Here is a 56876-nt window from a genome sequence, read left to right as displayed (position 1 = left end):
TGTAAGGAGAAATTGCCCCCGGCATCTTCCCATGCTGGCACATCATCAAGCGCTTTCTGGAAAGCCAGACGATCATGCTGCGTTGTACCATAGGAGAACAGAGCTTCCGTTAAACTATGCACGCCCTCCTTGCCTTTGGGCTCCTGCAATTCGGGCGTCTGGCGGATTTGACCAGAAAGCTGAATGGTGTGGCTGACATGAGAAGGCCAGACAATCAGCTTGATACCGTTAGATAATGTGCTAACCGCAGGGAGTGGTGTCGGTTTAGGTTCTTCCAGTTGGGCCAGAGCTTTTTCGGCCCATTGCGGCAATTTTACTGGCTTATCCGGGGTGCTTGCAAAAGATTCTGCCCCTCCAAACCCTTTACCAGAAACTGCCTTGCCTGATGCTTCCGGGGTAAGAATGGCAGACACAGCATGTGCTGGATCAAGCAGTTTTGCAGCCAGATCATTTACTGCCTTTGGCGTAACAGCCTGATAAGCAGCCACCAGATCACCCGGGCTATCTAGGTTCTGAAATGCCAATGCGTTAGACCAGATAGATGCCAGACCACTTACAGAATTGGCAGAAAACTGAAGCTGGGCAATTTCTTTCTGCTTTGCGGCTTCAACCAATTCTGCTGGCACGCCTTCCTTACGGATTTTTTCCAACACAGCTTTCATAGCGTTCATGGGGCCAGAAGCATCTGTGCCTTTAGGAAAAGCCGCAAGCGCCAAACCAAAACCAGCTTCTTTTTTAGGAGCGTATTCAAACCCTGCGTATAACGCCTTGCCCTGCGGTACCAGATCATACAGGGCACCACGCTGGCTGGAGAGCACATCTGAGAGAATATCAGCCGTTGCAAAATCTGCTGAAGAACTGCCCGCCATGGGGAATGCAAGTGTGGCAAACCCAACAGGATAATCTGTAGAAAGTGTGAGTGTTTTAGCTGGCGGCGCAGCGGGGGCTATCTTGTGGCGCTGCGGCAGATCCTTACGCGGGATATCGGCAAATGTATCCTGTACCAGCTGCAAGGTAGAAACAGGGTTAATATCCCCCACAATCACCAGCACGGCATTATTGGGGCCATACCATTTTTGGTAAAAATCTTTCAGATCCGCCGCCGTGGTTTTATCAAAGGATGGCCGCGTGCCCAATGCATCGTGTTCGTAAGGCGTGCCTGCAAACAAAATACCCTGCAACTGTTCCAGATACCGATAGGCGGGGCTTGAAAGATCACGCGCAACTTCCTGCTCAATCGCGCCACGTTCTTTTTCCCAATCCGCTTCAGACAGGGTTAAGCCATTCATGCGCAGGGCTTCAATTTTAAGCAGAACAGGTAAATCCTGTGCCTGCGCTGTATAGAAATACTGCGTGACATCTTCTGTTGTATCTGCGTTGTAACTGCCGCCCAAACGCGTGCCTATAGCTGCAAGCTGGTCTTTATCCAGCCCTTTGCTGCCACGGAACATCATATGTTCCAACGCATGCGCCGTACCCGGAAACCCATCTGGCACTTCTGCCGAGCCAACAAGATAATTAATTTCTGTGGTCACAACCGGGGCCAGCCGGTTAGGCACAATAACAACCTTAAGGCCATTAGGAAGCGTTGCACGCACAACCTGTGCACTGCTCAGGCTAGGAGGCACAAGAGCGGACGGCATACCCGGTGCGGCATCCTGAGCATGAGCCGATGTGGGAGAAAGAGCAGTTCCCCCTAACAGGGCCAGCGTTATAGCCAGCAGTGAAAAATGTGTGCGGGCAGCAGACGGCTTGCGAAAAATCATTCAGGCTTCCTGTTCATGCAGAAACAGATCAAAAAAGAAAAGTTACTGCCCCAACTGAGGCAAAGGCAACTTTTTAACCAATGCAGAAAGTTTATGCCGCCGCAGTTCAGACCGGGCGCGTGCATCTTCTGTCATGTAATTTAATTGGATAGTATAGCGCTGCCCCACAAACTGCTTATGCCCATGCCATGTTGTTGGGCCGTTAGGGAAAATCAGCAAAGTGCCATCTACGGGCGGTACTTCCTTGGCGTAATCCTCTATATCATGCGGGCCACGCAAAAGGCGCAAACAGCCTTCCTGCCGTTCCCATGCCTCCCCCACCCCTGATGGATTAAGATACAGCAAAATGGTTACACGCTTGGCCAATGAATCCGTATGGATACGGCCATCTTTTTCTCGCGTGCGCCCACGAATGGTCAGCATGGAAGGTGCATGATCGAGATTGAGGTGAAATTTTTCCGCCACAATTGCCTTTAACCGTGGGCCTTCCAGTTCTTCCACCAAATGTTCCATAAGGGGAGAAAGCTGCAAGGAATCTGGTGGAAAAGACCCCCCAGACACAATATGCGGCCGATGCGCAAACAAACGTCCCAGATCTTCTGAACGGATAAAATGCGGCACCACCACATGCGGGAAAGGATCAGGTGCAACAGAAGCCTGTTCCAGTGCTGTATAATCCGGCTGGATAAAAGGATCTGACGTTGTCATGCCGTAATGTCCGCACAAATAAGGGTTTGCTATGCGGACGGTAGAAGGGTTAAGCGGCAGAAACAAGGCCTGCCGCAATATGGGTGTTATTTCCGCTTTTTCCGCCTAGCTGCCGGATCATATCCACCCCCGCCCGGCCCCAGTGGCCGTGGCACCTTATCTTTTTTAGGTTTGCGGCCACTTGTCTGAGCTTTTCCTGCTGTTGAGGCCGCTACCGGAGGCGGTTCCAGCCCAAGCTGCAAGGCTTCCAACCGCTGAATTTCATCTCGTAACCGTGCCGCAGTTTCAAACTCCAGCTCTGCCGCGGCAGAACGCATACGCTTTTCCAACCCGGCAATAGCGGCCCCTAGATCCTGCCCCACAAACTCTGCCACGCCCGTATCTTCATCCGGCGCAATGGTAACGTAATCCTGTTCGAACACAGAAGACACAATATCACTAATATGCTTGCGCACACTTTGTGGCGTAATGCCGTGCTCTGTATTCCACGCCATCTGTTTTTCGCGCCTGCGGGCTGTTTCCTCTACTGCGTATGTCAGAGAATCCGTCATTTTATCTGCATACAGCAAAACCCGGCCCTCTACATTTCGGGCCGCACGGCCAATAGTCTGGATAAGAGATGTGCGGGAACGCAAGAACCCTTCCTTATCTGCATCCAGAATAGCTACCAGCGCACACTCTGGAATATCCAAACCTTCTCGCAGCAAGTTAATACCGATGAGAACATCAAATGCCCCCATGCGCAGGTCTCGGATAATTTCTATCCGTTCCAGTGTATCTACATCGGAATGCAGATACCTTACCCGAATACCAGCTTCATTCATGTAATCGGTTAAGTCTTCCGCCATGCGTTTAGTAAGCGTTGTCACCAACACACGGCCACCTTTGGCAATGGTGGTACGACATTCTGCCAACAGATCATCCACCTGATGTTCTACAGGCCGAATAATTGTAATGGGGTCCACCAACCCGGTTGGGCGAATAACCTGTTCAGCAAACACGCCACCTGTGCGTTCCATTTCCCATGGGCCGGGTGTGGCACTTACAAAAAGGCTTTGTGGGCGAAACTTGTCCCATTCCGCAAAATTCAAAGGCCGGTTATCCAGGCAGGAAGGAAGCCGGAAACCAAACTCTGCCAGCACGGATTTGCGCGCATGGTCTCCGCGTTCCATGCCGCCAATCTGCGGCACTGTTACGTGGCTTTCATCTACAATCAGCAGCGCATCTTCAGGCAGATATTCAAACAGGGTTGGCGGCGGATCACCCGGTTTGCGACCAGAAAGATAGCGGGAGTAGTTTTCGATCCCCTTACACACCCCTGTTGTTTCCAGCATTTCCAGATCAAAAGTGGTGCGTTGATCCAGCCGTTCTGCTTCCAGCAACTTACCGGCCTTTGTAAACACATCAAGCTGTTCGCGCAGTTCCTGCTTGATGCCCTTAATGGCCTGATTCAACGTCGGACGTGGTGTAACGTAGTGGCTGTTTGCGTAAATTGTAATTTCCTGCAGATCAGCCGTTTTTTCACCTGTTAGCGGGTCAAATTCTATCAACCCGTCAACTTCATCGCCAAACAGAGAAACACGCCAGGCCCTGTCTTCATTCTGCACGGGAAAAATGTCTATTGTTTCACCACGCACCCGGAATGTACCGCGTGCAAATGCGGCATCGTTCCGACGGTACTGTAATTCAACAAGGCTTTTTATAAGCTTATCCCGGTCTATCTCTCCGCCCAGCTCCAGCTTTACCACCATGCGGGAATAGGTTTCTACAGACCCAATACCGTAAATGCAGGAAACAGAAGCCACGATAATTACATCGTTCCGCTCCAGCAGCGCCTGCGTAGCCGCATGGCGCATACGGTCAATCTGTTCGTTTATCTGGCTGTCTTTTTCAATATACGTATCAGAACGCGGCACATAGGCTTCTGGCTGATAGTAATCGTAATAACTTACAAAATATTCCACAGCATTATTAGGGAAAAACTGCTTCATTTCTCCATAAAGCTGGGCAGCTAATGTTTTGTTGGGCGCAAGAATAAGTGTGGGTTTTTGCGTGGCCTCAATAATCTTGGCCATGGAAAAGGTTTTACCCGAACCCGTAACCCCTAGCAGAACCTGATCACGCTCTCCAGCTTCTACCCCGGCCACAAGTTCACGAATAGCCTGCGGCTGATCCCCTGCCGGTTCGTATTCTGACACCACTTCCATACGCTTGAGGCGTGGACGAGGAGCCTGCTTTTCCGGCTCGAACAGAACGGGGGGAAGACTGGCCGCACGCTCGCTTAATGAAGGGCGCTTTTTGCCACGTGCCGCAGAGGAGGAGGTTTTGGAAGCCATTGCTCAAACATGGGCTGCCGCAACCCCTTGCGCAAGATATGAAAACACACAGGCCGTTACAAAACAGCCCTAACGCACCACATGAAACAGAATGCGGGAAAGCGGAGTATGAGAAAGCACAATCACCACCAGCCCCAGCCCGATGCCAACACGCCCGCCGATATAGGTACACGCCTGAGAAAGCTCATCCCGGCTGGCCATATCCATAAACGGATCAAGCCCTTTATAATCAGCCAGTGCACGCATGCTCCGATAGCGAGAAAACGCATCTGCCCCTAATCCGGCACGGCTAAACTGCTGGGCGCTGTAGTTATCCAGATCTTCCTTACGAAACTGAATGGCCCCTGCGCGCTGAGAAACAGATTTGGGCCCACCCCCGAGCATTTCCAAAAATCTGAGCCTTCGGGCAGGAATACCCAAATATTCCGCAGCCTCTGCCCGCCCCAATACCTGCTGAAGCGGAAACATACAGACTGTCGCCTGCTCAGGCTCGGCCTGATAAGGAGGGTGCGGCTCTTTCATAACTTAACAGAGTGCGAAAAAAGCCACATCTGAGTCAATGCGTATGGGCCACCGCCAGCCTTGCGGGTAGAACAGGGCTGGATAAGCCAGCCCTGTTCCGCCAGATTAAGCCCGCAAAGGCGGAGCCATAAACTCCGGGCCTACCGGGTCTTTAATATCCTTGGCAAGAATTGCATCAATAGCCTGCATGTCTTCTGCATCCAGCTTCCAGCCAAAAGCATCATCCACACCTGCAATCTGCTCTGGCTTACGTGCACCCCACAGCGCAATAGTTGGGCCGCGATCCAACACCCAGCGAATAGCCAGTGCCAGCATGCTTTTGCCATGCTTATTGGCAATGGCTTTAAGGTCTTCCACCGCCTGCAAATACTGGCCAAAACGTGGCTGCTGGAACTTGGGATCTGTTTTACGCAGGTCATCCCCTTCAAACTTCCGGTCTGCCGTCATGCGGCCCGAAAGCAAACCACGGCACAGAGGGCCATAAGCCAGCACCACCAGATTGTTTTTTTCTGCATATGGCAGCACATCACGCTCTATTTCGCGCTCAAACAGGTTGTATGGCGGCTGCACAGCAGAAACAGGTGCAAACTTCCGGAATTCATCCATCTGCGCGGGTGAGAAATTGCTCAGCCCCAAGGCTTTAACCTTGCCACTTTTCACCAGATTTTCCAGAGCACGGGCTGTTTCTTCAAACGGAGTGCATGTATCTGGCCAATGAACCTGATACAGATCAATATAATCTGTGCGCAGGCGGCTTAAAGATTTTTCAACTTCCTCTTCAATCCGTGCAGATCGACTATCCCGGAAAACCTTTCCATCCTGCCAGTTCAACCCCACCTTGGTAGCCAGAATAACACGGCCACGCCGACCTTCCAAAGCCTTGCCAATAACTTCTTCAGAATGCCCAAATCCATAGACTGGTGCTGTATCAATCATATTGATACCAAGCTCCAGAGCTTCATCTATCGTCTTGCTGGCGTTTGCATCATCTGCGCCACCCCACATGGAACCACCAATAGCCCACGTGCCAAGCGCAATGCGGGAGGCTGGTTTGGCTATACCCGGAATGGCAATTGTATCTGCCGACATAAGATGTGCTCCTTGATAGCTAATTTATATTTTCCGTGCACAACATTCCGCACGGTTATGGCTGTATTTAACACGCATTTTCTGCATTTGGGCAAAGAGAAAAAATAGCTGAGCCCCTTTTACGCAGATAAGGGTTGACCAGCATTCATGACCTTCTACACTTCCCGATCATGAAAACATCATGCCATTCCTGCCTTCCGCGTTCCGGTGTTCTTGCTATTGTGCGAAGGCAGAATAATTTTCTGCTTGTCCGCCGCGCTAAAGCACCAGATGCCGGACTATGGGGTTTTCCCGGCGGGCGGATTGAACCGGGAGAAACTATTTTTTATGCCGCAGAACGCGAGCTTTTGGAAGAAACATCCTTACCAGCAAAAGCAACTTCTGTAATAGATGCATTTGATAGCTTGCATTATGATGCTCATGGAAAGCTAGAGTTCCACTACATCATTCTTGCCGTAAGGTGTGAGGAACAAGAACACACCCATAACCCCGTACAAGCTGGTGATGATGCCTTGGAGGCCCGTTGGTTTTCCTATCAGGAAATCAGCACACTAGGGGTACGAGCCAGCGCACGGCTGCACAGTCTGGCACGTCAGATTTTGAAAATGGAAGATCCCACTTACCTCACCTGACGTGCTGGGATTATTTTAGGAAATTTCTAAAATATCCTTTATCTTTTTTATATAATTCTCTTGCGTGTTTTCTGTAGAAATCCGTTTGAGTTCATGCGCATGCACGTTGTCCCACAACTGCTTGTCTTCATACAGCCGGACAATAGCATCCGCAAAACCCTGCGCGTCCGATACACTGGCGCACAGCATATCTTCACCAGGCACCCATCCAACCTGTTCACACAAAATATCCGTTGCAACAACAGGAATACCATGTGCTGCGGCTTCATGCAGTTTGTAGGGAATACCCGCCGCATACCGGGTTGGCGCCACAAATACCCGGTGGCTATTATAAACAGGTGTTACATCCTCTACCCGCCCCGTTACCACAATACGCGGGTTGTTTATAAGTGATGTAAGATCAACACGCGGGTTTACATAGCCACAGACTGTAAATTTAACGTCTTCTGGCAAACGGCCATCCAGTAATGGCAATACTTCTTTGCTAAACCACGCCAAGGAATCTACATTTGGTGAATCCTGATCATGCATGGCCCCCAGAAAAAGAATATCCCGGCGAGCTTCCCATCCGGGAGACCACGTTAAAGCGTTTTGCAAATGACCTAGAACATGAACATTAGAAAAACCGTGAGCATTAAGTATTTTGGAATCCTTACTGTTCACTGCAATAATTTTTTCAGACATGAACAAATGCCTGAATTCATGCTTCAAAAGCTCATCCACTGTTTTTTCTGGTGTTTGCCCGCGCAATTCCATTTTACGATATTCACGCGGCGCGGATACAGCCTCGGTATCCGTAATCACCATTGCACCCGTTAGGGCATCAGCACAATCCATAAGCACAGGAGCCAGACGATCTGCATTATGCGTGCGTGCAATCCAGATGGCATCATAATACCCAGCGCGGGATTTAATAAAATCTTCTAGTTCTGGTAATTCTCGATCCCAAATCACCTCTGCCCGATCCGGAAAAGCCATGCAGATATCTTCCTGAGATTCTGTTGGTCTAAATACCGGGTACACCGTTACTTGGCATCCAGCAGCAATCATGCTGCGCACAATATCGTTTGAACGCGTAAAACCTGATCCCAAAAACCGATAGGGCAATCTGTCTTCAATAAATAAAACGCGCTTCTGACCCTGCTTGCTGAAACGTGCTGTTGTCAGCATTCTGGGGTTGTTCAGGCTTTTCTGGCGCAAATATGCCGTATGCTTACGGCGGAACACATCCTGATTACGCGCTATCATGGATGCGCCACTCATAAAACTGGATGTGCCATACTCGTAATGTATTACAACCACCGAGGGATCATACACCACATCAAACCCGGCTTCATGAATACGCAAGCACAGATCTGTTTCTTCAAAATACGCAGGGGCATAATCTATATCAAAGCCCCCCAACTGGCGCAGCAGGGGCGTGCGTATCATCAAGAATGCACCGGCGCAATAATCTACAGATCTTACAAAATTAGCTTCTGGAACATCAGGGCGCTGATCACGCAGATAGCCGCACACCGATCCATCGCGCCAGACAATACTACCTGCTTCCTGCAACAAGCCATTGGTGCGTACAAGTTTGCCACCAACCGCCCCTATTTTTATTTCATGCCGTAACCGAGCCAAGGCATTGCCAATGGCTTCTGGCATCAGCTCTGTATCGTTGTTCAGATAAAGTGTGAATGGGCCACGCACTTTTTCCAATGCCGCATTGCAGCCCAGCAAAAAGCCAACATTACCGGGAAAATGCACAACATCCAGACCGCGCACATAACGTTCAATATGCCGCACACCATCTGTAGAGCCGGAATCCACCACAATAACCTGCATTTGGCCATTATAATTAGCACGTAGCGAAGCCAACGCGCTCATGGTCATGGCGAACAGATTATGTGCTACAATAATAACGCTTAAATCTGGTGCATCGTATGTAAAATCCAGAGTCTGATTCAAAAGAACAGGCAACCGAATGCGGCACATTTCATGATAGAGCTTTTTGGAAAGGGCCTCACTTTCCTTCAGCCCTTCCATATCATCTTCTAGCCTGCCGCCGTGGGCAATATAATGTGCGAACGCATCTGGAAAATCACCACGCGTAACTTCCTTTTGCACAACGGCATTACGGTAGTAGGATTCAAGGTCAATATTGGCGCTTGGTTTGCGGAGTTCATGCACACCATAGCGCAGAAAATGTTCATAAAAATTACGGAAGTTTCCGCTTTCAACCGCACCGCTTACATCATGATTCACGCTGCCGTAAAACTCTTCAGAGAAATAGGCATTCGGGTTGTAATCTGTTGGGGTGGAATTAGACAGATAATGGTGCAAGGCAGAAAGCCAGCGCCCTGAAGCCAGTTCCTTCCGGACATGCGGATAGGTTTCCAGATACCATTCAGGATCAAAATACCAAGACAGACGCTGACCATACCCCTGCTCAGGCCTCAGGTTACGCACACATTGTGCAAATGCACCCAAACCTTCAATACGTGTATGGCCACTTTTAAGATATGCTGTTGCGTTAAAAAACCATGATCCCGTTAAAAACTGTTCGTCACCCACATTCAGGTAATGATCATAGAGATTCCGAAACCCTGCTTCTTCCAACGTTGCAGGCTGAAGAGTTGGGTGCTGCTTGAAATAAAATTCACGATCAAAAAGCCAATGAGGATTGTGAGAAGAAAATCCTGTTTGGCAATAATGATCAAACCCGGATCTCCATTCACCTTTCCCCACAGCTTCAGCAACCGCAGGATAACGCCGCAGATACCAGTCCTCATCAAAATACGGGTTGGGTGAATGACGTAATGCTGGCCCTTTTTCCCTATAAAATTCCTCTAATACTTCTGCACCTTCAAGGCCTAGAAATTTCAGAACATCTCCATATTTTGCTGCGTACCATGTTGCGTCAAATACGCTCCAATCGATTGTTTTAATATTGCCACTTAAAGACATAGAGATATCCTGACATTGCATTCAGGCACACAGTATAAGATTTATACGCGGTGCTTCAACCGCTACAATACGGCAACGAAGTTATCACGCCTTCAACAATAAAAACCTAACACTTAAAATATAATATTTAATGGAAAATACGGCGTGTCACACGTTCCAGCTTTTTACGCCAAACCACAAACACCCATAACACAATAGCTGCGTACAGGCCGCCCATTGCCGCCATGGAAACAGGAACACCCGGCACCAGATACGTGGCTGCATCACAGGGTTTGGAAGGCAGCAGTGGCATAGAAGCCAGCCGCTCCGCCATAGTGCGCCCATATATATGAGGCGCGTGGCACGCAGGCAACGGGCTTGGCCACCATTGCCACTCCACCCCTACATGGCAAATAGAAAGGCCGATATCCGCCACCATAAAAGGCACCGTCAACCACAAAAGGTGTCGTGCTACCTTATCGGGCAACACAGCGGCCACAATGGCTGTGCCTAATAGCAAACGCCATGGCCAGCGTTCCCACAGGCACAGTTCGCACGGCATAATTTGCAAAACATGTTGGGTGTACCACACCACCCCCAGCGCCAATAACGCCGCACCTGCCAAAAATAGCGCCAGCGGCCGAGATGCGTGGCTCCCCCTCATTCAGACCGCACCTCTGCCAAAGCCGTAATAAAGGAACGCGCCCAACTGCCAGCCGTAACGCGCCAGACATCTGGCTTCAGCCGCTTCCACCGCAGTTGTCTTTCAGAAAGAGACATGCTGAGTGATTTATGCAAGGCATCTGCCACTTCATCTGCATCATGCGGGTTCACCAAAAGCGCATCTTCCATTTCTGGCGCAGCACCAGCAAAACGGGAGAGAATAAGCACGCCGGGATCTTTCGCATCCTGAGCTGCCACATATTCCTTGGCAACCAGATTCATACCATCCCGCAGAGGTGTTACCAACGCTGCGTGAGAAAGGCGGAAAAATGGGGCCAGCAGTTCACGCGAGACAGGGTGTGTAAGGTAACGGATAGGAACCCAGTCAAAATCTCCATACGTGCCGTTAATATGGCCAACCACACCATCCAGCTCTTCGCGCAGCACCTTGTATTCTGGCACACTACCGCGAGAAACCGGGGTGATCTGAAGATAAATAACCTTACCTCGGTATTCCGGATATTTGCGCAAGAACACTTCATACGCCCGAAAACGCTCCGGTAGCCCCTTGGAATAATCCATCCGGTCCACACCGATAATCAGCGGCAAGCCCCGCAGGCTTTTTTCAAGCTTCTGCACTTCCGGGTTATCTAAACCGGAGGAAGCCTGCTGCTGAAAGCTTTCTGGATCTATTCCAATCGGGAACACACGGGCCTGCGCTGGCACCCCAACAACAGAAAAACCTTCATTAACATTGCGCGCGTCATCTTCCGTCTGCACACCCATCACATCATAGGCGCGTAAAGATCGCATCAGCTTTTCAGCACCAGGCAAGGCCCGCATGAGACTCCATGGTGGAAATGGAATGTGCAGGAAAAACCCGATACGGCACTTTATCCCCTGTTCCCGCAGCGCAAGCCCAAGTGGGAACAGATGGTAATCATGCACCCATATCAAATCATCAGATTTTAAGAGGGGGGCAAGCTTCTGCGCGAACATGGTATTCACGGCATGATATGTGTGCCGATCCTGCCGACTATAACTCATCAGCCCTGCGCGGTAATGGCAAAGCGGCCACAGGATTCCGTTGGAATACCCTTCGTAAAACCCATTATATTCTGATTTGGTCAGATCTACAGTGGCGTAAGTCACGTTATCTACCGTGTCTATGCTTACGCGCCGATCCTCCCCTTCATCATCTGAAATTTGTTGCCCAGACCATCCAAACCACAGGCACTCCTGCCCTTGTACAGCATCACGCAGAGCAACAGCCAAGCCACCAGCAGGTTGGGCACGCTCACGCACAGCCGGAACGCGATTGGAAACAATAACAAGACGCCCCATCCCTTACCGGCTCCCGCCAGTAAGAGAGGCCAGCCAAGCCCGAAAAATAGAAGGGGTTGGAAAATCAGATGGAATACGCAACCCAACGCCCCCCATTCTGCGTACAGCAGCTATAGCATCTTCATCCGTTACATCATCCCCTACAAACACAGGCTTTTTGCCCGTAAAGGGAGGACTTTCCATTAACAGAGAGACAGCATAGCCTTTATCAATTCCGGCTGGGCGAATTTCCCACGCCATTTTTGCCGGCAAAAGCAAGAATGTGCCTTTAGAGTGCTTAACCCATTCACTAGCTGCCTGGCACAACGTTTCTGCTGCTTCCGGTGCGGCACGGTAATGCAGAACAAAGCCGCCTTCTTTGTGCTCTAACCGCGTGCCGGGCAATGTTGCCAGCAAATCCCGCGCTTGAGCCAGCCATTCAGGTGGCAGGGTAGGCAATGCTGCACGTTCAATCGGGCCACCGGGCCGATGCCGAATAGCTACCCCGTGTTCACCTGCAACAGCAAAAGGCACATCACCCAGAAAATGATCTATCTGATCAATGGGGCGGCCAGAAACAACGGCCAAAGCATCTCCGCATGCTTCACGCAGGCGGCGCAGGCTATCAAGAAGCCCATTTGGCACCACAACAGATTCTGGCGTGGGAGCAATATCCACCAGAGTACCATCAAAATCGAGCAGAAAGGCAGTTTCGTTTAACGGGGGTAGATGAAAACGGAAATCCTGCGCACCGAGAGAACCTAGCACGTTTGCACCTCAATCCTTGTTGTGATGTCCAGCTATAATAACAAGAGTGCCAGGCACTTGCAGCTAGACCATTGTTTTGACACGTTGCCGAACACCCCCTGCTTCGACAACCACCGATCTTACAGACCTGCCGCGCGGAACCGGCACAAAAACGAAACGGTTCCTTACCTAACGTTAGTAAACGCCGCCGGTTTCTTGCTTGTCTGGTATGGCATCGGGAATATCCGGGCTGCCCGCATGGCCGGAAGATGCCCCATCCCCCGCAGGCGCTGGAACCGTATCCGAGCCAGATGCAGGGGGCGCAACGGGGGCTACAGGTTTGGGCAGTGGGGGCAACATAGGCTCTGTATCCGCGCCCTCGCACCGCACCATCCGCACATCGTAAACCGGACTTTCAAACACACCTAATGCAGGCTCCGCTGCCAGCATCCAGCCCTGAAAGGCGGCTCCGTTAGGGTGTTTATCCTGCACGGCCATCCACGCTGCAGCATCGGGCGAAAGCGTTGGAGGGCGCTGCAAACAGCGTGAAGGTGTAATGTCCAGACTTTTATAATGTGCTGTTGTGCCTACCGGAACCGAAAGTACCTCTACATGGGCATCCAACCTGTCCAGAACACGCACAACAGCCGTATTTTTACCTTGCCATGTATCTGGCGCATAAACTGCCGGAGGCGCTAAAGCAGAGCCCGCAGCCTGCGCCAAAACAGGCGCCCCAGCCAAAATAGCCCCACAAGCCACGGCTTTATATGTTGCGCGCTTCATGCAGCTTGCCCTCCGTTTTTAGGGGAAGCGAGGCTCTCAACCATATCCTTCAAACGCGCCCGCATAAATTGTTCACTCACCCCCATCAGCATGGCATCCTCAAACGCATCGCGCATAATATCCTGCACTTCCTGCCAGTTTTCTTCCAAAACACGCAGCTTTTCATGGCAGGTTATGGGGTTTCCATCATCCTGCGGCCAGAAGCGTGGCTTTTCCATGCTGTTGTTTCCCGGCTTCACTCTAAAATTAACGGATTTTTATGTCTGTTTCAGGGCAGATCATTCCCACCCGCGCCACCACCATTGGTAGGTGCTGCTTTGTTGGCACGTGTGAGCGTATCCGTAACCGAGAAAATAAACTTGCTGAGCAACTGCTCCAGACTGATGGAGCCTTGTGTCTGCCCAACTGTTTCACCGGGTTTAAGGGTTTTGTCATCCCCGCCGGGGGAGAGGGCAATATACTTGCCGCCCAGCAGGCTATCACTGGTAATAATAGCCGCTGTATCATCTGAAAGGTGAATATCAGGCCGCACAGTAAATGTGACATGCGCCTTGAAGCTGTGCGGATCTACTGTTTCACTTACCACTTGCCCAACGGTTACACCTGCCAACCGCACATCAGAGCCAATATCCAGCCCATCTATGTGCGTGAAATCGGCATTAAGCTGGTAGCCGGTTGTATCTGTCTTGCGACCCTCGCCCACCACGGCGGCCACCAGCATACCGCCGATAGCCACCAGCACAACTGTGCCTGTAAGCAGTTCTGTCAGACTACGCCGAGATTTTTCTGCCATTGCTGAAGCCATAAGCCGCATCGCACTCCCTGTATTGCCTGTTCGGTTTAGCAGGAAATGCGCAGCAGATCACGCATCAGGTGTCCATGCCTCGTAATCTCCTGTCGCAGGCGGGTGCTGGCCGGTGGAATACAAGCTGCCCGCAGGCCTGTAAGCTTGCGCCGTGCCTGTCATATTCGGCTGATACGGAAGCTGCCAGGGCTTACGCTCTTCCACCGGAATAGGAGCGTCCAGCGTATGGTGCAGCCACCCCCACCACTCTGGCGGCACGGCCGAGGCATCCTCCCCTTTCAGGTAGATCACCCAGCGTTCGGGCCGTTCCACCCCGCCACCCTGACGGGCCGGGCCTGTTGATTCGTAATAACTGCGGCCATCGGCATCCTTGCCAACCAGCCGCCCCTTCCGGCGCGTATGCAGCCATGTTCCAAAGTTTGCCATGCTATGGATGATAGGACTCCACACTCCAGCCAGTCCATGAAATATGCACGCGCTTCCGATCAACTGCGCTCGAGCTGCCGGTATTTGGACAGGAAACGGCAACTTCACAAAAAGTTATCCCCCATATCCTCATTATGCAGAGTGTTAACCGCCTTTTGGCAGCACGATTCCGGGTTCCGACGCGATGGGCTGAAACGATAAACTGCCCGCATGAACGCAACAGCCAGACGCCACTGGAATGGCGTGCTGATGAGCACGCTAGAGGCCGCAGCAGATCCGGACGCTCCCCTTCGCTCCGTTACGCTGCCCGCAGAATGGGATACAGATGCCGCAACGGCATTGGCCCAGCTTGTACCAGGAGATGAAGCGCTGGATCTGCCCAGCCTTGCCTCCCGCTGGATTGATGCGCTGGCACCAGATGATGCCACGGCCCGATCTTTGGTATGGATGCTGCTTACGCGGCAGGCCGCGCCAACAGAAGCCGTATGGCATTGCCGTTTTGACCGCCCGCCCGGCTTTATTGTTAATCTGGCAGCTTTTGTTTCCCCCGGTGAAGGATTTGCTGCGCGCACATTTGTTGCGGCCCTGCGGCTGATCTGCTCCGTATTGCGCCATGCCGCCAGCACACTGGCAAACCAGCGCAATGGTGAACTGCCGCTGCCAGATTTATTTGCACCGGAACAAGCAGAAGCAACCCCCACCACACCAACAGATACACTGGCCCCCACCCCGCTAGCCGGTGATATTTTGCTGACCAATCTGGATGCCTGCCTTGCAGGCGTTGGACTGGATTATGATAGTGAAGATGGCCGCGCCGCTGCATGCGCCATAGCTGCATTGGCCACCTTAACTGCCCATGCAGGCCGAGGGCCGGAATCCCTCCCACTGCCGCCAGTGCGCACTGTTCTGCCCGGATTGGGAGAAACCCTGCGCGCGGTTTGGAACGAAGCGGCCGTAGAAACAGAAACACCTTTGGCCCCGATTGAAACCGGCTTTTCTTCCTCCAACCCGATAGACGGGCTTTTGGGCGTAGAAGCTTGTGGGCTAGCCCCAGCTTTTTCCATGCTGCGGCCAGATGGCAAACTTTCCAGAAGCGCTTTACTGCGGTTGGAAGCGCGGGATTTTACGGTTGAAACAGCTTTGGCTGCCGCGCTGGCAGGTGAAACTGTTCTCCCCCAACCCGGCCCCAATGCACATCTGGCCATGTATCGGGCTCTCACTGGGTTTGTGGACCGTATGCCCGCACGGCCAGAAGTGCAAAACCAGCCTACCCGCAACAAGCTGGAGCGTGGGGTGCGCCGCACGCTGCCCCCACGGCACGGTGGCTTTACACAAAAAACCACTATTGGCGGCCATCGCCTGTTCCTACGTACTGGGGAATATGAAGATGGCACACTAGGTGAGCTGGCCCTTACCCCCACGCGGGAAAGCGGCATGGTGCGCGGGCTGATGGAAAGCTTGGGCGAAGCCGTGAGCATTGGCCTTCAATACGGTGCCCCGCTGGAAGCCTTTGTGGAAAACTTTGCCTATACCTGTTTTGGCCCGGCTGGCACCGTAGAGGGAGACCCCGTTGCCTCCTACGCCACATCTATGCTGGACTACGCCTTCCGGGCTTTGTCAGACACATATTTAGGTGTTCGGCTGCCAGATGGCCCGCATCAGGATGCACAATCTGACCCAGACCCCCTTCTGCCGCTAGATCTGCCAGAAGCAGATGGTACGCCGCCTACTGGGCGCAAACGCCGTAATCTGCGGCTTGTCTGCTAAAGGCATACGGTTCATTCTGCGGGGCAAGAGGCCATTTTCTGCTTCTTGCCCAGCTTTTTAACACAAGGAATACAGCGTGATGAGCAATCCTGAATCCCGTCTGGCTGAACTTGGTATCGAACTTCCCACCCCTGCCGCACCTGTTGCCAACTATGTGGCCTGCGTACAAACAGGTTCTCTGCTGGTAGTTTCCGGCCAGCTCCCTCTTAAAGATGGCAAGCTGTTTGCTACCGGCAAGCTGGGTGATGCCGTCTCTGTTGAAACAGCGGTTGAAGCCGCGCGTTACAGCATGATCAATGTAATTGCACAGGTGCGTGCCGCAGTGGGTGACCTTTCCCGCGTGAAGCGCGTAGTACGGCTGGGTGGCTTTATTGCCTGCACACCAGAATTCACCTCGCACGCAGCCGCCATGAATGGCGCATCTGACTTGGCCGTTGCCGTATTTGGTGATGCCGGACGCCATGCACGCTCCACCGTTGGCGTGCCTTCTCTGCCGCTGGATGCGCCGGTTGAAGTAGAAGGGCTGTTCGAAATCGGCTAAATTTGCAGGAAAGACACAGACATGCCTGACTGGTCCGTATCTCTGCACAACAGTATCCATGCCATTCCAGAAATGGAGTGGAATGCCTGTGCAGGGGTGGACAACCCATTTGTCAGCCATGCCTTTCTTTCTGCATTGGAAGACAGCGGTTCTGTACGCCGTGAAACAGGCTGGCTGCCGCAGCATGTCAGCCTGCATGCGCCAGATGGACAACTGGCCGCCACATGCCCTGCCTATATCAAGGGCCATTCATGGGGCGAGTATGTGTTCGACCAAGGTTGGGCACGCGCCTTTGAAGCCGCTGGGGGGCGCTATTACCCCAAACTGCAAATTGCCGTGCCCTTTACCCCCACACCCGGCCCACGCCTTTTAACGCGGCCAGATGCACCGGCAGAAACCAAAGCAGTTATGGCAGATGCTTTGCGCCAGATCTGCCACGATACCGGCCTTTCCTCTGCCCATGTTACATTTTGCACCAAGCAGGAAAGCGATAATCTGGCTGAACGCGGATGGCTGCCCCGATTAGGCTTGCAGTATCACTGGCATAATAAAAACTACACCAGCTTTGATGATTTTCTGGAAACACTTTCATCTCGCAAACGCAAAGCTATCCGGCGGGAGCGGCGTGATGCCAATGCCGCTGGCCTAAGCTTTCATACCCTGCGCGGATCAGACATTACGCCTGAAGATTGGCAAGCTTTTTACACATTTTACCAGAATACAATTGATAAGAAGTGGGGCAACGCCTACCTGACGCCCGATTTTTTTCCGCTACTTTCTGAACGCTTACAAGACCGTGTTGTGCTGATGATAGCACGGCATGGGAGTACACCAGTTGCCGCAGCCCTAAACCTTTTGGGGGGCGATACATTGTATGGCCGCAACTGGGGATGCATTGGCAACTGGCCGTTTTTGCATTTTGAGCTGTGCTATTATCGCGCCATAGATTTTGCCATTGCCCACGGCCTCAAGCGAGTAGAAGCCGGGGCGCAGGGTGAACATAAAATCCAGCGTGGCTATCTGCCTGCCCTCACACATTCTGTCCATTGGCTGGAAAATCCCTCACTCCGCAACGGTGTTGGGGCTTTCCTTCAGGCAGAACGCCCGGCCATATTGGCGGAAGCCGAAGCCCTTAACGCACTTTCTCCCTATCGGCAGGGTGAAACATGACCTGAAATTTCGTGCACATACCGGACATGTACACCTGAAAACGTTGTCGTTTGGCGTTTTTTTGCGTATGCCCCGGCTTGAAACTCCACACGCTTCTGCATGACCAACTGGCAGCTCCATGACCAACGCATCTTCATCCTCCCTTCCCTCCGATCATCAGGCTTCCCTGATTGATGGCAAAGGCTTTGCCGCCAAAATGCGCCAGAATATCCGAGAGGATGTTCTGGCGTTTCACGAGAAACATGGCGTAACACCCGGTCTGGCGGTGATTCTTGTCGGGAATGATCCTGCCAGCGAAGTGTATGTGCGCAACAAAGCTGTGCAAACCCACCATGCCGGCATGCGCTCCTTTATGCACATGCTGCCCGAAAATACATCGGAAGCTGAACTTCTGGCGCTGATAGACCGCCTGAACAAAGACCCCGAAATTCACGGCATTCTGGTACAGCTTCCCCTGCCAAACGGGCTGGATGGACGCCGCGTCACCAATGCCATTCTGCCTGAAAAGGATGTGGATGGGTTGGGGGAAATCAACGCTGGCCGTCTGGCGGTGGGCCTGCCCTCCCTTATTCCCTGTACACCACTGGGCTGCCTGTTCCTGCTGCGTGATCAGCTTGGGGATATGAAAGGCCAGCACGCCGTAGTTATCGGGGCTTCCAATTTGGTTGGCAAACCCATGGCCCTGTTGCTACTGGCAGAAGGTTGCACGGTTTCTATTGCACATATCCACACGCGCGATACGGCGGCACTGGCGCGGGAAGCCGATATTCTGGTGGTGGCCACTGGCTGCCGTGAACTGGTGCGTGGGGATTGGATTAAACCCGGCGCTACCGTGATTGATGTTGGTATCACCCGTATCAAAACCGATGATGGCAAAACCCGCCTTGTAGGCGATGTAGCGTTTGATGAAGCAGTTAAAGTGGCTGGCCGCATTACCCCGGTGCCGGGTGGCGTCGGCCCCATGACAATTGCCTGCTTGCTGAAAAACACGCTCACCGCAGCCAAATTGCAGCTTGAAGGGATTGCAGAATGAGCCTTTCTCGCCTTTCGGTTGAGCTAATTCCGCGTTCTGCTGAGGCTCTGGCGGCAGATGTAGCCACAGTTAAAACCACTTTTCCCGCAGCAGATACGCTAAATATTCCTGACCTAATGCGCTTTCCCCTTCGCAGTTGGGATGCCGCAGCACTTGTGCGCCCACAGTTTGGAAACGTTATTCCGCATATCCGGGCCATAGATATTGCGCCGGATGCGCCTCTGCCCGGAGCAGATCAATCAGGGTTGGAAGAAATTCTGATTGTGCATGGTGACCCACCGGCAGATCTCAGCCACCGCACATACCCCAACAGCACGGAAAGCATTATCCGCCGCTACCGGCGTGAAGCTCCGCACCTCAAAGTCTATGCAGCGTTTGACCCATACCGCCGCGCCCCATGGAAAGAGCTGGAAGATGTGGCCCGTAAAAAAGAAGCCGGAGCTATTGGCTTTTTCACGCAGCCCGTATTTGACCTGAAGCTGTTTGATCTGTGCCGGGAATGGATGCAGGGCGAATGCGTATTTTGGGGCCTTTCCCCCGTTATTGGCCCCAAATCACGCTCTTACTGGGAAACAACAAATCACATTGTTTTCCCGCGTGATTTTTCTCCCACGCTGGAAGCCAACATCCTGTTTGCACAAACGGTACTTAAAGAACTAGCGCAGGAAAAAGGCAAAGCCTACCTTATGCCCGTACGCATCAAGCTAGAACAGTATCTTCCTGCCCTGCTTGATGCCGTGGCATAAAAGCCGTGCAATTTTCCTGTATTATTCCCACTTACCCGATCGTTTTATAGGATCAGCCCATGCCGTTCTATCTTCTCTCCTGGCATGGCGCACTGGTGGGGTATACGGGCTTGCGGCTGCATCCTGTTTCCTTTGCACAATCCTTTATGCGTGGCACAACTCCAGCCACGTTAGATGAGCAATCTGCGGCGTTAAATCCTGGTGGAACGTTTACCAAAGCAGAAGCTATAGAAAATTTTGCAGGCCGCCCGCTTATGTCTATCCGGGCAGGCACGGGCTATCTTTCTAGCCGAGACCAGAATGTGTTCGATGTTGTGCCGCTTTGCGCTACATGGGAGCACTTTCTGCTTTTGCCGCCAGAGCTGCTTTCCGTCCTGCGCGATCTTACGGAACAGGAATGGTATAATGGTACACGCTTTGTTGGGCGCGCCACCTGTGCAGAGCATCATTTGCAACTGGATGGGCGCAAATGGCCCGCAGAGCAACTTCAGGCCGAACGCACAAAAGACACCATAACACTCTGGAGCGATACCACCCCAGAGAAGGTAACATTTACTATCTGCCCCTCCCACGCTCTATCTGGTTTAATGGAAGATGCCCTGCATCTTTTACAAACAAACACTCTACGCCCCACCACAACACCGTGGGCCACATTGGATGATCTGCGCGAACAGATTTTACGCTTAAGTGTTACTCCGCGTGATACGGCCACATGCGTACAATTGGCGCGTTTGTGCGCTCTTTTTGGGCAATGGGAACTGGCAGACGGGTTTTTAACCATTGCGCGCCAGCATGATGCACGCCCCGAACTGCAATGGATGGCCGCCATTCTGGCCTTACGCACCAAAAACTACGATACCGCCGCCACGTTAATGGAGCAGTCTCTTGCCACGCGTTATCCTGATCGCGACATAGGCACGCTACTCGCCCCATTAGTGACACGGCAACAGGCCGGAGAATGTGCTCTTTTGCTGGTGCCTAGTGCTTTAAGCAATATGGGGCTACCAGCTTTTGAAACACCATTTGAGGCGCTTTTGGTGCCTATGCGCCTTTCATCCAACAATGGCCCGGACATCCGGCGCATCTATAGCGCCCTGTTTGAACAAGCGTTCCAGAAACTGGATACAGAAAGCCGTTTGCGCCTTTTAACGGCGGAAGCCCGGTTAAATGGTCTGAGTTGGTGGGAAGAACTGGGCATGGGCCATACAAGCTGGTTGGCTGGCCTACAGGCAGAAGCAGATACGCATTACGCCATTGCCCGCAAACTGGCCTTGCAGGATAACATGGCCCCGGCTCTGTATGATCAAGGGGTGTTTTCATGGTTAAGCACGCAGGAATGCGGGCGCTTAGCCAGCCGCGCTATACCGGATGTAACGGGTGTAGCAAACTGGCAATGGCACTTTAGTATACCAGAAGAACGGCCTTCTACCTGCTTAGCCTTTGCCTGTACAGCGCAACATTTTGATCTGGTTCCGGGGCTTGTGCTTTCCCTTATCCATGCCTGCCGAGAAGACCGTTCCGCGGGCCAAATCCAGATCTGCCTTGGTGTTGCAAACCCAACTGTGGATCAGCTTACCTTTCTCTCCACTCTTTCAGAATGGTTGGAAAAACATTCCACAACATTGCGACTCAGCTTTGGGCATGGTGAAACAAAATCAGATGCCGCTATGCTGGAACCCGCATTACGGTATCTGATCCTACCTGATATTGCCGCCCAGTTTAGGGTGCCCGTTTTGATAGGAGATTGCGCAGGCTATTTTCCTGCCAATTTTGTCAGCCTGCTGCGAGATATGAAAGCCCATGCAACATATGGCTTTGATCTGACCCAGTTTGATGACAACGGCCACCAACAATATGGCGCACCGTGGAGCATGAATACGGCTTTGGCCTATTTTGGCGAAGCCGAGCTTGTGCCCGCTATTGCCGCCTTTATGAGCGATTACTTGAATACAGTATGCTCACCAAGCAACCCGTATCATACAGACATGGATCGCTGCGTACTAGCTCAGACATTTCGCCGCTTTGTGGCTTCTCGCTGGGCGCAACTTTCCATCCGGTTCTTAAATGATGGGCCACCCCTTCTGGTTATGCCGCAGCATGAACACACAGGGCTTGTAACGCCGGATGATGTTTTAAACGATCTTAAAGCCTATGCGCGCTAGGCAATTTCAACCATTGCCATGCTCTTTCCCTGAACCTTTTATAAAAGGTTCAGGGAAGAAACGCTTAATCGCGGGAACCACTACTACCATATAAAGCCGTCAGGCTGGCAGAAGCCAACTTGTGGTGGTTCACCATAAAACCAACCAATGCCGGGCTGGAATCTGCCTGCACATCCAGCGTAGGAACGTCCAGCGCATAAACTGTAAAAACATAACGGTGCACGCGCCCTGGTGGCGGAGCAGCGCCACCATAACCGGGCACGCCAAAATCTGTACGCACCTGTAAAGCGCCTTTGGGCAGCTTATCTCCGGCAGAACCTGCGCCTGTTGGCAGTTCTGTAATAGTGGCGGGAATATTCACCACCACCCAGTGCCACCAGCCCGAACCGGTTGGGGCATCTGGGTCATACACCGTTACCACAAAGCTTTTGGTGCCTGCTGGGGCATTTTTCCATTCCAGCGCGGGGGAAAGATTCTGCCCGTGCTGCCCCATACCGTTATAAACCTGCGCCTGTGGCAGCGTATCACCATTTACAAAGGCAGGGCTTGTAAGAACAAATGCCATAAAAGCAGCTCCCGTGCTGTTACCAGTTACGGCTGATCAACCAGAATTCTTCGGATGTCAGCGTAACGCCTGCTTTGGATTCTGCTGCTGCTTTGGCCAGAGCTTCAATCCGTTCAATCATAATAACCTTACGCTGGTGCGCTTCTGTGGTTTCATCGCTGGTTTTCAGCACACCCAAAGAAACTTCAGCGGCCTTGGCAACACGTGCGGCATCCAAAAGAGCGTAAGACATAAATTGTCATCCTTTAAATATCTGTTCACCGGAATACCCTCCGGCATGACTGAAAAAGAAATCTGGTCCCTAAGCTTCCTCTCTTCAACCCCCACAGGCTGCATGCCACCTACAGAACTGCACCTTTGCCTCTGGTCTTGGCCCAGCCTATTGCGTAAACGGTGCCATCATGAGCAGTGACCGCACCGAAGATTTTGATTTTCACCTTCCAGAAAGCCTGATCGCGCAGGAACCCGCCCGCCCGCGAGAAGCCGCGCGCCTTCTGGATGCCACACAGCCTAGCATATTTGCTGACCGGCATATCCGTGATCTGCCCTCGCTTTTGAAGCGGAGAGATTTGCTGGTTGCAAACAATACGGCCGTTATTCGTGCCCAATTGCATGGCCTGCGCGGAGAAGCCAAAATTGGTATTACGCTGGATCAGATTCAGCCAGATGGCAGTTGGCATGTGTTGGTGCGTAATGCCCGCAGACTCAAGGTTGGTGACATTATTGCATTCCCCGGTGTGCAGGACATAGCACGCGTGTTGGCGTTAGAGCCCGGCGGAGGGGCAGTGCTCCGCTTTAGTGCGGAAGGGGATGCTTTTGATGTATTCCTGCAAAAAGCCGGTGCATTGGCACTCCCCCCCTATATTCATCGCCCCGAAGGGCCGACTGCGCAGGACACCAGCGATTACGCCACCATTTTTGAGCGTAACAAAGGTGCTGTGGCTGCTCCCACCGCTGGGCTTCATTTTACGCCAGCCCTGTTGAAAGCTGTAGATGCCACAGGTGCTCAGCGCTGTACGCTCACCTTGCATGTAGGAGCTGGCACCTTTTTGCCAGTGCGGGAAGCCGAGATTTCTGAGCACAAAATGCATTCAGAACGCGGGATCATCACCCCGGAAACAGCAGAACGTATTAACGCCACCCGTAAGGCTGGCGGGCGCATTATTGCCATTGGCACCACCAGCCTGCGCCTGCTGGAAACCGCGACCGATGAAAACGGCATTGTGCATCCGTTTGATGGCACAACCTCCATTTTCATTCGGCCCGGCTATCAATTCCGCGCAGTGGATATGCTGCTCACCAACTTCCACCTGCCACGCTCTACGCTGTTCATGTTGGTTTCCGCCTTTGCGGGCGTCGAACGCGCGCGGCAGATTTATGCCCATGCTGTTGCCAGCGGTTACCGCTTTTATTCCTACGGCGATGCCTGCCTGCTGCGCTGCGCCCATTCCATCCACGCCCCCACCTCGGAACAGTAAAATGACCCGCTTTAACTGGACGTGTGAAAGCACAGATGGCGCTGCCCGCGCTGGTATGCTGCACACAGCCCACGGCCCTGTAGCCACCCCTACCTTCATGCCGGTTGGCACAGTTGGCACGGTAAAGGCCATGACGATGGATGCCGTGCGCTCTACAGGTGCAGGCATTGTTCTGGGCAACACCTATCACCTCATGTTGCGGCCAGGGGCAGAACGCATACGCGCTTTGGGTGGGCTCCATAAATTCATGGATTGGTCCGGCCCGATTCTAACAGATTCAGGGGGATTTCAGGTGATGTCCTTGGGTGCGCTGCGGCGGCTGGATCAGGATGGCGTCACCTTCCGCTCTCACATCGATGGTTCTGAACATCGGCTCACGCCGGAAAGTTCAACAGACATCCAGCACGCACTGGATGCCACCATCACCATGTGTTTTGATGAATGCCCCGCCCTGCCCGCACCGCCAGAAGCCATTGCAGCTTCCATGCGGCTTTCCATGCGCTGGGCTGCACGCTCCCGCCAAGCTTATGTACAACGTGAAGGGTATGGTCAGTTCGGTATTGTACAAGGTGGTACAGAAGCGGATCTGCGGGCGGAAAGCGTAAAAGCGCTCACCGATATTGGGTTCGAAGGCTACGCCATTGGGGGCCTAGCGGTAGGCGAAGGGCAAGAACTCATGTTCGCCACGCTGGACACCACAACCCCCATCATGCCGCAGGACAAACCACGTTACCTTATGGGCGTAGGAACCCCCGATGATCTGCTTGGCAGCGTGCAACGTGGCGTGGATATGTTTGACTGCGTGATGCCTACCCGCGCAGGCCGCACTGCCCGCGCCTATACCGAGCGCGGCACGCTAAACCTGCGTAATGCCCGCCATGCCACAGATGCACGCCCTATTTCTCCACACTGTGACTGTCTGGCATGTTCACGCCATAGCCGCGCTTATCTGCACCATTTGTTCCGCGCCAATGAAATACTCGGCCCCATGCTGCTAACATGGCATAATATTGCCTATTATCAGCGCCTGATGCGCCAGATTCGGCAGGCTATTGTTGAAAAACGGCTGGATGCACTGGCCACCGCTTTACGTGCAGAATGGGCAGCAGAGGATTGGACGGAAGATGAAATGCCGCAACCCGCTATTCCAACTGTTCCCTGAATAAGTCTTTCTATGATCGCCCCTTCCGCGCCTGCGCTACAACCTGTTGCACCAGCAGCAAGACTGGCGGAAAAAATACGCATAAAGGCGTTGGAACTTGGGTTTGATGCCATAGGCTTCTGTCCCGCCCATCTGGGGCCAGAAGTGCGCGCACGGCTGAAAGATTTTTTAGCCGAAGGGTATCATGGTGAAATGGGTTGGTTGGCAGACCGCACGGAACAGCGCAGCCAACCCACGGCCTTATGGCCAGAAGCCCGCAGCGTTATTGCGTTAGGCCTGAACTACACACCGGCAGAGAATCCGCTAAGCACACTCCACAATCGCACATGCGGAAATATTTCCGTGTATGCGCGTCACCGTGATTATCACGATGTTGTTAAGGGTATGCTAAAGCATCTGGCCCAGTTTATCGTGCGCGAAGCCCGCATGGTGCTGGATACAGCCCCAGATGTGAAAGTGTTTGTTGATACAGCCCCTGTGGCGGAAAAACCTCTGGCCACACAGGCCGGGCTAGGCTGGCAAGGCAAGCACACCAATCTGGTGTCTCGCCAGCACGGAAGCTGGCTCTTTCTGGGCGAAATCTACACAACGCTGGAACTTCCAGCCTCTGCCCATTCTGGGGGCAGTTGTGGAAGCTGCACCCGTTGCCTGAACGCATGCCCTACGCAGGCTTTTCCGGCCCCTTATCAAATGGATGCGCGCAAGTGCATTTCCTACCTGACCATTGAACATGCAGGGCCTATTCCACTGCCACTCCGCAAAGCCATTGGCACACATATTTATGGTTGCGATGATTGCTTGGCCGTATGCCCGTGGAACCGCTTTGCCCAGATATCTCGCCACATAAAGCTGCAACCAAGGCCAGATTTGATAGCGCCAGAACTGGCCACACTCAGCCAACTGGATGATACGGCTTTCCGTGCCATGTTTTCTGGCTCTCCTATCAAACGTATCGGACGCAACCGGTTCATCCGCAACGTGCTGATAGCCATTGGCAATTCTGGCCATCCGGATTTGCTGCCTTATGCACAAGCATTGCGGCAAGACCCAGACGCCGTTGTGGCGGAAGCAGCAGATTGGGCCATACAGCGCCTGACGGGAGATGCAGCTTGAGCCGCCATTTACGCAAACGCAGCCTGATTCTGGCAGGCCATGATACCAGCGTGGCGTTAGAACCCACCTTTTGGGATGTGCTGGAAGATATAGCCAACCAACAGGCACAAACACTGCCGCAGATAGTTACCAAAGTGGATGCCGCACGCTCACCCGAGCAATCACTAGCCTCTGCCTTACGGGTTTATGCACTGGAATGGCTGAAACAGCAGCTTACCACTCATGCGATTCCCTCTGCCTGAAAGCAACGCAGAACTGCTGTGTCCGCTTAAAGCATCAGGGATGTTTGGGCAGGCTGCCAGAACGTGATAAACTGTTATTATGGCGATCTGGGGTAAAATTTTTGGTGGCGTAGCCGGTTTTGCCGTAGGCGGGCCGGTTGGCGCAGCGGTTGGCACAGCACTCGGCCACGCAGCAGATACAGGTGCGATTCTCCAGCCTCCAACAGGTGGCTGGAGCGATAAATGGGCTGCGCGCGCAAGGCCGGACCCTAACGGGGCTGCTACCTTTGTGGCTGCCAAACTGGCTGCGGCCCTTGGCAAGAAGGAACAGCTTTACGGGCTTTCCTGCGTTATCCTTAGCGCCAAACTGGCTAAGTGTGATGCGCCCGTTAACCGGCGAGAAATCAACGCCTTTAAATCTCGTTTTCGCGTGCCAGATGAAAACATGCGTGAAGTTGGACGCCTGTTTGATATGGCACGCCAACGTACGGATGATTACGAAGCCTTCGCGCGTGAACTGGGGCAAGTTTACGCAACAGATAAACGCCCGTTGGAAGACCTGATGGGAATTCTGTTTACCATTGCGCGCGCCGATCTGGCAGCGGATGAACCCTTGGCTCCTGAAGAAGAGCGTTTTCTCAAACGGGTACATGCCCTGTTTGGTTTAAGCCGTGGCGCGTGGGAACGTGCAGCCCACGGGCGTTCCACCCCAGCCATGGCCGAAGATGATGCCTATACTGTTATGGGTGCTTCGCCAGATCTTTCAAATGAAGAACTGCGTGCCTTGTGGAAGAAACTGGTGCGGCAGTATCACCCGGATATTCTGTTGGCCCGCAATGCAAGCGCCGTTGAAATTGAAGCCGCATCCGTCAAAATTTCACGCATTAACGCTGCGTGGGATATCATCAAGCGGGATCGTGGTCTCTGATTTCAGGATTCTCTTTTCTTTTTGAAGCAAGATAGGAAGTGCGACTTTCTGGCAACAGATTGCACAAAAATCTCTCACTCTCCTGTCAAAGATCGCACACACGGGTCTATTTTACGCCCCTGTTTGTTATGCAAGTAAGCCCTGCCATTGCGCCGCTGGTTTCTCGTGGTAGAGAAAGCGACAGCAATTGGCCTGCATTCAGCATGGGCCAGACGGTCGTCACAGAGCAAAGGTAAAGGTGGCAATGATTTCAGGACGGAACGGCTCAAGGCTCCGCCCTCGCGCGCAGGCAAAAAAAAGTCAGACGCGGGAAGGTTCCTCGGCACAGCGCCGTTTTCGTTTGGGCACATTCTGCCTAGCCGCCACTTTGCTGGGTACGGCAGGATGCAGTGCTATTAAGGCACCCGTACCCAAAGACCCGGATGCTCTGGCTGAATACAAGGCGGCGAACGACCCCTACGAACCGTTGAACCGCAAGATGTTCAACTTAACCATGAAGTTCGATAAATGGGGCCTGCGCCCCATGGCCAAAGCTTACGTGTGGGCCGTGCCACGCCCGGTACGTAATTCATTGGGCAACCTTGTCAGAACCATGAACGAACCCTCCGTTTTCTTTAACGATGTGGGGGCAGGCAAGCCACGCCGCGCAGGTGATATGTTTGTGCGCTGGTGCGTGAACATGACAGTGGGCTTGGGCGGTTTGATTGACGTGGCCAAAATGGCCGGATTCCCGCACCATGATAACGATGCAGGCATGACACTGGCCAACTGGGGCATTCCTGCGGGGCCATATCTGTTCCTGCCAATGGGGCCATCTTCTATCCGTGATGGTATTGGCTACGCCATTGACCAAGGCCTTTCCCCATGGGACTATGTGCCACGCGGGTACGGGTTGGTTAGCTTTAACTGGGCTTATAACCTGTTTGGGGTTGTGCATGCCCGTTCTGAGCATTTGGATGAACTAGACGCGTTGGAGCGTGACGCGCTGGATCCTTATGCTACGATTCGTAGCGCCTATCAGCAGCAGCGTCGGGCGCAGGCTGAAGCCATCAAGAATGATAACCGCGCGACCGTGCCAGACTGGTACCATTAAGAAAAACAGCCAAAAGGGTACACAGACATGAAATTTCTTTCAAGCCGCCGTGTTATTCTGGGTGCCTTTGCCCTGCTTTGCGCTGGTGGCCTTTTTTCCGCTCCCGCTCGTGCTGCGGAAAACGCAAAACAATTTATTCAGGTATTTGGCAACCAGCTTGTCGCTATCGTCAACAGCCCTATTCCGCTGAGCGAAAAGAAAGAGAAAGTTCTGCCGCTGGTGCAGAAAAACGTCGATATTGATGGAATCGGCCGCTACTGCCTGGGCCGTTACTGGAAAACAGCCTCACCAGACCAGCAACAGCGTTATCTGGGCCTGTTCCATCAGGTTCTGGTGAACGCCATTACGGACAAGCTGGGTGAATACCGTGGCGTAAACTTTACGCTGGGGAATGTAACCAGCTCTGGCCCAGATGAATACGCCGTGGACAGCACGCTGATGCGCCCACAACAGCCTGCGGCCGCCATGCAGTGGATTGTTAGCGAAGCCTCTGGCAGCCCCAAAGTGGTGGACGTAATTGGTGAAGGTGCAAGCCTGCGCCTCACGCAGCGGAATGACTATTCCTCCTACATCGCACGTAATGGCGGTAATGTAGGGGCCCTTCTGGATGCATTGCAGCGCCAGTTAAGCCACCACACAGCGGCCAACTAACGCACAAATAGAATTTTTGGTTTGTAAAAAAGGCGTTCCCTCTGGGAGCGCCTTTTTTATGGCTTGGGCCAAACACTTTCATAAACCAGCATTGTTTGGCCATCTCTTTGAAACGTTTCTTCCACCCGCATACCAATACCACCCAAAATGGTGCGGGACGCCACGTTGCTTTCTGCTGCAACGGCTATCACTTTATTAATTCCGGCATCATGCGCAAAGTTAAGCGCAGCACTTGCGGCTTCTCGTGCAATACCTCGACCGCTGGCCCACGGAAAAAGCGCAAAGCGTAAGGCAAAGCCACGCCCATCTGGCCGATCATGAATACCGGTCATGCCGACAAAGCGGCCTTTTTCATGAATGGTAAAAATACCTACCCGATGGCAGGCCCAGAAAGCGATATCATCCGCCATTTCCAGTTCCGCCTGCTGGCGGCTACGCACGCCACCAAACATGCGGCCAAAGGCACCGCCATCTGCTTTTAGGCGCACCATATCTTCCATATCCCGCCATGTTACGGGCTTAAGCAGCAGGCGCGGAGTTCTAACAGAACGCGAATCCACAATTCACGCCTTGCAGCCAAGGAAAGGCAAAAGCCCTTCCTCTAATTCCGCATGCTGCCGGTAATACATGGTGCCTTCATCAAGATAGGAGCCCAATAAAATAAGGGCTCCTATTAACCCTATTTAGCGGGCCAGAGGTTTGTACTGGATACGGCCAGGTTCTGTCGCATCTGGCCCCAGACGGCGGCGTTTGTCTTCTTCATATGCCTGGAAGTTCCCTTCAAACCATTCCACGTGGGAATCGCCCTCAAAGGCCAGAATATGCGTTGCCAGACGGTCCAGGAACCAGCGATCATGCGAGATCACCACTGCGCAACCGGGGAATTCTGCCAGCGCATCTTCCAGCGCACGCAGGGTGTCCACGTCCAAATCGTTGGTAGGTTCATCCAACAGGATCACGTTGCTTTCCTGCCGTAGCATCTTGGCCAGATGCACGCGGTTGCGTTCACCACCAGAAAGCACGCCAACCTTTTTCTGCTGATCAGAACCTTTAAAGTTAAAGGCCCCAACATAAGCGCGTGAAGGCACAGCCCGCTTGCCCAGATAGATAACATCCGTGCCGCCGGAAATTTCTTCCCATACGGTTTTATCTGCATCAAGATCATCACGAGACTGATCTACGTAACCAAGCTTTACGGTTTCACCAATTTTCAGCGCACCCGCATCCGGCTTTTCCTGCCCGATAATCATTTTGAACAGGGTAGATTTACCAGCACCGTTCGGCCCAATAACACCCACAATACCACCCGGCGGCAGCTTGAAGTTAAGGTTATCAATCAGCAGGCGTTCACCAAAGCCTTTGGTGAGGTTTTCGGCCTCAATAACAGTGCCACCAAGGCGTGGGCCAGGTGGAATAACAATGTCCGCAACGCCGCCAACTTTTTCAGCACTGGCCGCCAACATTTCCTCATATTTGGTAATACGAGCCTTGCTTTTGGTCTGGCGTGCTTTGGGGCTAGCGTTAATCCATTCCTGTTCCGCAGCCAATGCACGCTGGCGGGAACTTTCTTCCTTTTCTTCCTGTGCCAGACGCTTACGCTTCTGCTCCAGCCAAGAGGAATAGTTGCCTTCGAACGGAATACCGCGGCCACGCTCGATTTCCAGAATCCAGTTGGTCACGTTGTCCAGGAAGTAACGGTCATGGGTAATAACCATAACGGTGCCATCGTAATCCTTCAGCGTGCGCTCAAGCCATGCAACACTTTCGGCATCCAGATGGTTGGTTGGTTCATCCAACAGCAGCAGGTCGGGCTTTTCCAGCAGCAGGCGGCACAGCGCCACGCGGCGGCGCTCACCACCTGAAAGCTTATCTACCGGGCTATCTGCGGGTGGGCAGCGCAGGGCATCCAGCGCAATATCTAGCTTGCGGTCCAGCTCCCAACCATCACCGGCATCAATCTTTTCCTGCAATTCGGCCTGTTCGGCCAGCAGGGCATTCATTTCCTCATCTTCCATGGGTTCGGCAAAGCGGGCGGAAATCTCGTTAAACCGATCTACGGCCTTTTTAAGATCACCAAAGCCCAGAGCCACGTTTTCGCCCACGGTCAGCTTAGGGTCTAGCTGCGGTTCCTGCTCCAGATAGCCAACACGCACCCCTTCTGCGGCCCATGCCTCACCACCGAATTCCTTATCGATGCCGGCCATGATTTTCAGCAGTGTGGACTTACCTGCACCGTTCACACCCAAGATACCAATTTTGGCACCCGGCATGAAGGATAGCGTGATGCCTTTAAACACTTCACGCCCGCCGGGATAGGACTTTGTCAGATCCTTCATGACATAAACGTATTGATAGGATGCCATGATAATGAACTCCCGTAATGCGGATGGGTAAGATTAAAGGGCGGGTGCGACCACATCGGCGCAGCAAGCTGTTATCGCCTGCGCCCGGCAGGACTTGAACCCGCAACCAAGCCGTTATGAGCGGCCCGCTCTAACCAATTGAGCTACGGGCGCGCAGGCGGGTTCCTGATTACGCAACCTGAGCGATTTGGCAAGGGTTTCTGTGCTGAAAACTGCCAGTTGGCATGAAAAACGCATTACTCTTGGCAAGCGGGCATCTGCCAGATAGGGTTTGCCGCCTTTAATTTTTCAGCTCTGGAGCAGTCTTCAATGGACGTTTCAAAACTTTCCCCCGGCAAAGATGTGCCGTTTGATATTAACGTCGTGATCGAAATTCCGCAGGGTTCTTCTGTCAAATACGAAATCGACAAGGAAAGCGGCGCCCTTGTGGTGGACCGTTTCCTGTTCACGCCCATGGCTTACCCTACGGCTTACGGCTTTATCCCCAACACGCTGGCCGCTGATGGCGACCCAACGGACGCTCTGGTGCTGACGCCGCACAATGTTGTGCCCGGTTGTGTGATTCGCGCCCGCCCAATTGGCGTTCTGAAGATGGAAGACGAATCCGGTCAGGACGAAAAAATCATCTGCGTACCGCACGATAAAGTGCACCCACAGTTTACCAAGGTGCAGAGCGTGGACGATCTGCCGGAAATTACCGTGCAGGCCATTGAGCACTTTTTCACCCGCTACAAAGACCTTGAAAAAGGCAAATGGGTGAAAGTGACCGGTTGGGGCACAAAGGAAGAAGCAGGCGAGTTCATTGTGAAAGCTCTGGAAGCTGCAAAAGGCAAATAAACCGCCTTTGCACTCTGCTTGACAAAAAGCTGCGGCGGCTTCTGCCCCGCAGCTTTTTTTCTTGCCTCATACCCTATGCAAAAACAGTTTTCCTAGAATAACAGCTTATCAAGCGCCCCCTTCGCCTCCAATATGAAGCACGGATATTGGAGAAAAATAGCATGCCCATTACGGGGTCTTCCCTTCCCTCGCGCCAACCCGTTCTCTTTCTTCCTCATGGTGGTGGCCCATGCTTTTTTATGGATTGGCCCAATACGTGGGACAAAATGGCGGCGTATCTCCGCAGCACGCAAAGCACCCTCCCCCGTAAACCCGATGCCATTGTGGTGGTTTCCGGCCATTGGGAAGAAGACATTCCCACCATTACGGCCGCGCCCAATCCATCCCTGATTTATGATTACTTTGGCTTTCCGCCACATACCTATCAGCTACAATACCCAGCGCCGGGCAGCCCTGAACTGGCCCAAAGTGTTTGCAACCTTTTGCACGCAGCCGGCATGCCATGCGCCACAGATGACAAACGCGGGTTTGACCACGGTGTCTTTATTCCCTTCATGCTGGCGTTTGAAAAAGCTGATATCCCGATTGTGGAACTCTCCCTGCTAAAAAGCATGGACCCTGCCGCCCACATTGCTCTAGGGGCCGCGCTGGAGCCTTTACGTGCCCAGAATGTGCTGATTATTGGCACAGGTATGAGCTATCATAACCTGCGCCACTTCATGAACGGTTCCCCAGCCACCAATCAGGCTGCACAAGAATTTGATACATGGCTGGAAAAAGCAGTTACAGCCCCGCCAGTTAAGCGCGATACCCAGCTTGTGCACTGGGCCGCTGCCCCCGGCGCACGTATTTGCCACCCGCGGGAGGAACATTTGCTGCCACTTATGGTGGCAGCAGGCGCTGCCGGGCAGGATGAAGGGATTCGCACTTATAGCGATACCGTTTTGGGTAAAGCGCTATCTGGTTTCCGCTTCGGTTAAAGGCCGTAAAAACTTACCGGCAACTTTCTGTTTGCTCAGGAGCTATCCCTCTCAAAGCCCTCGTTTTTAAAGGAACAAGCTTATGAGCACTTTTTTCTCGCGCCCTATCCTTATGATTGCGGGATTAACTTTTGTTCTCTCCACAGCTCAAGCTGCTCCAGCCTTTTCCGCTGTTGAACAAGGAAACTACGCTGTAGATTCCAACCATACGCAGGTGGTGTTTTCTGTACTCCATCTGGGCTTTACCAATTATTCCGGCTTTTTCTCAAACGCATCGGGCACGCTTGCGCTTGATCCCGCTCAACTGGAGGCATCGCGGCTCAGTGTCTCTATTCCCACTGACAGCGTCCTAACCCCCAGCACCAAGCTGACTAACGAACTCAAAACCTCTGAATGGCTTGATGTGGCCCACTACCCCAAGGCTGAATTTGTTTCCTCCAAAATCACACCAACCGGAACAGACACGGCTGATATTGAAGGGCAATTTACGCTACATGGCATTACACAGCCACTTACCCTGCACGCACGTTTTATAGGCGCAGGGCAAAACCCCATGAACAAAACCTATACTGTGGGCTTTCAGGCTACGGGAGAACTGAAGCGCAGCGCCTATGGCATAAAAACCTATGAGCCCTTGGTGGCGGACAAGGTGTTGCTTTCTATTGCCGGAGCATTTGAAAAGGCCAAATAAGCCATTCCTTTCAAAAGAAATTGCCATTTTTTTGCGCGTAGCACGAGAAATTCTTCCTGAAATGAATTTTTTTATGAAAACCCTGTTGCCAAACGCGAAAACATCGCTATAAAGCGCGACATACCAACGCACGAAAGCGCGTTGAAACTGCGGGTGTAGCTCAGTTGGTTAGAGCGCCGGCCTGTCACGCCGGAGGTCGCGGGTTCGAGCCCCGTCACTCGCGCCACTTTATTTCCTTAAAAACTTATTTCTTTTTGGAATACAAAGTGGTGCGGCCTGCTTTTGTCCGGCTGCTAGGCAGCCGGAAGCAAGGCTTTTCAGCTTCAATCACCTAAAGCACTGGAACCTTGTAGGGTAACTGCAACGGCATGCACAGTTGCGGCAATACGTGCTGCTGTTTGCACGGCAGATGCCCCTAATGCCTCGCGCACGATTTTTTCATGGCTGGTCACACACAGATCACATCCATTGATTACAGAAACAGCCAGACACCACAGCTCAAAATCAGCTTTTTCTACGCCCGGCTTGGCAATCACGCTCATGCGCAACTGCGCAGGCATCTGGGAATATTCACCACCTGCCATATGCACAAAGCGGTAGTAAATGTTGTTCATGGCCATAATGGCATTAGCGGATTTGGCTGCCGTAAGAGCTTCTGGTGAAAGTGTTGAAGCAAACTGCGCCACAATAGCTGATGTAACTTCATCATTCCGCGCGGCGAGTGCAGACGCCACAAATGTGCCAGCCAACTGCTGCGGTGTGATTGTCACATCATTAACCAAAGAGCTGAGATTCAGCCGCAGATCCTTGGCATAATCGGGAATACGATCCTTGATTGCATCAATGGACATAGCATTTTCCAATATTCAGGTTGTTCGGAAAAATCAGACGCATAGCGCCCGCGCGGTTTTTGCCGCGTAAACTGCCCCACTATTTGGCGCAGTTGGTAACCACATCAAGGCTACCGCCTCCCCCTTTATGGAAGAAGGCAACGGGTGGCATATGCCACCCGCACCGCCTCATCCGCCCCGCAGGCCGGATGAAATTTTCAGGCTCAGACTTTAATAAAGTCGTCACCCTTCTTCCAGTTACAGGGGCACAGTTCGTCGCTCTGCAGGCCATCCAGAATACGCAGGATTTCCTGTGGGTTACGACCAACGGACAGATCGTTGACGGATACGTGGCGAATCACGCCATGCGGATCCACAACAAAGGTAGCGCGCAGAGCAACGCCGGCTTCTTTAGCCAGTACGCCTGTGCCTTCTGTCAGCTCACGCTTGATGTCAGCCAGCATCGGGATCGGCAGATCCTTCAGGTCATCATGATGCAGGCGCCAGTTAAGGTGCACGAACTGGCTGTCGATGGACACACCGTACACAACGGCATCGCGATCAGCGAAGTCTTTAGCCAGCTTACCGAAAGCCACGATTTCTGTCGGGCAGACGAACGTGAAGTCCATCGGCCAGAAGAATACGATCTTCCACTTACCGGCATCGCTCTTGTCAGAAATCTGAACGAATTCGCCCTTCAGGCCTTCCGGGCCACCAGGAACGGCGGTCAGATCAAAACTTGGAAACTTATCGCCAACTGTCAGCATAATCTTGCTCCTTATAGCTTGGCACACACCATGCAGCACCAACGTGCCACCGGCTGTGTTGTCCTGTATGGCGCGGCTTTTTCATTTAAGCCAATGAATATTTTATATCAAAATCATTGAACTATTCGATGAAATGCCGAAGATTCGCCCCTTAGATACATTGCATCAGGAAATCATACCGTGCTGCCGCTGCCTTCTGCCCAGCAATTACGCTATCTGATCACCCTTTCAGAACTGCGCCATTTTGGGCGGGCTGCCGCTGCCTGTGCAGTCACACAATCCACCCTTTCTGCCGGTATTATGGCGCTGGAACGCCAGCTTGATGCCCCTTTGCTAGACCGCACCGTGGGCAAAAAAGTGGTGTTCACCCCTTTGGGGCACGAAATTGCACTCAAGGCCCGGCAAGCACTGGCGGCACTGGAAGCCGTGCCGCAATTGGCTGCCGCTGCCCGCACACCGCTAACTGGGCCGCTACGAGTCGGCATTATTCCCACCATTGGGCCATTTCTGATTCCACAATTGGTGCTTAACTTGCGCGAGCACTTTCCGCGCCTTCTGTTGTCCATTACGGAAGACACGACCGAACACCTGCTGGAAAAACTCTCCCTCGGCCAGTTAGATACACTGGTGGTGGCCATGCCCTGCCTGTGCGATGGCACAGAAACACACCCATTATGGCAAGACCCCTTCCGGGTGATTATGCCACCAGACCACCCATTTTCTGCCCTACCTGCCGTACCAGCCTCTCAATTATCCGAACACAACATGATCATGATGGAGGATGGGCACTGCCTGCGCGATCAAACTCTGGCCATTTGCCGCCAAAGCCCAAGCCGGAGCGGATCTGAAGGGGAAAGCGACTCCACCTTTACCGCCATGTCTCTCCACTCCATGGCAGAAATGGTGGAACTGGGGTTGGGCATTGCCATTATGCCCGAACTGGCCATTCATGCAGGCATTCTGCGAGGCCATAATCTTATAGCACGCCCTCTTACCAGCGATCTGGCGCGGCGTACCATTGGGCTGGCGTGGCGGCCAAGATCTCCCCGCGCAGCAGATTTTCAAACACTTGCCACAACTTTTGCGGCACTGGCCCCACCTGCAACACCCTCGCGCAAAGCAGAAAATCCACCTGAATGATGAGAAAATGCGCCCAGAAATGCGAGAAATATTGACTCTCACGCACGCACCCGGTATGTGCCGAGCCAACTTATTTTGTACGTCCATCAGCATCGGCGGAGAAAACGGGCCATGAAAATCAGAAACAGCCTGAAGTCGGCCAAAGTGCGCGATAAAGACTGCCGTGTAGTGCGTCGTCGCGGCCGGGTTTATGTTATCAACAAGAAGAACCCTCGCATGAAAGCTCGTCAGGGCTAATCTCATGCATCATCCGGCCCTTTTTGGCTGGTTGAACACGCATGTCATGCGTAAAACCCGTTCTTCCGCTTGCCGGAGGAGCGGGTTTTTGTTTGCCGGCATCTGCGCAATACATATGGGCCTTCCGGCTACAGGATGGACGCAAACCACCACACCACCAGCCTCCCCACCAGCACATGCCGCATCACAGCATTCCAGCAGCATTGCAGAACAAATAAAGCAGCTTTCCACGGCATTGGCTCACGCCAAAACACCAGAGGAAGCGCACACCCTGCAAGAACAACTGGAGGCCCTCCGTTCGGCCAAGCTTTCCCCCACCACACAACTTTTGGTCCGTCGGGCAGAAAAAGATCTGACAACCGATAAACCAGATGATGCGGTAGAAGACATAGGCGATGCACTGGCCCTACAGCCCGACCAAGCCATTCTGTGGCGCACACGCGCCCAAATGCGCCTTGTGGCGGGAGATCTTAAAGGAGCCATCGCTGATATAGGCGAAGCCTTGCAGCGCGATCCGCTAGATGCGGAAAGCTGGAGCCTTCTGACCAGTGTTGAAGAACACCGTAATGATGGCACAGCCGCACTGAAAGCCTGGCAGAAAGTGCTGGAACTCAGCCCCATGACAGACCGCAACCACAAACGGCTGGATGCGCTACACATCAAGGCCTACGGGCAGCCGACCTGATTTTTAAGCACGCAGGTCTGGCCTTTAGGCCTGTTTGTTCTCGATCAGACTTTTGCGAATTTTGCGGCCCCGTTCAATCCGATCCACAATGTAATCGGAATCTTCCCATCGGATAGCGCGCGCCATAGCCTGCGCATCTTCCATAAACCGACCCAGCATTTCCAGCAGAGCTTCACGGTTGGAAAGAAAAATATCCCGCCACATAATGGGGTCTGAAGCTGCAATACGTGTAAAATCCCGGAAGCCGGATGCAGCAAAATCCAACACCTCAGACCGGGTTTCACTCGCCAGATCATCTGCCGTGCCGCAAATGGTAAAGGCCAGCAAATGCGGCAAATGGCTAACAATGGCGCAAACACGATCATGATGCGCGGGTGTCATTTCCCGCAAGCGGGCACCGCAGAGTTCCCACAAGGTGCGCATTTTTTCCAACGCCTCTGCCGTAGTGCAGTCTAACGGCGTCATCAGGCACCAGCGATTCTCAAATAAATCTGCCAGCCCGGCATCTGGGCCAGAAAACTCTGTGCCTGCCATAGGATGCGTGGGCACATATGGCACATCTGCCCGTAGTGAAGGCCTGATAGCCTCAATCACAGACACCTTGGTAGAGCCCACATCTGTCAATATTGCGCCGGGCTTCATGGCCGGAACAACCTGTGCAGCTACTGCGCCCATAGCGCCTACTGGCACACACAGCATCACGCAATCAGCCTGCGCGGCTGCGGCTGCGGCATCTGTTGTCACTTCATCCGCAATACCTAGCTCTGCCACGCGGGCACACACATCCGGACTCTGATCCACTGCTATAAGTTTGCGAACCAGATTTCCCTCTGCCTGCGCACGCCGCAACACGGAAGATCCGATAAGCCCTGGCCCAATAACAGCCAGCGTATCAAAAACAGGCACAGTATCCTCAGCCAAGGTGAGTATCCTTCACCACTGAAGAAGCGGGAGGATACGCTGCCTTGTCCTCATCAGTTTTATTATTGTTCCGTAAACCGTGCATTTCCATGAACTGCCATGCCAACAGAACAGGAATACCGATGATGATCTCACGCCCACGCCGCAGCAAAGAAAGCCCAAGTGAGACAGAAGGATCGATACCAAAAGCATGGCCCAGCGCCATATAGGCACCTTCCTGCACACCCAAACTACCGGGCACCAGAAATCCTAAAGACATAATGGCGCAGGTTACACCTTCCACAGCAACGGCATTGGGGAAGGAAAGATGCGCACCCAGAAAACGCGCCGTTAGCCAAAGCATAGCTGCGCTGCCCAGCCACCCTATAAAATGGTACAGCGCAGAGCGGCAGATATGCCACGGGCGGCTCCATGCCGCTTCCATCTGCTCTTGCAGATCATCAGCGCCTTGAGTCAGGTTTTCGTGCCATTGGGAGGCAAGGCTGCGGGTAAATGTTCCACCAAATTTGCGGAACAGATTACCACCATGCCGCTGGGTCCAGATAAACCCGGCCGTGCCTGCAATCAGGAACACCGCACCGCACACTACGGGCACAACAAACGGGCTGGAACGCTGATGCGCCACCAAAAAAGCAACGGCCAGCAGCACAAAAGCTACCTGCCCCATCACTTCCGTGGTGATATCTACCAGATTGGCGCAAGCTGCCTCTGGCAACGCCACTTCCCGCTTATCGCCTTTATAAAAGCCATGCGATGAGCATGTGGCCCGAATCCCGATAACAATGCCACCGAGCTGGGAAAAAGGCAGGCATGTTGCTGCGGCATCGCGCACCATGCGGGCGGATAGCAGCCTAAAATAGCCCAGTTCGGGAAAAGCGGCATGCCAAGCCAGCCCCAGAACGCCATCTACCAGCAACTGGCAGCATACCATTACAAGAAAGCCGCCCAGACCTATACGCATAACGGCATGCAAAACGGAATCGAAACCGCTCCATGCCATTGCTGCCGTAACGGCCACAAGCCCGAGAAAAGTAAGAAAAACCGTAAGCTTCTTCAAGGCCCCAGCTCTGTTTGTCCAGCACACCCAAGGCCCTTTGCCATGTGGTAAAAAGCAAGAGGCGCATCAGTGTGTGTGTGTGATTGGTTCGTCCCCTTACACCACCACGGGGTCTGGCGCCACCTCGGACAGCAGGATAAAGAAACAGACCTGCCGTTCGGGATTAACGTCCTTACCACTTTTATTTACGTATCGTACCTCTGGGGGAGCGTATATTCTCATGACTGCCCATACCCTCGTAACCGGCGCAACAGGCTTTGTTGGTTCCGCCGTAGCCCGCACTTTGCTGGAGCGGGGGCATTCCCTGCGGCTAATGGTGCGCGAAGGCAGCGATAGACGCAATATTGCGGATATTCCTGCCGATTTGGTGGACGGTGATCTTTCTCGCCCAGAAACCTTTGCGCGTGCGGTAGAAGGGTGCCGCTACGTATTCCACGTTGCTGCCGATTACCGGCTATGGGTGCCAGACCCTGCCCCTATGATGACAGCAAACGTAGAGGGCACACGCCAGCTTATGCTGGCCGCAAAAGCGGCTGGTGTTGAAAAAATTGTGTATTGTTCCTCTGTTGCGGCATTGGGCCTGATTGGTGATGGTTCCATTGCCGATGAAAACACCCCCGTACAGGAACATGCCGTTATTGGCATTTACAAGCGCTCTAAATACCGGGCCGAGCAGGAAGTGCTGCAATTAGTGCGCGACCAGGGGCTACCGGCGGTTATCGTAAACCCTTCCACACCCGTTGGCCCGCGAGACATCAAACCCACCCCCACCGGGCAGATGATTCTGGATTGCGCCGCAGGCCGCATGCCCGCCTATGTCGATACAGGCGTGAATATTGTACATGTAGATGACGTGGCCGAAGGCCATGCGCTAGCGCTGGAACGTGGCACCGTTGGCGAAAAATATATTCTGGGCGGCGAAAACTACCTGCTGGGCGATCTGTTCGCTATGGTTTCAGAAATTGCCCACGTGCCGCCGCCAAAAATCAGGCTGCCGCAGGAAGTCATCTGGCCTGTGGCAATTGTGTCCGAATGGCTTTCCCGCTCCTTTGGCATCAACCCACGTGTAACGCGTGAGATGTTGGCCATGTCCCGCAAAAAAATGTTCTTCTCATCCGATAAAGCCAAGCGTGCACTAGGGTATAACCCGCGTCCGGCACGCAAGGCGGTGGAAGATGCCATTACCTGGTTCCGCAATAATGGCATGCTGAAATAGGAGAGCAGCAGTGATACTGGCTCTGGCTATCTTATGCGCCATTATCTGGATTGGGCTGATATTTTTTCATGGAAAGTTCTGGCAGGCTGGCCCCATTCTGCAACCCGCAGACGCAGGCCGGACGCGCATGGATATTGCGCCGGATGTTACGGTGGTTGTGCCTGCCCGAGATGAAGCTGAATCCATTCAGCCAGCCCTCTCTTCTTTGCTGGCGCAGGATTACATGGGCCGCCTTTCCGTTATTTTGGTAAATGATCGCAGTACGGATAGCACAGGGGATCTCGCACGGGCTTTGCCCGACCCTCTCAACCGCCTGACCGTTGTAGATGGGGCAGAGCCTTCTGCTGGCTGGAGCGGTAAATTATGGGCCGTTGCCCAAGGGGTGGCAGAGGCGGAGCGCCAATGTGCAGATGGCAGCGGTTACATACTGTTTACAGATGCAGATATTCTGCATGCTCCGGCACATGTTTCTACCTTGGTGGCCAAGGCACAAACAGACCGTTTGCACATGGTTTCCGAAATGGTGGAACTTCAGTGCGAAAGCCTTGCTGAGCGCGCTTTGGTGCCAGCTTTTGTATTCTTTTTTGCCCTGCTTTATCCGTTCGCCAAGGTGAATAACCCCAAAGATAAAACGGCCGGAGCCGCAGGGGGCACCATTTTACTGCGCCGCGATATGCTCCGCCAGATTGGCGGCATTGAAGCCCTGCGTGGTGCCCTGATAGATGATTGCACACTGGCAAGCTGCGTCAAACAAGCTGGCGGCCACTTGTATCTAGGCCATTCCTGCTTGGCCAAATCTGTTCGCCCCTATCCAACGGCTGGCGATATCTGGCGTATGATTGCGCGCACGGCTTACGTGCAGTTACGCTTTTCACCCGCGCTATTGGTGTTAACCGTATTAGCCATGATTTTGGTGTGGCTTGCCCCTGCTGCACTTGCTTTTCTGGCACATGGGCCTGCACAATGGGTTGGAGCAGCCACGTTTGCCATATCTCTCTGCTCCTTTATACCTACGCTGCGGCGCTTTCGCCTTTCGCCTTTATGGGCATTAGCGTTGCCGTTTATTGCGCTGTTTTATACAGTCGCCACTATCGGGTCCGCCCTTAACCACCACCGGGGTAAAGGTGTGGTCTGGAAAGACCGCGCCTATACCGAAGCCATACCCAATGATGGGCGCACGCTAGAACAAAAAAGCCGGCGCGCCTGAAATATATCTGAAGCCTCCCTCTGGGCAGGGCCGCAGTTAAGGGATAGGCATTCCCGGCAGCCTCATGTAAATCACGGGGCTGCCCTTATCGCGCAATCATATTGAGCCAGGCATGACCAACACAACCAGCGTATGGGGAACAGTAGACGTTTCATCCGGCAAAGGAGCTTCGGATGAAAACTTTCCCGTCGGTTCCCTGCTAATCAGCAAAAAGCTGCGCCCGCACGTGCATGCCTACTATGATTACGCGCGTGTTATTGATGACATTGCAGATAGTGAAACCCTTGCCCCCGATGACAAGATTACACGCCTGAATGCAATGGAAGAGGTTTTGCTCGGCAAGCGGGACCCGATCAACCGGCCCGATGCCCAAAGTGCGGCAACATTGCGCCGGTCTCTTCTGCAAACACATGTTCCGTTTGAAACAGCAACGGATCTGCTGATTGCCTTCCGCAACGATTCGCGCGGGCATGTCTATCAGACATGGGATGATCTGCTGCAATACTGCCGGTATTCCGCCAACCCTGTGGGCCGTTATCTGATTGGCCTGCACGAAGAATCTTCCGCCGCCTTTGCGCCCTCCGATGCACTGTGCACATCACTACAGATTCTAAACCACCTTCAGGATTGCTCTGGTGATCTCAAGCGCCTGAAGCGCTGCTACATCCCCGCAGATATGATGCAACGTTGCGGCACATCGCAGCAGGATCTGCTGGCTGGTAGCAGCTCTCCTGCTCTGCGGCGTGTTTTCAACACCATGCTGGACGGGGTAGATGCCCTCAACCAGCAGGCTTCCGCCTTAGCTGCCCATATCCGTGACCGCCGGTTCCGTATGGAATGTGCTGCTATTGTAGAACTGGCACACTGCCTTACCCGCCGCCTGCGGCGTGAAGACCCACTGGCAGGGCGTGTGGCCTTGCGTCGGGCAGACGGCATGCATGCAGCCATTGCGGCCCTGCGGGCATGGGCATGACCTTTCCGAATGGCAGAACTTCTGTAAAAAGAGCCTGACCAAATAACTTTGACAATCGAACAACAAGTGAGAAGCGCGTGACAACCCCAGACATCCAGATGCATGACGAGCCGACCCCCCTTGGGTGTGATCCTGCTGATCTTGCCTGGGTGGAAAGTACGGTCAAACAGGCGGGAACTTCCTTTGCCGCTGGCATGCGTATCCTGCCCCCCATGCGCCGCTACGGCATGTATGCCATTTACGCTTTCTGCCGTGTGGTGGACGATATTGCCGATGGCCTAGCCCCGTTGGCAGAACGCACACAGGCATTGGAGGAATGGCACAAAAAGATTTCCCACCTGTATCAGGACAGGCTTGAAACCCCGCACGAACCGCTGGAACGCGTTCTGCTAGCCGCCATTCCGTTCTTTGCGCTGCAACAGGCAGATTTTGATGCCATCATTGATGGCATGCTGATGGATACCGCCACCCCGATTGTAGCGCCGGATGAAAAAACGCTGGATCTTTACTGTGATCGCGTAGCCGCAGCCGTTGGCCGTTTGTCTGTGCGTATCTTTGGTGAGTGCTCTGATGAAGGCAATAAGGTTGCCTATCATCTGGGCCGTGCCCTGCAGTTAACCAATATCCTGCGTGATCTGCCCGAAGATGCCGCACGTGGCCGCCTGTATCTGCCATCCGATCTGCTAGATCGGTTTAACGTGCCGCATGATCCGGTAAAGGCACTTACCGCCCCCGGCTTACAGGAAGTTACCAAAATTATAGCCGCTCGTGCGCAGGATCACTTCACAACGGCATTTGCCACCATGAAGCTTTGCCGCCCCCGCACCATGCTGCCAGCCCGCATTATGGGTGCCAGCTATGAAACGGTGCTGAAAAACCTGCGCAAACGTGGATGGGGGCCTGATGTACTGCGCCAGCGGCCCGAAAGCTCCACCGTAGGCAAGGTTTACGCGCTCGCCTGCTCTTATCTTCCCTGATCGCACGATAAGGAAACGGTGATGACAGGCACTTTGCATATTATTGGCGCGGGCATGGCCGGTTTGGCCGCTGCGGTAGAAGCGGCGGGCTCTGGCCCACGCATTATCGTGCACGAAGCAGGCCGCGCCTGTGGCGGGCGGGCGCGCTCTTATATGGATCGTCAGCTTGGTTGCCGCATTGATAACGGTAACCATCTGCTGCTTTCTGCCAACAAAACTGTTTTCCGTTATCTGGGGCTTACCGGCGCGCTGGACACCTTAACCGGCCCCCACGCGCCACTTTTCCCCTTTGTAGATCTGGCCGAAGATGCGCGCTGGACATTAAACCTTTCCCGCGGGCGTATGCCGTGGTGGGTATTTCAGCCACATCGGCGTGTGCCGGATATGCGCCTGCCTGATTTGCGCAGCCTGTACCGCTTGATGAACGCAGGTGAAAACGAAACAGTTGCAGATTGCCTATTGCCCGGTGCCTTCGCCCGGCGGCTTTTAGAGCCGTTTGCTATTTCCGCCCTTAATACGCTTACCGATACCGGAAGCGCCGCATTGCTGGGTGCTGTTATTCGCGAATCTCTTTCCTTGGGGGGGACGGCCTGTATGCCGTGGTTTGCCAAGGTTGGCCTTTCCGAAACCTTGGTGGATCCGGCCCTGAAGCATTTGCAGGATATGAATGTAGAAGTGCGTACCCAAAGCCGTATTACCGGTGTGGAAGAAGCGCGCGGCCGCATTACAACCCTGCATACGCCCGAAGAAGACATTACCTTGGGGCCTGATGATTCCATCATCATGGCTGTACCTGCTCCTGTGGCGCAGAGTCTCTTAGCCAACAAGATTGCTGGCATAACCGCCCCAACGGAATTTGAAAGCATTCTAAACCTGCATTTCAAGCTGGATGAACGCCCCATTCCACAAGGCTCTTTTGCGCAATGTGGGTTTATGGGCGTTATTGGCGGCGTAACGGAATGGGTTTTCCTGCGCGAAAACATTCTGTCTGTTACCGTAAGCGCCGCCAACCGCTATGCAGACCAGAATCAGGATGATCTGGCCCGCACCATCTGGCAGGAAGTCTGCCAGGCTTGTGATGCCGTGCTGGAGCAACCTCTTCCGGCCACACCGGCGGCCCAACGTGTTGTGTGGGAAAAACGCGCAACCTTTGCAGCCACACCTGAACAAAACCGCCTACGCTGTGGCCCTGCTACACCTTTGGTAAATCTGGCTCTGGCCGGAGACTGGACAAACACCGGCTTGCCCGCAACCCTTGAAGGGGCCATGCGGTCTGGCGTGCAAGCTGTTCATACTTTGGGCCTCAAGCACCCTCGGTAATATCCCCTTAAAACGCACTGCGCTCTAAACAGCTTTACGCTTGCAAGCAGAAAGGATTTTCTGACATGGCCGCCGATGGGAGTGCTCTTTCCGAATCACGCCTTTCTTCAGATGTTCTGGATCGTGCGGTTCTGAGTGCGCATACCGCTCTCAGTCAGGCCCAGCAAAATGATGGGCATTGGGTTTATGAGCTGGAAGCCGATGCCACCATTCCTGCCGAATATATCCTGCTCGAACACTTCATGGACAGGATTGACGATGCGCTGGAGCAGAAAATTGCCATCTACCTGCGCCGTATCCAAAGTGAAGAGCACGGGGGCTGGCCCCTTTACCACAATGGCAAGTTTGACCTTTCCGCCACTGTAAAAGCTTACTTTGCGCTCAAAGCCGTGGGGGATGATATAAATGCCCCCCATATGCAGCGTGCACGAGAAGCCATTCTGGATCATGGTGGGGCGGAACGCTCAAACGTGTTTACACGCTCCCAGCTTGCTTTGTTTGGTGAAGTGCCGTGGCGTGCAACTCCGATTATGCCCGTAGAGTTGATGCTGCTGCCTGCCAAGGCATTCTTTTCCGTGTGGAACATGTCTTACTGGTCCCGCACAGTTATTGCGCCGCTTCTGGTGCTGGCAGCCCTCCGCCCTGTGGCGGCAAATCCACGCCAGATCCATGTGCGTGAGTTGTTTGTTACTCCGCCAGAAAAAGTGCAGGACTGGATTCGCGGCCCTTATCGCTCGGCATGGGGGTATGTTTTTAAAGGGCTGGATAGCGTTTTGCGGCCCATCGTACCGTTTATTCCCGAAAAAACACACAAAAAAGCCATTCAAGCCGCCCTTGATTTTATCGAACCTCGCTTAAATGGCAAAGATGGCTTGGGGGCTATTTACCCTGCCATGGCCAACGTGGTGATGATGTATCGGGCCATGGGCGTGCCGGATAAAGACCCGCGTGCAAAAACGGCATGGGAAGCCGTGCAGGCCCTTATCGTTGAAAAAGACGATGAAGCCTACTGTCAGCCCTGCGTTTCCCCTATTTGGGACACCGGACTTTCTGGCCATGCCATGATTGAGGCAGCCTCTGGCCCCAATGGAATTGCGCCAGAAAAAACGCTTGGCGAGTTGAAAAAAACCTCTGCATGGCTCCGCAGTAAGCAGATCCTGAATATAAAGGGAGATTGGGCCGTTCGTAACCCCAATCTGGCCCCCGGTGGCTGGGCTTTCCAATACGGGAACGACTATTACCCCGATGTGGATGATACAGCCGTAGTGGGTATGCTGTTGCACCGTGAGGGCGACCCGACAAATGCTGAAGCCATTGCGCGTGCGCGTGCATGGATTGTGGGCATGCAAAGCACAGATGGTGGCTGGGGTGCTTTTGATATCGACAACAACAAGAATGTTCTCAACCACATTCCTTTTGCCGATCATGGTGCATTGCTCGATCCACCCACAGCAGATGTCACCGCACGCTGTATTTCCTTTCTGGCCCAATTGAAAAACCCAGAAGATGAGCCCGTTATCAAGCGTGGACTGGAATATCTGCGCAAGGAGCAGGAAAAAGACGGTTCCTGGTTTGGGCGGTGGGGCACAAACTACATTTACGGCACATGGTCTGCGCTGTGCGCCTTAAATGCTGCTGGCATTTCCCACGATGACCCAGCCGTGGTGAAAGCTGTGGAATGGCTCCGCTCTGTCCAGCGAACAGATGGCGGCTGGGGCGAGGGTTGCGAATCTTATGAAGGCGGCCCACACGGCACGTATGGTGAAAGCCTGCCATCACAAACAGCATGGGCTGTTCTGGGCCTGATGGCCGCAGGTCGGCGGGATGATCCAGCCGTAACGCGCGGCATTGCATGGCTGGCCGACCAGCAGGACGCTAATGGGGAATGGCATGAAGACCCCTATAATGCTGTTGGCTTCCCCAAGGTGTTTTACCTGCGTTACCACGGCTACAAGCAATTCTTCCCGCTTATGGCATTAGCCCGCTATCGTAACCTTGAAAGCAGCAATACCCGCCGCGTTTCCTTTGGGTTCTAAATCAATGACATCAGCCTCTGCCCAACCTTCGCCCTCTCGCCCCGGCATTCTGGTGGGGTTAAAAGCGGAAGCACGCCTTATCCGCTCTATTTTCCCGCATGCTGCCATTGCCGCTAGTGGCGCGACACATACCGGAGCAAAGCGCGAAGCTGCCAGATTGGTTGCCAGCGGGGCTGATTGTCTGCTCTCCTTTGGTTTGGCTGCGGGGCTGAACCCGGCATTATCTGCTGGCAGCATTGTTATTCCAGAAAAGGTTTCCTGCTGGGGCACAAACGCCGTATGCGATGCCACTTTACGCCATATTTTAGGTGGAGATCAGGCGGGTGTGCAGGGTGGAACGCTGCTGCATAGTGATACCGTTGTAATGGATGCAGCCCATAAGGCGCAGCTTTTTGCACAGTCTCATTGCCCTGCATTAGATATGGAAAGCGGTTTTCTTGCAAAAGCAGCAGAAGAAGCCGGGCTGCCCTTTGCTGTACTACGGGTTATCTGCGATCCGGCAGACCGTTCCCTGCCCCCCATTGCAGGCTCTGTTCTTTCCCCTGAAGGGGGCCTGCAAATCGGTAAGTTAATGTGTGATATCGTGCGCCACCCAACACAGATTGGTGGGCTTATTCACCTTGGGCAAGATGCAGCTTTGGCACGTAAAGCCATGATCTCGTTTCTAACGACACAGGCGCAAACCCCTGCCTTTAAACGACTTGCAGGCGACTAATTCTGCCTAGCGCCCATCCATATTGGATACGATTCCATCTGCATCCTCATCATCTGAGGATGCTTCAAATTCTTCCCATACATTGCCTACAGGACGGTTGAGAAGCACAAAGCTACCTCCAACCATCGCTGCACCTATAACAGGAAACAACCACCGGAAAACCAGCATACCCCAGCTATCTTGCGGATGGCTGTACGCCACAGCCCACCACCCCGTAAAACACATCAGCGTAAAGCCACCGGTCATCAATAGGGCAACCAGCAGAATACGCTTGACGTAAGGCGATGCTAACCCGCCCTGCTGCGGCTTATTGTTTGAAGGCGCGGGCAAGGAAGTTCTGCGTTTCAAGAGAAACGGGCAAAGTGGTGTTGGTAAGAGCAACACCTTTCCACCCGGCACCCAGAGCCGTGTATAGATTTACCGCATCACGCAGACGCTCCAACTTAGCAAGAGCCTCCATGTTCTGGGCATTCAAGGTGGTGCGTTCGGTTGTCAGCACTTCCAGAAACCCTACCAAACCAGCACCGTAGAGCTTACGCGCACGCTCACTGGCAGTTGCGCTATCTTCTGCGGCTTTATGCAGCTGTTCGGCATATTCAATATCATCATGCCATGCCGCCATGGCATCTTCTACTTCCTTGAAGCCCTGCAAAACAGTCTGACGATACGTGAGACGCGCAGCTTCTGCCGCAGCCTGTGCTGCACGAACTTCTGCCGTCATCTTGCCGCCGTGCATCAATGGCATGCTGGCCATCAGCAGGAACTGCCAGCTCATGGCATTTGCCTGAAACGCCTGATACATGGCCGATGCATTGGGGTTAAAGGTGAGCGGCACCACAAAGTGTGGATACAGGTTGGCAACAGCCACACCAATCTGTGCCGTGGCAACGGCATATTGCCGCTCCGCCATACGGATATCCGGGCGGTTGGCAATAACGATAGACGGCAGTGTAGCAGGAAATTCCGGAACAATTGGCAGAGGCCGCGGAATCTTCAATTCCTCTTCCAGCTCACCCGGCATTTTACCCAGCAGCACGGCAATGGCGTGTGTTACCTGCGAAACACGTGTTTTTAGCGGTTCACGCGCAGCAATCTGCGCATCCATTTCGGCCTGTGCCTGTGCAATCTGCAAGGTGTTGCCCACACCTTCCAGATACAGCTTGTTGGTCAGGTCCAACGCATCCTTAGCAACGCGAATGTTATCCGTGGCGATCTTGATCTGAAGCTGTGTTACGCGCAGCAACATATAGTCGGATGCAAGCTCGGATAGCAGACCCATCAGCAACGCGCGGCGGCCTTCAATATTGGCTTCAACCTGATGTTCATGCGCTTCCACATCACGGCGGATACGCCCGAACATATCCAGCTCCCACGATGCCATCACACCATATGTCAACATAGAAGCTTCTGGCCGGTTAGCCCGATTACCGGGGCGCAGTGGCCAGTTATCGATGTTGATGGAATAGCGCACATCACCACCGCCCATATTAGCATCCATTTGTGGATACCATTGTGCGGCAGACCGATCACGAATGGCCCGTTCGGCCAGAATACGCTGTCCGGCAATCTGCAGATCGTAGTTGCCCTTAATGGCATCATCCACCAAGCGCGTGAGAATGGGATCTTTGAACAAAGACCACCACTCTGTCATTTCCTTGTTGGTGCGTTCGATCTCTTCAGGCGTAGCCGGATGCTCTTCCTCCGTCTCCTTGAACGCTGCCGGAACCTTCATGCGGTCTGGCTGATAATTTGGCCCTACGGTACAGGCTGACAACAACATGGATGTTGCCAGAAACAGCCCAAGGCGACGACGACCCTTCATGTTCTGTCTCATGTCCTGCGCTTACAGATGATCTTGCAGCCAGGTCGTCAACTTTCCGCGGCGGCCTCTGGGTTCAGGGCCTACGCTCACAGTTGCCGTCATACCTGCTGCCAGCGTGACACTATCGGGCACGTGGTCAATGTGAATACGAACAGGAATACGCTGTGCCAGACGCACCCAGGTAAAGATTGGGTTCACATCCTGCAGCCCCAGCTTATCTGGTGTGCCGTTGGTATCGTTAATACCGCGCGCAATGCTGACAACATGGCCTGTAAGGATAGGCTTATAGCCCATCAGCTTAACGCGGGCTTCATCACCCACGTGTACGCCCCACATCTTTGTTTCTTCGAAATACCCGTAAACCCAGTAGGAGTCGGAATCGATAACGGCCATACGTGCCTGCCCGGCAGAGGCGTAATCGCCCACCCGCAGGTTCAGGTTGGTGATGTAACCATTTACCGGAGAATACAGAACCGAACGCTGCAAGTTCAGTTTGGCCACATCCAAAGCGGCACGCGCTGCATCCACAGATGCAATCTGTGTGGCCACATTGGAGTTAAAGACCTCCTGTTCTTCGGCCGACACAATGCCACCCAAGCCCATACGACGGCGGGCATCATTGCGTTTCAGCTTCAAATCTTCCAATGCGCCATCAAGCCGGGCCTGTGCCTCACGAATAGCAAGGCGGAAACGCACCGGATCAAGCACAAACAGTGGGTCACCCTTATGCACAAACTGGTTATCCACGATGGGAATCTGCACCACTGTGCCAGAAACTTCGGGGGCCACGTCCACAACGTAAACACGCACACGGCCATCGCGGGTCCAGGGTGCAATCATATACACGTTCCACAGGGTAATCCCCAGAACGATGGCCAGTGAGACGACCGCAAGGGTCAGAACAACTCGTATCAGGGTGCGCAGAAGGGGCATTGCGGAGACTCAAAAGCCTTTTCGGGTCAGACGCAGAGGATCAGCAGGCAAAGAATACTGACGTATAACGATACTTCGAACAACGCGATATGCCAGAACCAGCCCAGAAGGCCGCTCCACCACAACACGAAGCGAACAAACATTGTAATCGGCAGCGCCGCTAGGGCGTACACGACAATAGGTGCAATAAAAACACCAAATATATTGAATTCAGCTAGCATGGCACTGTTCTGGAAACTGGCATTACCGCATGCCTCTTTTATCACCACCAATGGTATCCCGGTGGTTTTGGGCGGCTTGCTCAACCCGGTCAAGAACGCCGCAGCATTCTTCCAGCTCCGTGGTGGAAACATCTTCCGTTAGGCGGGCTGTCACTTCATCCGCCACACGGCTGACAAGAGCAGCAACACTGCGCCCTTCTTCCGTAATACTTACCAGTTTGGAGCGGCGATCTTCTTCATCCGTTTCACGCACCACGTAGCCACGCTTTTCCAGCACATCCAAAAGCCGCACCAGTGAAGGGGCTTCCAAGGAGAGGAAGCGGGCCAGATCTGTCTGGCGCATGGGTGTTTTGGAGAAGTTGAGATAATAAATGGGCCGCCATGTGGCGTCTGTCAGGCCGAAGGCCCGCAGATCGGCATCAATCTCCCGCCGCCACACAGCAGCAAGACGCGCCAGCCGATATCCAAAGAAACGGCGGGGCTCATTGGCCATAACGGGATGATGATTCGGTTCCATTCCCTACCCACACTAGTGAGCGCGCAAACAATTTGCGCACTCACGAAAGACAGCGCCATCATTTACAGAAAAAATCCTGCGCGCCAATGCAAATTTGGAATGGAACCTATGGTTTCGTCCAGACTGGACGATTTCAGTCCTTTTTCCGCCGCACAACGTCCCACACTTTGCGAGATCCACCACGGCCCATGGCTGTTGCAACGGTTGCCGTTACGGCTGCCATGGTCATGGAGTCGCGCATCATGGTGATATTGCGGTCACGGGCAATGCGGGCTTCCACTTCCTGCACTGTCAGGTAAGAACGACGGCCAAACAGCACACAAACCAGAGCCACAAACACATCCAGCCCGAATACTGTAAACGCCGCACCTACCGGGCCAAAATGCCCGACAAAAACCAGAAGCACCCAAAGGAGCCCATGCCCTGTAATCAGGGCAAATAGTCCAAATACTGCCGCCATTGCCAACAATACGGCTTGCTTGCCGTATCGTATGGCCATCTGTTGCATCAGGTTAGACTGAGCATTCAGGGCGGATTTACCAAGATCAAAGATACGCATGGGCTCCGAGGCTACCTTTGTTCAGATGACGCACAAGCGTCAGCGTGACAGACGCCCAAGGATAAAGCCCACCACGCCGGAAATGGCAATGGACAACCAGGAAGACTGACCACGATTACGCTTAGCAAGATCGCTTTGTGCATGATCGGCCAGTTCGCGCGCATTGGCAACCGCCTGCTCCTTCAGCGTGCCGGCTTTATCCCCTGCACGGCCCAGCGCTGGCACCAGATGCTGGGTCACAAGGCGTTCAAGATGCGCTTTTACGGCTTCCAATTCGTCCCGCGCCGTGTCGGCTGCGGCTTCACCTGCTGCTTTTACTTCTTTGATTTTATCTGAAGACATGAAAGAAACCTCCGTTTACCTGCCTGAAATATAGTGCACTTTACTTCTAACCCACGGAAAGGGACATAGTTGCATGCATACCACGCATGGCTCATCCACAGCACTGGCGGTTCACAATCTAGCGTTCTTTCACAACGCAGAACCCCTCACGCTTTCTCTACCGGCGGGAAGTTGCACAGCCATACTGGGAATCGGGCAAGACAATGCGGATCTAACCTGTTTGGCAGAAACATTGGCTGGCAGACGCCCCTTTACGGTTGGGCAGATAGAAATTAACGGCACACCGTATAACTTAAACACATCTGGCCATAAAAAACTGGCAACAATAGGCCCACACGCGCCCTTGTTTCCGCACATTTCCGTTCTGGACAATATTCTCCTGCCCCTGCGCGCCAGTGGCACGTTTCATAAGTCTGAAATCGCACATCGCGGGGCTGAAATACTGGCCCTGACTGGCTTGGAAGCCCTGCGTGCCCAACCGGCCCGCATACTCAATGCAGAACAGATATTTCGGACGCAGCTAGCACGCGCCCTGATCATGCAGCCCGATGTTGTGGTTCTGAATCAGCCTTTCGAAAACATGGACCACCCCACCATCCGGCGTGCAATCACATTTTTGGATCGGTTACGCCATGCCATAGGACTGAGCATTCTGCTGCTTTCACGCCAGAAGCAGGACTGTATGATAGCGGCAGATCAGATTGGCGTTATGCAAAATGGCACCCTGTTACAGATAGGAGATGTTGCCACCCTACTAAACCGCCCTGCTTGCCTAAGCGTGGCAGCACAGTTTGGGGATGCCAATGTTATCAGCGGCAAGGTATTACTTATAGAGGATGATATTGCCGAATTGCGCCTGCCATCGGGCGAGACAGTGGAAGCTGTGGCCGATTACAATCTAGAAGAAAATGATCTGGCCAGCATTTGCATTCTGCCTGACCGCCTTTCCGTTCTGTTTCCTCGCTCCGGTGGCATGGAGATAGAAGATAAAACAGATATTGCCTGCACTCTTGTTTCCGCCCATCACATTGGCCACGCCATTGCCATGCGGTTTCGCACCTTGGATGGCACGGAAATTATAGCTCACCGCCCCCTGATCCATTTGCCGCGTGAACTCCGCCCCGGCAACAAGGCCATATTGGCTTGGCAACCACAGAACGCTATCGCCTTTCCGATGGATGCAAAATAAGGCTAAACTCATCTGCCTTCATCTGGCTGCACTATATGCGCGAGGTCACCCTGTTTTCTTTTTCTTTCCTGCACGGTCGCTCCAGCGGGACACCGTCACCCCACCCTCAGAAACAAGCGCCTTCTGCCGGGATCATTTCCCGACGGAAAGCCCTGCTGGCTGGGTTGGGCGGCGGCGTAATCTCTCTTGCCCCTCAAATGGTTCAGGCGCGTCCTGCGCGTAAACACACAATTGCGCATGCAGACGCCGCCTTACGGGTTCTGACATTCTCGGGCAGGATTTGTGACATACAGAAAAAAATCCTTTTTGCCGGATACACACGTCAGACACATCACCGCATCATCACCTCTGGATGGGACGGATCTCTAACCGCTCTCCAGCAACAGGAAAAAAACAGCCCCAAACATTGGGCTGCGGTCATGATGGAAAATAGCAGTCTGGCGATAGGACGCAGCGCAGGCCTGCTTGCTCCTTTGCCTGAAGATGCAGCACAACCCAATTATTCCACCAGCATTGATTACGCTATTGCGTGGGATAGCTCACGTTTTGACACCCCCCCCAACTGGGCGGACTTTTGGGACGTCGCCCGCCATCCGGGACGGCGCAGCCTACGGCGTGACCCACGCACCACGCTAGAAATTGCCCTACTGGCTGATGGCGTACCATCCGAAATGGTTTACCGCACACTCAACACCCAAGATGGGTTAATACGGGCCTTCCGGAAACTGGATCAGCTACGGCCTTATATTGTCTGGTGGTCCACCCCGGAAGAAGCCGGGCAGATTTTAAAAAGCGGTGGCGCCCTTATGGGACTTGCGCCTACCGGGGAAATGCTGAACACAGCCGATGGAGATACCAAGCGTTTTGGCATCTGTTGGCAACAACGCTTACAGGTGCGTTACGGCTGGGGAGTGCCTCATAGTTCTGCCACCACTGCTACCGCGCTCAGTTTTGTATCATGGCTTGATCAGGCACAGCAGCAGCAAGCATTTTCTAACGCATGGCCATCTCTACCATCCATGAGAGATATGGCCGTGGATACCACCTTACGCCACTTGGCTGCGCCCCTTGTTGTTGATGATATCTTCTGGATAAATCATTTAAACATCATTGCAGAACACTTTGAACAATGGGCGCTCCGCAAGTGATTCCTTCTCTGATGCAAATCCCATTGCCTTATTCTTTTTTATGGGGATTTGTCTGCATAAGTATAACAAGCATATTTCTTGTGTTTGTTCTGCTCATGCTGGCATTTGCCATACATGCTGGGCGCATTTTTTATATTTCATTCTTTATGTTGTTTATTCCAGCATCGGTTCTTAGTATTTTTTTGCCTGTTGTCATCAACACACCTTATACCCCTTTTTTACAGGGTGCCTTAAGCTTACCTTTGCTTGCACTATGGCCGCTTGCCAAACTTGAAACCCTACCAGAAGCATGGGGACCTACAGCACGTGAACTGGGGGCCAACCGAAGCGCATGCCTACAGCTCATCATCTGGCCCCTTCTTAAGAAACCTTTAATCGTAAGCTTCTTCCTCTCCCTCTTTTTTGGCATTGCACAATGACGGCACCTTTTTGGGAAACAACCCCACTTACAAAAATGACCACAGAGCAATGGGAAAGCCTGTGTGATGGATGCGGACGCTGCTGCTTGCACAAACTGCGTGATGATGACACGGAAGAACTGCATTACACATCTGTTGCGTGCCGTCTGTTGGATGTTAAAACATGCCAATGCACAGATTACGCGCAACGCCATCGCAAAGTGCAAGACTGCATTACTCTAACACCAGAGATGATTCCCGAACTTGATTGGTTACCGCCTGATTGTGCATATCGCCGTCTTTCGGAAGGGCGTGGCCTACCACAGTGGCACCCATTGCTAACGCATACTGCCCAATCTGTTATCACCGCGGGTGAATCTGCTGCAGGACGCTGTATAAGTGAAAGACACGCAGGGGCACTGGAAGATTACATTGTCCGTTGGCCCGGCCTTCCTGCTGAGGAATCTCTCTAAAAAACCTTTACCCGGAAAGATGTTTTCTTGAATTGCAAAGAACATTCATCTTGGCCAGAGCATGTTATGCTGCAAGGATATGGTTCTGCAAAAATAATTTGGCGCGTTTCAACAAAAGCCAAACGCTGTATCTTACGAATTTCTGCAAAAGAACAGGCTATTCTTGTTACTTTGCCTAAAGGGTTCCCTTACACACAGGCCTTGGCTTTTGTACATAAACAAGCGCAATGGATTACAATACGCCTTGAAAAATTAGTGCAAACACCACATTTTGCTATTGGCTCCCATATTCCTATTCAAGATAAATACTACACAATTTGCCATGCCCCTCATCGCAAAGGTGGTGCGTGGCTAGAAAATGATTGCCTTTTTGTAAGCGGAGATCCGTCTTTTCTTGCGCGACGCGTGGAAGACTTTCTTAAGCAACATGCAACCAAAATTCTTACTCAAGAAATGCACTGCGTGGCCCAAGCTGTTGGATTACGCCCTACACGGTTAGATATTCGTGACACATCGAGCCGTTGGGGAAGTTGTTCATCTTCTGGACGTATAATGTTGTCATGGCGTTTAATAATGGCACCATTTTTTGTACGCCATTATTTGATTGCCCATGAATTAAGCCATCTACAACATATGAACCATAGTGCCCAGTTCTGGAAAATGGTTGACACATTCACCCCTCACAGACAGCAAGCCGAAAATTGGCTACAACACTTTGGACCAATTTTACACGCTGCTCGATAAAACATACTGTTGCAGTTCTCTCCGACCATGCTAAAACGCTTTCAATCATCAGAGATGCATCATTGCATCTGCGCGAACTTGGCGGAATGGTAGACGCAGGAGACTTAAAATCTCCAGCCTGTAAAAGGCGTGCGGGTTCGAGTCCCGCAGTTCGCACCACTAACCTGTTGAAATATAACAGTAAAATGAGAATTTGACGGGTCTGCGGGATTTTCCC

60 protein-coding genes and 3 tRNA genes (1 of these 63 running past the window's edge) are annotated in these 56876 nt (G+C 53.1%); 34 read left to right on the top strand and 29 right to left on the bottom strand.

Annotated elements, in window-relative coordinates; genetic code table 11:
* The 5 genes from FKW19_RS11410 to FKW19_RS11390 form a co-directional block, all read right to left on the bottom strand.
* A protein-coding gene (locus FKW19_RS11410; RefSeq protein ID WP_089178440.1) for a pitrilysin family protein crosses the window boundary here: on the bottom strand, positions 1 to 1766 show its 5' portion. 979 nt of this gene lie to the left of the window's left edge; 1766 of the gene's 2745 nt are visible here — the first part of the coding sequence; it begins with the start codon at positions 1764 to 1766; its stop codon lies beyond the left edge, outside the window.
* 42 nt (positions 1767 to 1808) lie between these two features.
* On the bottom strand, positions 1809 to 2474 hold the full coding sequence (locus FKW19_RS11405; RefSeq protein ID WP_089178439.1) for a 2OG-Fe(II) oxygenase: 666 nt from the start codon (positions 2472 to 2474) through the stop codon (positions 1809 to 1811).
* 86 nt (positions 2475 to 2560) lie between these two features.
* Positions 2561 to 4810, bottom strand: coding sequence for an excinuclease ABC subunit UvrB (gene uvrB, locus FKW19_RS11400; protein ID WP_006116807.1), 2250 nt, complete (start codon positions 4808 to 4810; stop codon positions 2561 to 2563).
* Between the two features lie 69 nt (positions 4811 to 4879).
* Positions 4880 to 5332: a hypothetical protein gene (locus tag FKW19_RS11395; protein WP_089178438.1), complete on the bottom strand. Its 453-nt coding sequence runs from the start codon at positions 5330 to 5332 to the stop codon at positions 4880 to 4882.
* 105 nt (positions 5333 to 5437) lie between these two features.
* Positions 5438 to 6421: an aldo/keto reductase gene (locus FKW19_RS11390; protein ID WP_089178437.1), complete on the bottom strand. Its 984-nt coding sequence runs from the start codon at positions 6419 to 6421 to the stop codon at positions 5438 to 5440.
* Positions 6422 to 6555: 134 nt separating this feature from the next.
* On the opposite strand from FKW19_RS11390, the gene FKW19_RS11385 reads away from it, so the two are divergent.
* Positions 6556 to 7053, top strand: coding sequence for an NUDIX hydrolase (locus FKW19_RS11385; RefSeq protein ID WP_006116804.1), 498 nt, complete (start codon positions 6556 to 6558; stop codon positions 7051 to 7053).
* A 15-nt stretch (positions 7054 to 7068) separates the two neighbouring features.
* Here FKW19_RS11385 and FKW19_RS11380 read toward each other — a convergent pair whose 3' ends face one another.
* From FKW19_RS11380 to FKW19_RS11345, 8 genes are all read right to left on the bottom strand, one after another.
* On the bottom strand, positions 7069 to 10026 hold the full coding sequence (locus FKW19_RS11380; RefSeq protein WP_089178436.1) for a glycosyltransferase: 2958 nt from the start codon (positions 10024 to 10026) through the stop codon (positions 7069 to 7071).
* Positions 10027 to 10132: 106 nt separating this feature from the next.
* Positions 10133 to 10648, bottom strand: a complete 516-nt coding sequence (locus FKW19_RS11375; RefSeq protein ID WP_006116802.1) for a disulfide bond formation protein B — start codon at positions 10646 to 10648, stop codon at positions 10133 to 10135.
* Positions 10645 to 11991 carry a trehalose-6-phosphate synthase gene (locus FKW19_RS11370; protein ID WP_089178435.1) on the bottom strand — a complete coding sequence of 449 codons (1347 nt, stop codon included), beginning with the start codon at positions 11989 to 11991 and terminating at the stop codon, positions 10645 to 10647. The genes FKW19_RS11375 and FKW19_RS11370 overlap by 4 nt, the downstream gene beginning before the upstream one ends.
* Before the next feature lie 3 nt (positions 11992 to 11994).
* Positions 11995 to 12738: a trehalose-phosphatase gene (otsB, locus tag FKW19_RS11365; protein ID WP_089178434.1), complete on the bottom strand. Its 744-nt coding sequence runs from the start codon at positions 12736 to 12738 to the stop codon at positions 11995 to 11997.
* Positions 12739 to 12912: 174 nt separating this feature from the next.
* Entirely contained in the window at positions 12913 to 13500 is a 588-nt protein-coding gene (locus FKW19_RS11360; RefSeq protein ID WP_089178433.1) for a DUF2155 domain-containing protein, read from the bottom strand.
* Positions 13497 to 13718 (bottom strand): hypothetical protein, encoded by a 222-nt coding sequence (locus FKW19_RS11355; RefSeq protein WP_035352796.1) that lies wholly within the window; start codon positions 13716 to 13718, stop codon positions 13497 to 13499. The genes FKW19_RS11360 and FKW19_RS11355 overlap by 4 nt, the downstream gene beginning before the upstream one ends.
* Before the next feature lie 50 nt (positions 13719 to 13768).
* Positions 13769 to 14314 (bottom strand): outer membrane lipid asymmetry maintenance protein MlaD, encoded by a 546-nt coding sequence (gene mlaD / locus FKW19_RS11350; RefSeq protein ID WP_006116797.1) that lies wholly within the window; start codon positions 14312 to 14314, stop codon positions 13769 to 13771.
* 48 nt (positions 14315 to 14362) lie between these two features.
* Positions 14363 to 14731, bottom strand: a complete 369-nt coding sequence (locus FKW19_RS11345) for an NADH:ubiquinone oxidoreductase subunit NDUFA12 (RefSeq protein WP_035352793.1) — start codon at positions 14729 to 14731, stop codon at positions 14363 to 14365.
* Positions 14732 to 14941: 210 nt separating this feature from the next.
* Here FKW19_RS11345 and FKW19_RS11340 point away from each other — a divergent pair, with 210 nt between their 5' ends.
* From FKW19_RS11340 to FKW19_RS11315, 6 genes are all read left to right on the top strand, one after another.
* On the top strand, positions 14942 to 16498 hold the full coding sequence (locus FKW19_RS11340; RefSeq protein ID WP_089178432.1) for a vitamin B12-dependent ribonucleotide reductase: 1557 nt from the start codon (positions 14942 to 14944) through the stop codon (positions 16496 to 16498).
* A gap of 76 nt (positions 16499 to 16574) precedes the next feature.
* Positions 16575 to 17039: a RidA family protein gene (locus FKW19_RS11335; RefSeq protein WP_089178431.1), complete on the top strand. Its 465-nt coding sequence runs from the start codon at positions 16575 to 16577 to the stop codon at positions 17037 to 17039.
* A 21-nt stretch (positions 17040 to 17060) separates the two neighbouring features.
* The gene (locus FKW19_RS11330; protein WP_089178430.1) at positions 17061 to 18209 is read left to right on the top strand and encodes a GNAT family N-acetyltransferase; all 1149 of its coding nucleotides are present in this window, start codon (positions 17061 to 17063) and stop codon (positions 18207 to 18209) included.
* Between the two features lie 118 nt (positions 18210 to 18327).
* Positions 18328 to 19242, top strand: a complete 915-nt coding sequence (locus FKW19_RS11325) for a bifunctional methylenetetrahydrofolate dehydrogenase/methenyltetrahydrofolate cyclohydrolase (protein ID WP_089178429.1) — start codon at positions 18328 to 18330, stop codon at positions 19240 to 19242.
* Positions 19239 to 19988, top strand: a complete 750-nt coding sequence (locus tag FKW19_RS11320; RefSeq protein ID WP_006116792.1) for a methylenetetrahydrofolate reductase — start codon at positions 19239 to 19241, stop codon at positions 19986 to 19988. Before FKW19_RS11325 ends, FKW19_RS11320 begins: the two co-directional genes overlap by 4 nt.
* A 59-nt stretch (positions 19989 to 20047) precedes the next feature.
* Complete coding sequence (locus FKW19_RS11315) at positions 20048 to 22150, top strand: hypothetical protein (RefSeq protein WP_089178428.1); 2103 nt, start codon at positions 20048 to 20050, stop codon at positions 22148 to 22150.
* A gap of 64 nt (positions 22151 to 22214) precedes the next feature.
* Here FKW19_RS11315 and FKW19_RS11310 read toward each other — a convergent pair whose 3' ends face one another.
* A complete protein-coding gene (locus FKW19_RS11310) occupies positions 22215 to 22715 on the bottom strand; it encodes a kinase inhibitor (protein WP_006116790.1) in 501 nt (166 codons plus the stop codon).
* Positions 22716 to 22734: 19 nt separating this feature from the next.
* Positions 22735 to 22947 (bottom strand): hypothetical protein, encoded by a 213-nt coding sequence (locus tag FKW19_RS11305; RefSeq protein WP_003624836.1) that lies wholly within the window; start codon positions 22945 to 22947, stop codon positions 22735 to 22737.
* A 169-nt stretch (positions 22948 to 23116) separates the two neighbouring features.
* Between FKW19_RS11305 and queA the strand changes: the two genes are divergently transcribed.
* From queA to FKW19_RS11270, 7 genes are all read left to right on the top strand, one after another.
* Complete coding sequence (queA, locus tag FKW19_RS11300; protein ID WP_116100326.1) at positions 23117 to 24193, top strand: tRNA preQ1(34) S-adenosylmethionine ribosyltransferase-isomerase QueA; 1077 nt, start codon at positions 23117 to 23119, stop codon at positions 24191 to 24193.
* A 1-nt stretch (position 24194) separates the two neighbouring features.
* Positions 24195 to 25355 (top strand): tRNA guanosine(34) transglycosylase Tgt, encoded by a 1161-nt coding sequence (gene tgt, locus FKW19_RS11295; protein WP_089178427.1) that lies wholly within the window; start codon positions 24195 to 24197, stop codon positions 25353 to 25355.
* 12 nt (positions 25356 to 25367) lie between these two features.
* Positions 25368 to 26468 carry a tRNA epoxyqueuosine(34) reductase QueG gene (queG, locus tag FKW19_RS11290; protein ID WP_089178426.1) on the top strand — a complete coding sequence of 367 codons (1101 nt, stop codon included), beginning with the start codon at positions 25368 to 25370 and terminating at the stop codon, positions 26466 to 26468.
* Positions 26465 to 26710, top strand: a complete 246-nt coding sequence (locus FKW19_RS11285) for a ribbon-helix-helix domain-containing protein (protein WP_035352782.1) — start codon at positions 26465 to 26467, stop codon at positions 26708 to 26710. The genes queG and FKW19_RS11285 overlap by 4 nt, the downstream gene beginning before the upstream one ends.
* A 79-nt stretch (positions 26711 to 26789) precedes the next feature.
* Entirely contained in the window at positions 26790 to 27617 is an 828-nt protein-coding gene (locus FKW19_RS11280) for a TerB family tellurite resistance protein (protein WP_063353360.1), read from the top strand.
* Between the two features lie 244 nt (positions 27618 to 27861).
* Complete coding sequence (locus tag FKW19_RS11275) at positions 27862 to 28710, top strand: VacJ family lipoprotein (RefSeq protein ID WP_026019323.1); 849 nt, start codon at positions 27862 to 27864, stop codon at positions 28708 to 28710.
* Between the two features lie 27 nt (positions 28711 to 28737).
* A complete protein-coding gene (locus FKW19_RS11270) occupies positions 28738 to 29361 on the top strand; it encodes a phospholipid-binding protein MlaC (protein WP_006116783.1) in 624 nt (207 codons plus the stop codon).
* 56 nt (positions 29362 to 29417) lie between these two features.
* Here the strand turns inward: FKW19_RS11270 and FKW19_RS11265 are convergent, their stop codons facing one another.
* From FKW19_RS11265 to FKW19_RS11255, 3 genes are all read right to left on the bottom strand, one after another.
* Entirely contained in the window at positions 29418 to 29921 is a 504-nt protein-coding gene (locus FKW19_RS11265) for a GNAT family N-acetyltransferase (protein WP_089178425.1), read from the bottom strand.
* A gap of 123 nt (positions 29922 to 30044) precedes the next feature.
* Positions 30045 to 31724, bottom strand: a complete 1680-nt coding sequence (ettA, locus tag FKW19_RS11260) for an energy-dependent translational throttle protein EttA (RefSeq protein ID WP_089178424.1) — start codon at positions 31722 to 31724, stop codon at positions 30045 to 30047.
* Positions 31725 to 31803: 79 nt separating this feature from the next.
* Positions 31804 to 31877, bottom strand: a tRNA-Ile gene (locus FKW19_RS11255).
* Between the two features lie 156 nt (positions 31878 to 32033).
* Here FKW19_RS11255 and ppa point away from each other — a divergent pair.
* The 4 genes from ppa to FKW19_RS11235 all read left to right on the top strand — a co-directional run bounded on the left by ppa (position 32034) and on the right by FKW19_RS11235 (position 34458).
* Positions 32034 to 32561, top strand: coding sequence for an inorganic diphosphatase (ppa, locus tag FKW19_RS11250; protein ID WP_006116780.1), 528 nt, complete (start codon positions 32034 to 32036; stop codon positions 32559 to 32561).
* Between the two features lie 161 nt (positions 32562 to 32722).
* Complete coding sequence (locus FKW19_RS11245; protein WP_063353357.1) at positions 32723 to 33541, top strand: class III extradiol ring-cleavage dioxygenase; 819 nt, start codon at positions 32723 to 32725, stop codon at positions 33539 to 33541.
* Between the two features lie 82 nt (positions 33542 to 33623).
* Positions 33624 to 34232, top strand: a complete 609-nt coding sequence (locus tag FKW19_RS11240; RefSeq protein ID WP_089178423.1) for a YceI family protein — start codon at positions 33624 to 33626, stop codon at positions 34230 to 34232.
* Between the two features lie 149 nt (positions 34233 to 34381).
* Positions 34382 to 34458 (top strand) — tRNA-Asp (locus FKW19_RS11235).
* Between the two features lie 97 nt (positions 34459 to 34555).
* Here FKW19_RS11235 and FKW19_RS11230 read toward each other — a convergent pair.
* On the bottom strand, positions 34556 to 35083 hold the full coding sequence (locus FKW19_RS11230; RefSeq protein ID WP_089178422.1) for a carboxymuconolactone decarboxylase family protein: 528 nt from the start codon (positions 35081 to 35083) through the stop codon (positions 34556 to 34558).
* 203 nt (positions 35084 to 35286) lie between these two features.
* Positions 35287 to 35829, bottom strand: a complete 543-nt coding sequence (locus tag FKW19_RS11225; RefSeq protein WP_063353355.1) for a peroxiredoxin — start codon at positions 35827 to 35829, stop codon at positions 35287 to 35289.
* A 180-nt stretch (positions 35830 to 36009) separates the two neighbouring features.
* Between FKW19_RS11225 and FKW19_RS11220 the strand changes: the two genes are divergently transcribed.
* The 3 genes from FKW19_RS11220 (at position 36010) to FKW19_RS11210 (ending at position 37891) form a co-directional block, all read left to right on the top strand.
* Positions 36010 to 36969 (top strand): hydrogen peroxide-inducible genes activator, encoded by a 960-nt coding sequence (locus FKW19_RS11220; RefSeq protein ID WP_089178421.1) that lies wholly within the window; start codon positions 36010 to 36012, stop codon positions 36967 to 36969.
* Between the two features lie 111 nt (positions 36970 to 37080).
* Positions 37081 to 37206, top strand: coding sequence for a type B 50S ribosomal protein L36 (gene ykgO, locus FKW19_RS11215; protein ID WP_003625637.1), 126 nt, complete (start codon positions 37081 to 37083; stop codon positions 37204 to 37206).
* Positions 37207 to 37210: 4 nt separating this feature from the next.
* Complete coding sequence (locus tag FKW19_RS11210) at positions 37211 to 37891, top strand: hypothetical protein (RefSeq protein WP_089178420.1); 681 nt, start codon at positions 37211 to 37213, stop codon at positions 37889 to 37891.
* A 24-nt stretch (positions 37892 to 37915) separates the two neighbouring features.
* Here FKW19_RS11210 and FKW19_RS11205 read toward each other — a convergent pair whose 3' ends face one another.
* Positions 37916 to 38797: a prephenate/arogenate dehydrogenase family protein gene (locus FKW19_RS11205; protein WP_193561058.1), complete on the bottom strand. Its 882-nt coding sequence runs from the start codon at positions 38795 to 38797 to the stop codon at positions 37916 to 37918.
* 7 nt (positions 38798 to 38804) lie between these two features.
* Complete coding sequence (locus FKW19_RS11200) at positions 38805 to 39896, bottom strand: lysylphosphatidylglycerol synthase domain-containing protein (protein ID WP_063353351.1); 1092 nt, start codon at positions 39894 to 39896, stop codon at positions 38805 to 38807.
* 193 nt (positions 39897 to 40089) lie between these two features.
* Here FKW19_RS11200 and hpnA point away from each other — a divergent pair, with 193 nt between their 5' ends.
* The 7 genes from hpnA (at position 40090) to FKW19_RS11165 (ending at position 48313) form a co-directional block, all read left to right on the top strand.
* Complete coding sequence (gene hpnA, locus FKW19_RS11195; protein WP_063353350.1) at positions 40090 to 41085, top strand: hopanoid-associated sugar epimerase; 996 nt, start codon at positions 40090 to 40092, stop codon at positions 41083 to 41085.
* Between the two features lie 10 nt (positions 41086 to 41095).
* On the top strand, positions 41096 to 42292 hold the full coding sequence (locus FKW19_RS11190) for a glycosyltransferase (protein WP_089178418.1): 1197 nt from the start codon (positions 41096 to 41098) through the stop codon (positions 42290 to 42292).
* Positions 42293 to 42404: 112 nt separating this feature from the next.
* Positions 42405 to 43265 (top strand): squalene synthase HpnC, encoded by an 861-nt coding sequence (gene hpnC / locus FKW19_RS11185; RefSeq protein ID WP_089178417.1) that lies wholly within the window; start codon positions 42405 to 42407, stop codon positions 43263 to 43265.
* Between the two features lie 98 nt (positions 43266 to 43363).
* Complete coding sequence (gene hpnD / locus FKW19_RS11180) at positions 43364 to 44242, top strand: presqualene diphosphate synthase HpnD (RefSeq protein WP_089178416.1); 879 nt, start codon at positions 43364 to 43366, stop codon at positions 44240 to 44242.
* A 21-nt stretch (positions 44243 to 44263) separates the two neighbouring features.
* Positions 44264 to 45562, top strand: a complete 1299-nt coding sequence (hpnE, locus tag FKW19_RS11175) for a hydroxysqualene dehydroxylase HpnE (protein WP_063353347.1) — start codon at positions 44264 to 44266, stop codon at positions 45560 to 45562.
* A gap of 65 nt (positions 45563 to 45627) precedes the next feature.
* Positions 45628 to 47598: a squalene--hopene cyclase gene (shc, locus tag FKW19_RS11170; RefSeq protein ID WP_089178415.1), complete on the top strand. Its 1971-nt coding sequence runs from the start codon at positions 45628 to 45630 to the stop codon at positions 47596 to 47598.
* 4 nt (positions 47599 to 47602) lie between these two features.
* Positions 47603 to 48313, top strand: coding sequence for a hypothetical protein (locus tag FKW19_RS11165; protein WP_089178414.1), 711 nt, complete (start codon positions 47603 to 47605; stop codon positions 48311 to 48313).
* A 6-nt stretch (positions 48314 to 48319) separates the two neighbouring features.
* Here FKW19_RS11165 and FKW19_RS11160 read toward each other — a convergent pair whose 3' ends face one another.
* From FKW19_RS11160 to FKW19_RS11130, 7 genes are all read right to left on the bottom strand, one after another.
* Positions 48320 to 48643 (bottom strand): hypothetical protein, encoded by a 324-nt coding sequence (locus FKW19_RS11160; RefSeq protein WP_231621227.1) that lies wholly within the window; start codon positions 48641 to 48643, stop codon positions 48320 to 48322.
* Positions 48621 to 50147: an efflux transporter outer membrane subunit gene (locus FKW19_RS11155; RefSeq protein ID WP_150150543.1), complete on the bottom strand. Its 1527-nt coding sequence runs from the start codon at positions 50145 to 50147 to the stop codon at positions 48621 to 48623. Before FKW19_RS11155 ends, FKW19_RS11160 begins: the two co-directional genes overlap by 23 nt.
* Positions 50148 to 50156: 9 nt before the next feature.
* Positions 50157 to 51068 (bottom strand): HlyD family secretion protein, encoded by a 912-nt coding sequence (locus tag FKW19_RS11150; RefSeq protein ID WP_003625609.1) that lies wholly within the window; start codon positions 51066 to 51068, stop codon positions 50157 to 50159.
* 26 nt (positions 51069 to 51094) lie between these two features.
* A complete protein-coding gene (locus FKW19_RS11145; RefSeq protein WP_150150598.1) occupies positions 51095 to 51289 on the bottom strand; it encodes a DUF1656 domain-containing protein in 195 nt (64 codons plus the stop codon).
* A 22-nt stretch (positions 51290 to 51311) separates the two neighbouring features.
* Positions 51312 to 51806 (bottom strand): MarR family winged helix-turn-helix transcriptional regulator, encoded by a 495-nt coding sequence (locus tag FKW19_RS11140; protein WP_150150599.1) that lies wholly within the window; start codon positions 51804 to 51806, stop codon positions 51312 to 51314.
* A 133-nt stretch (positions 51807 to 51939) separates the two neighbouring features.
* Complete coding sequence (locus tag FKW19_RS11135; protein ID WP_006116764.1) at positions 51940 to 52365, bottom strand: phage holin family protein; 426 nt, start codon at positions 52363 to 52365, stop codon at positions 51940 to 51942.
* A gap of 39 nt (positions 52366 to 52404) precedes the next feature.
* On the bottom strand, positions 52405 to 52707 hold the full coding sequence (locus tag FKW19_RS11130) for a hypothetical protein (protein ID WP_003625602.1): 303 nt from the start codon (positions 52705 to 52707) through the stop codon (positions 52405 to 52407).
* A gap of 73 nt (positions 52708 to 52780) precedes the next feature.
* Here FKW19_RS11130 and FKW19_RS11125 point away from each other — a divergent pair, with 73 nt between their 5' ends.
* The 6 genes from FKW19_RS11125 (at position 52781) to FKW19_RS11100 (ending at position 56818) form a co-directional block, all read left to right on the top strand.
* Positions 52781 to 53896, top strand: coding sequence for an ATP-binding cassette domain-containing protein (locus FKW19_RS11125; RefSeq protein WP_089178412.1), 1116 nt, complete (start codon positions 52781 to 52783; stop codon positions 53894 to 53896).
* A complete protein-coding gene (locus tag FKW19_RS11120) occupies positions 53851 to 55044 on the top strand; it encodes an extracellular solute-binding protein (RefSeq protein ID WP_238331268.1) in 1194 nt (397 codons plus the stop codon). Before FKW19_RS11125 ends, FKW19_RS11120 begins: the two co-directional genes overlap by 46 nt.
* Positions 55026 to 55463, top strand: a complete 438-nt coding sequence (locus FKW19_RS11115; protein ID WP_089178411.1) for a spermidine/putrescine ABC transporter permease — start codon at positions 55026 to 55028, stop codon at positions 55461 to 55463. Before FKW19_RS11120 ends, FKW19_RS11115 begins: the two co-directional genes overlap by 19 nt.
* Positions 55460 to 55915 carry a YcgN family cysteine cluster protein gene (locus FKW19_RS11110; RefSeq protein WP_089178410.1) on the top strand — a complete coding sequence of 152 codons (456 nt, stop codon included), beginning with the start codon at positions 55460 to 55462 and terminating at the stop codon, positions 55913 to 55915. The genes FKW19_RS11115 and FKW19_RS11110 overlap by 4 nt, the downstream gene beginning before the upstream one ends.
* A gap of 66 nt (positions 55916 to 55981) precedes the next feature.
* Entirely contained in the window at positions 55982 to 56659 is a 678-nt protein-coding gene (locus tag FKW19_RS11105) for a M48 family metallopeptidase (RefSeq protein WP_089178409.1), read from the top strand.
* A gap of 72 nt (positions 56660 to 56731) precedes the next feature.
* Positions 56732 to 56818, top strand: a tRNA-Leu gene (locus FKW19_RS11100).
* Positions 56819 to 56876 lie beyond the last annotated feature (58 nt).

The organism is Acetobacter sp. DmW_125128, assembly GCF_008704325.1.
Lineage (GTDB): Bacteria > Pseudomonadota > Alphaproteobacteria > Acetobacterales > Acetobacteraceae > Acetobacter > Acetobacter oryzifermentans.
Note: the sequence above shows the minus strand (reverse complement) of the source record. Positions and strands in the feature narration are given on the sequence as shown.

Excerpts from the sequence above, each read along its gene's own strand:
- FKW19_RS11405 (WP_089178439.1), bottom strand. The coding sequence starts at position 2,474 with ATGACAACGTCAGATCCTTTTATCCAGCCGGATTATACAGCACTGGAA.
- uvrB (WP_006116807.1), bottom strand. The coding sequence starts at position 4,810 with ATGGCTTCCAAAACCTCCTCCTCTGCGGCACGTGGCAAAAAGCGCCCT.
- FKW19_RS11395 (WP_089178438.1), bottom strand. The coding sequence starts at position 5,332 with ATGAAAGAGCCGCACCCTCCTTATCAGGCCGAGCCTGAGCAGGCGACA.
- FKW19_RS11390 (WP_089178437.1), bottom strand. The coding sequence starts at position 6,421 with ATGTCGGCAGATACAATTGCCATTCCGGGTATAGCCAAACCAGCCTCC.
- FKW19_RS11380 (WP_089178436.1), bottom strand. The coding sequence starts at position 10,026 with ATGCAATGTCAGGATATCTCTATGTCTTTAAGTGGCAATATTAAAACA.
- FKW19_RS11375 (WP_006116802.1), bottom strand. The coding sequence starts at position 10,648 with ATGAGGGGGAGCCACGCATCTCGGCCGCTGGCGCTATTTTTGGCAGGT.
- FKW19_RS11370 (WP_089178435.1), bottom strand. The coding sequence starts at position 11,991 with ATGGGGCGTCTTGTTATTGTTTCCAATCGCGTTCCGGCTGTGCGTGAG.
- FKW19_RS11360 (WP_089178433.1), bottom strand. The coding sequence starts at position 13,500 with ATGAAGCGCGCAACATATAAAGCCGTGGCTTGTGGGGCTATTTTGGCT.
- FKW19_RS11355 (WP_035352796.1), bottom strand. The coding sequence starts at position 13,718 with ATGGAAAAGCCACGCTTCTGGCCGCAGGATGATGGAAACCCCATAACC.
- mlaD (WP_006116797.1), bottom strand. The coding sequence starts at position 14,314 with ATGCGGCTTATGGCTTCAGCAATGGCAGAAAAATCTCGGCGTAGTCTG.
- FKW19_RS11345 (WP_035352793.1), bottom strand. The coding sequence starts at position 14,731 with ATGGCAAACTTTGGAACATGGCTGCATACGCGCCGGAAGGGGCGGCTG.
- FKW19_RS11340 (WP_089178432.1), top strand. The coding sequence starts at position 14,942 with ATGAACGCAACAGCCAGACGCCACTGGAATGGCGTGCTGATGAGCACG.
- FKW19_RS11330 (WP_089178430.1), top strand. The coding sequence starts at position 17,061 with ATGCCTGACTGGTCCGTATCTCTGCACAACAGTATCCATGCCATTCCA.
- FKW19_RS11325 (WP_089178429.1), top strand. The coding sequence starts at position 18,328 with ATGACCAACGCATCTTCATCCTCCCTTCCCTCCGATCATCAGGCTTCC.
- FKW19_RS11320 (WP_006116792.1), top strand. The coding sequence starts at position 19,239 with ATGAGCCTTTCTCGCCTTTCGGTTGAGCTAATTCCGCGTTCTGCTGAG.
- FKW19_RS11315 (WP_089178428.1), top strand. The coding sequence starts at position 20,048 with ATGCCGTTCTATCTTCTCTCCTGGCATGGCGCACTGGTGGGGTATACG.
- FKW19_RS11310 (WP_006116790.1), bottom strand. The coding sequence starts at position 22,715 with ATGGCATTTGTTCTTACAAGCCCTGCCTTTGTAAATGGTGATACGCTG.
- FKW19_RS11305 (WP_003624836.1), bottom strand. The coding sequence starts at position 22,947 with ATGTCTTACGCTCTTTTGGATGCCGCACGTGTTGCCAAGGCCGCTGAA.
- queA (WP_116100326.1), top strand. The coding sequence starts at position 23,117 with ATGAGCAGTGACCGCACCGAAGATTTTGATTTTCACCTTCCAGAAAGC.
- tgt (WP_089178427.1), top strand. The coding sequence starts at position 24,195 with ATGACCCGCTTTAACTGGACGTGTGAAAGCACAGATGGCGCTGCCCGC.
- queG (WP_089178426.1), top strand. The coding sequence starts at position 25,368 with ATGATCGCCCCTTCCGCGCCTGCGCTACAACCTGTTGCACCAGCAGCA.
- FKW19_RS11280 (WP_063353360.1), top strand. The coding sequence starts at position 26,790 with ATGGCGATCTGGGGTAAAATTTTTGGTGGCGTAGCCGGTTTTGCCGTA.
- FKW19_RS11275 (WP_026019323.1), top strand. The coding sequence starts at position 27,862 with ATGATTTCAGGACGGAACGGCTCAAGGCTCCGCCCTCGCGCGCAGGCA.
- FKW19_RS11270 (WP_006116783.1), top strand. The coding sequence starts at position 28,738 with ATGAAATTTCTTTCAAGCCGCCGTGTTATTCTGGGTGCCTTTGCCCTG.
- ettA (WP_089178424.1), bottom strand. The coding sequence starts at position 31,724 with ATGGCATCCTATCAATACGTTTATGTCATGAAGGATCTGACAAAGTCC.
- ppa (WP_006116780.1), top strand. The coding sequence starts at position 32,034 with ATGGACGTTTCAAAACTTTCCCCCGGCAAAGATGTGCCGTTTGATATT.
- FKW19_RS11245 (WP_063353357.1), top strand. The coding sequence starts at position 32,723 with ATGCCCATTACGGGGTCTTCCCTTCCCTCGCGCCAACCCGTTCTCTTT.
- FKW19_RS11240 (WP_089178423.1), top strand. The coding sequence starts at position 33,624 with ATGAGCACTTTTTTCTCGCGCCCTATCCTTATGATTGCGGGATTAACT.
- FKW19_RS11230 (WP_089178422.1), bottom strand. The coding sequence starts at position 35,083 with ATGTCCATTGATGCAATCAAGGATCGTATTCCCGATTATGCCAAGGAT.
- FKW19_RS11225 (WP_063353355.1), bottom strand. The coding sequence starts at position 35,829 with ATGCTGACAGTTGGCGATAAGTTTCCAAGTTTTGATCTGACCGCCGTT.
- ykgO (WP_003625637.1), top strand. The coding sequence starts at position 37,081 with ATGAAAATCAGAAACAGCCTGAAGTCGGCCAAAGTGCGCGATAAAGAC.
- FKW19_RS11210 (WP_089178420.1), top strand. The coding sequence starts at position 37,211 with ATGCATCATCCGGCCCTTTTTGGCTGGTTGAACACGCATGTCATGCGT.
- hpnA (WP_063353350.1), top strand. The coding sequence starts at position 40,090 with ATGACTGCCCATACCCTCGTAACCGGCGCAACAGGCTTTGTTGGTTCC.
- hpnC (WP_089178417.1), top strand. The coding sequence starts at position 42,405 with ATGACCAACACAACCAGCGTATGGGGAACAGTAGACGTTTCATCCGGC.
- hpnD (WP_089178416.1), top strand. The coding sequence starts at position 43,364 with ATGCATGACGAGCCGACCCCCCTTGGGTGTGATCCTGCTGATCTTGCC.
- hpnE (WP_063353347.1), top strand. The coding sequence starts at position 44,264 with ATGACAGGCACTTTGCATATTATTGGCGCGGGCATGGCCGGTTTGGCC.
- shc (WP_089178415.1), top strand. The coding sequence starts at position 45,628 with ATGGCCGCCGATGGGAGTGCTCTTTCCGAATCACGCCTTTCTTCAGAT.
- FKW19_RS11165 (WP_089178414.1), top strand. The coding sequence starts at position 47,603 with ATGACATCAGCCTCTGCCCAACCTTCGCCCTCTCGCCCCGGCATTCTG.
- FKW19_RS11155 (WP_150150543.1), bottom strand. The coding sequence starts at position 50,147 with ATGAGACAGAACATGAAGGGTCGTCGTCGCCTTGGGCTGTTTCTGGCA.
- FKW19_RS11150 (WP_003625609.1), bottom strand. The coding sequence starts at position 51,068 with ATGCCCCTTCTGCGCACCCTGATACGAGTTGTTCTGACCCTTGCGGTC.
- FKW19_RS11145 (WP_150150598.1), bottom strand. The coding sequence starts at position 51,289 with ATGCTAGCTGAATTCAATATATTTGGTGTTTTTATTGCACCTATTGTC.
- FKW19_RS11140 (WP_150150599.1), bottom strand. The coding sequence starts at position 51,806 with ATGGAACCGAATCATCATCCCGTTATGGCCAATGAGCCCCGCCGTTTC.
- FKW19_RS11135 (WP_006116764.1), bottom strand. The coding sequence starts at position 52,365 with ATGCGTATCTTTGATCTTGGTAAATCCGCCCTGAATGCTCAGTCTAAC.
- FKW19_RS11130 (WP_003625602.1), bottom strand. The coding sequence starts at position 52,707 with ATGTCTTCAGATAAAATCAAAGAAGTAAAAGCAGCAGGTGAAGCCGCA.
- FKW19_RS11125 (WP_089178412.1), top strand. The coding sequence starts at position 52,781 with ATGCATACCACGCATGGCTCATCCACAGCACTGGCGGTTCACAATCTA.
- FKW19_RS11115 (WP_089178411.1), top strand. The coding sequence starts at position 55,026 with ATGGGCGCTCCGCAAGTGATTCCTTCTCTGATGCAAATCCCATTGCCT.
- FKW19_RS11110 (WP_089178410.1), top strand. The coding sequence starts at position 55,460 with ATGACGGCACCTTTTTGGGAAACAACCCCACTTACAAAAATGACCACA.
- FKW19_RS11105 (WP_089178409.1), top strand. The coding sequence starts at position 55,982 with ATGCTGCAAGGATATGGTTCTGCAAAAATAATTTGGCGCGTTTCAACA.